Raw genomic sequence first — 55,542 nt, forward strand, 5'->3', positions numbered from 1 at the left:
GAGCGGCCGGGGCAGGGGCCGGAACCGTCGGGCGCGTGGCGCCATTCGCAGAGCCGTTCATGGGGCGGCGCGACGGGACCGAGATATTGACGCGCTCGGCGGAGACGCCCGCCCGGCGCAATTCGCTCAGGATCGGTTCCGCGAAGTTGCGCGAGACCCAGTCGCACATGAATTTCGTCGGTGCTTGGAACGAGGCGATGCCGTCCTCGAGGTCGATCAGCTCAAGCGGAGCGATCCAGGTCGTGTAGTTGTTTTGCCCAACAGCTTTTTGAAGCTCATTGCAGACCTGCCCCCAAGTGTCGTCCGTCATTTTTCCGCCCATCGCCAAACACAAATCAGGTGCGTCTTCGTCCCTTGGCTTTGCGGTGAGTCCGGCTGGCAGGCCAAACTCGAATACAAACAGACACGACCTACCTGCCGGGGCTAAAACCCGGTGTCAGGCAGAGTTGCCGAAAGTGAGGGGTTATACCCCCTCGAGAATCGGAATCGCATTTCGCTGGTCGCCGCCAGGCTTTTTCATTTGTCGTGGCAGACTTATTTGCCCTCGACGGCCAGATAAATGCGTCATGTCCCCCAAGGCGACGTGAATCGCAGGTAGAAGCTAGCAAGCTGGTGAGCCCGCAGGCAACCGACCTTTGCGCTTGACGTGAGATTCCCCGAAACGAATCTGAGGGGGCTGCGCAAAACTGCAACAGTTTTGTGTCAAGGCGTTGATTGTCCAAGAAAAAACGCGCCTGCCAGATAGGCAGACGCGTTTTTCTTAAAGAATCCAGCGTATTCCCGAGCCAGTTCGCTCCGGGACGCAGATTAGGCCTTGAGGGCCTTCACGCGCGAAGCGAGGCGCGAGACTTTGCGCGATGCGGTGTTCTTGTGCAGAACGCCTTTGGTGACGCCGCGAGCCAGTTCAGGCTGAGCCGCGCGCAGGGCGTTGGTTGCCGCTTCGTAGTCGCCCGAAGTGATGGCTTCTTCGACTTTGCGGATGAAGGTACGGATGCGCGAACGACGTGCTTTGTTGACGTCTTGGCGGCGCTCGTTCTGACGGGCGCGTTTCTTGGACTGGGGCGTGTTAGCCATGTGTATCTTCCCACTTTCCGGGTCTGTTCAAATCTTTCAATCGCACGACAGACCCCGGGCTCCAGCGAACCTAGATGATTCTAGCCTAAGCGGGCTCCACGCGCATGTGAGGCGGCCTCATAAGCCAAAATGCGTGAAAGGGAAAGGGAATAATGAAAAGCGGGGCCGAAGCCCCGCCATCTGCTCTCGCGTTGGTGGCCCGAAAGGGCTCACTTGTCGCGGAACTGAGGCTCGCGCTTTTCGAGGAAGGCGGCCATGCCCTCCTTCTGGTCGTCGGTCGCAAACAGCCCGTGGAACAGACGACGCTCGAACAGGATGCCCTCGTTCATCGTCGTCTCGTAGGAGCGGTTGACCGCTTCTTTCGCCGCTCGGGTCGCGAGCATCGACTTCTCGGCGATCTTCTGCGCCGCGGCCATCGTCTCCGGGATCAGCTTGGCGTTCGGCACGACCCGGCTGACAAGCCCCGACCGTTCAGCCTCGCCCGCATCCATGAAGCGGCCCGTGAGGTGCATGTCCATCGCTTTGGACTTGCCCACGAAGCGCGTCAGGCGCTGGGTGCCGCCGATCCCGGCGATCACGCCGAGATTGATCTCGGGCTGGCCGAACTTGGCGTTCTCCGCACAGATGATGAAATCGCACATCATCGCCAGTTCACAGCCGCCGCCGAGCGCGTAGCCCGCCACTGCAGCGATGATCGGTTTGCGGATGCGATTGATGGCATCCGCTTCTTTGCCGAAGAAGTCGCTCGTGAACATGTCCACGAAGCTCTTTTCCGACATTTCCTTGATGTCTGCGCCAGCCGCGAAGGCCTTTTCCGAACCGGTGATGACGATGCAACGCACCTTGTCATTCTCTTCCGCCGATTTCAGCGCCTCGGCCAGTTCTCCCAGCAATTGGGAGTTCAGGGCGTTCAGTGCGTCGGGGCGGTTGAGCCGGATCAGGGCAACGTAATCCTCGATCTCGACGATCAGGGTCTGGTAGGCCATTCGGTCTTGCCTTTCCTTGTCTCTGAACGGGACTCCTAGCAGAGCATCAAATCAGATCAAGCGTCTTATGACGCGAGGGCGCTGCGTCATTTCTGGCAGGACGGGCAGAAAAAGGTCGAGCGTCCCGACTGAACGATGCGCCGGATTGGGGTGCCGCAGGTGGTGCAGGGCGTGTCCTCGCGGTCGTAGACATGGAAGCTGTGCTGGAAATACCCCAGCTCCCCATCCGCCTGACGATGGTCGCGCAGGGACGAGCCGCCGGCCGAGATCGCCTCGGTCAGCACTTCGCGGATGATCGGCACGAGCGAGGCGAGCCGCAGGTTCGAAATCCGCTTCGCCTGACGGCGCGGATCGATACCTGCCCGATGCAGCACTTCGCAGACATAGATGTTGCCCAGCCCCGCCACGACATGCTGATCGAGCAGCGCCAATTTGATCGGGGTCGCGCGCCGTTTGAGCGCCTCGACCAGATAGTCTTCGTGGAAATCGTTGCCGAAAGGCTCGGGGCCCAGCCCCGCCAGTAGCCAATGGGCCTGCTCGCGTTCGGTCAGCACCAGATCCATCGCCCCGAAACGGCGCGCGTCGTTGAAGGTCACGCGCCCGCCGCCGGACATGTGCAAAACAACGTGATCGTGCTTGGCGGGCGCCGGATGATCGAGGTGAAATTCGCCGAGCGTCACGCCCGACACCAGCATCCGCCCGGACATCCCCAGATGGATCAGCAGGCTCTCCCCGCTGTCGAGATCGGCGAGGATGTATTTCGACCGTCGCCGCAGACGGTCGATGCGGGCACCTTGCAGCCGCTCCGCCATCCGCTCGGGCAGGGGCCAGCGCAGGTCGGGCCGATTGACTTCGGCGCGCTCGATCCGATGGCCTTCCATGGCCGGGACCAACCCGCGACGAACCGTCTCGACCTCGGGCAATTCGGGCATTGTTCCTCCTCATCGCATTGTCTTGGGGAAAAGGGCCCCTATAAGAAGGGGGTGAAATGAGGAACGGCAAGGGCCCATGAGCGCAGAGCAATCAAAGACCACGCATTTCGGTTTTCAGACCGTGGACGAAGATGCCAAGGCAGGCATGGTTCACGGCGTGTTTTCGCGAGTGGCATCGAAATACGACATCATGAACGACCTGATGAGCATGGGCATCCACCGCGTCTGGAAAGATGCGATGATGGATTGGCTCGCGCCGCGACCGGGTCAGAAGCTGCTCGACGTGGCGGGCGGCACGGGCGACGTGTCCTTCCGTTTCCTCAAGCGCGCAGGCTCGGGCCACGCGACGGTCTGCGACATGACCGAATCGATGCTGGTCGAAGGCCGCAAGCGCGCCGAGGCCGAAAGCATGGCCGACAGTCTCGACTGGGTGGTGGGTGATGCGATGGCGCTGCCCTTCGCGGATAACTCCTTCGACGTCTACACGATCTCTTTCGGAATCCGGAACGTGACGCGCATTCCTGATGCGCTCAAGGAAGCCTACCGGGTGCTCAAGCCCGGCGGGCGGATCATGGTGCTCGAATTCAGCCAGATCCCGAACGAGATGATGCAGAAGGCCTATGATCTCTATTCCTTCAACGTGATTCCGAAGATGGGCGAGATCGTCGCGAATGACCGCGACAGCTATCAGTATCTGGTGGAATCGATCCGCAAATTCCCGACGCAGGAGACATTCGCGCAGATGATCCGCGAGGCCGGGTTCGAGAATGTCTCCTATCGGAACCTCTCGATGGGGATCGCGGCGCTGCATTCGGGCTGGAAACTTTAACCGATGCGCGGACCCCATAATATCTGGCGCCTGATCCGGACGGGCGCGACCTTCATCCGCACGGGTGCGATGCATCAGGCGCTCGAAGCGATGGACGCGCCGCCGCGGCTGCGCGCCGTGGCCTATGCGATCAGCGCGCCGTTTGCGTGGCTCGGCTACAAGGGCGATCCGGAACTGCCGCCGGTAACGCGCGCGATCACCGCGCTGGGCCCGGCCTATATCAAGTTCGGTCAGGTCCTCTCGACACGGCCCGATGTGGTCGGCTCGGAGCTGGCCGATCAGCTGCGTGTGCTGCAGGACAAACTGCCACCCTTTGAGACTTCCGTGGCCAAACGCATGGTCGAGGAAGAACTGGGCGCGCCTGCCGATCAGCTTTTCATGGAGTTTTCCGAGCCCGTCGCCGCCGCCTCGATCGCGCAGGTCCATTCCGCGCGCCGCGCCGATACGGGCGAGCGCGTCGCGGTGAAGGTGCTGCGTCCGGGGATCGAGCGCGCTTTCCGCCGGGACCTCGACGCCTTCCATTTCGCCGCCGCGATGATCGAACGGATTTCGCCCGCCTCGCGCCGCTTGCGCCCGAGCGAGGTGATCAAGCATTTCGAATCCGTCGTGATGGGCGAGCTGGACTTGCGTCTGGAAGCGGCCTCGGCCTCGCAATTCGGCGCGAATACCGAAGGCGATGCTGGCTTCCTCGTGCCGCAGCCGGTCTGGAACCTTTCGGCCAAGCGGGTGATGGTGCTCGACTGGGCCGAGGGTCTGCCGATGGGCGACCCTGACGGGCTGCGCGCGGCGGGCCATGACCTCAAGGCCACCGGCGAGCGCGTCTTGCAGCTGTTCCTCAGCCATGCGCTGCGCGACGGTTTTTTCCATGCCGACATGCATCACGGCAATCTCAAAGTGGCCGCGAACGGCGATATTCTCGCCTATGATTTCGGGATCATGGGGCAGATCGACGAATATACCCGCCGGGTCTATGCCGAGATTCTCATGGGCTTCATCCAGCGCGACTATAAGCGCGTGGCGGAGGTGCATTTCGAGGCCGGTTACGTCCCCGCCGATCGCGATGTCGACGAGTTCGCTCTGGCGCTGCGCGCTGTCGGCGAGCCGATCTTCGGGATGGATGCGGCGCATATCTCGATGGCGCGGCTTCTGGCCTATCTCTTCGAGGTGACCGAGCGGTTCGGGATGCAGACCCAGACGCAGCTGATTCTGCTGCAGCGCACGATGGTGGTCGTCGAGGGCGTCGCGCGCTCTCTGCATCCGTCTCTGAACATGTGGGAAGTCGCGAAGCCGGTCGTGGAGAAATATATCCGCGAAAGCCTCGGTCCGCGCGCCATTGCGAATGACCTGCGCAAGACCGTGCAGGTGCTGGGCCGCTTCGGGCCGGAACTCCCCGATCTGGTGAAGGCGGCGATCCGCAAACAGACCGAACCGACGCCGCCCCCCGTGACGGTAACCCGCTGGCGCTACGCGGCGCTGATCTCTGCGGGGACGGCCCTGCTTTTGCTCGGCGTCGTGCTGGGTGAGTTGCTTTAACCCTCTCGCAACGCACTGACCGTCTCCGCGGCGATCGTGGCGCCGCCTTCAAGCGTCAGCAGCGCGCCGTCCGCGCCTGATTGCACCTCGGTCACGCGTGTGTAGGCCGCGACCGGGTCGGTGCCGATCAAGCTTCCTGAGGCGTAGCTTTGCAGTGCGAAACTGTATTGCCCTGCGCCCAGTAGCTGACCTGCGTCGTTTGTGCCGTCCCAGGCATAGCTGTCGAGTGCGGGCGAGATCGGTTTCTGCGCGACCTGACGCCCGGTGGAATCCGTGACCACGAGAGCCGCGGCATCGGCACCCGATCGCGCGGCTGGCGCGAGATCCACGGGCGTCGCGCCGTCGAAGTAGCTCGGCGCCTCGGCACGCGCCTGCATCCCGACCCAACCCGCCAGTTCGCTCAACCCTCCGAGCCCGATCTGACCAGACAGAGCCGTCAAAAGGTCATTGGTCTTCACCTGCTGCTCGACGCCCGAAAAAGTCGCGAGCTGAACTGCGAAGTCGGCGCTTTCGATCGGGTTGAGCGGATCCTGGTTCTTCATTTGAACGGTCAGCATCGTCAGAAAAGTCTCGAAATCCGAACTCAGCGCCGAGGGGGCTTTGGTGCCGGTGCCATTCTCCGCGGCGGTAACGGCCGACGTGGCGGTGGCAGGCGAGGTGATGGGGGAAGTGGTGGTCATGGTCGTCTCCTACATCCGCAGATCGAGCCCGCTTTGCGAGGGGGCGAGGCGCGCGGTCGCGCGTGGGGCCGGGGCAATCGGCGTCTCAATTGGGGCTAGGACCGGGCCAGCGCCCAAGCCGTCGAGCATGTCGGGCCGTTGCTGCGGGCGTTCGTCGCGCTGGCTGAACTGAAAATCGAGCGCGCCATAGCCCATGTCGTGCATCTCGCGCGCGAGTGTGTCGATATGGCGGCGCATGAGGTCGAGCGTCTCGGCACGGTCAGCCTGTATCGCCACCGTCATGCCATGCTGGCTCGCATGGAGGGTCATGCGCACATGGCCCAGTTCCTCCGGTGAAAGCGCAATCTCCACCGGTCGATCGGGCATCCGTGGCAGTGAGATCCCGATCTGATGGGCAATCGACTGCGCGATAGAAGCGGGTGCGGGGGGCACCGCCGCGCTTGTCTGCCCGGACCCACCCGACGTGGTGATCAGAGGGGCGGAGCTCGCGGCCCATGTCTCTGCTGTCTCACCGACATGGGCCCGCGTGGCGGTCAGCTCGGGGGCGTCCATATTGCTCGTGGTCGCGCCCAACTCTGCCGTCGTGAGATAGGTTGCCCGTGCGTGATCCATGCGTTTGAGGGCGGGCGCGGGTGAGGCATAGGGTATGGCACCCGAAGGGAGGGGTGCGGCCTCCAGCCGGGTCGACCTCTCGGGCGCCCCGGCCTTTTCATGCTGCGGCGCATCGCTTTGCGCGACGCTCAGTATCGGTGACATGTTCTGCTGAGGCTGAGGGCGCGCAACCGCTCCAGAGGCGCCGACATTTGACGGGGGGGCGGAGGCCTCGGTCGCAAACTCGTGCTGTGGGGCATTTGGGTTCGCGACCTGCTGTAGTCTCGAAGAGACAACGCTTGCCTCGACGGGCTGCGGTGCTTCCTTAGCGCTCAATTTGACGTCTGAAGCCCTTGATCCTCGCGTTTTCGCACCGGGCGGCTCGGCGAGCGTGGAAGGCAGTGGAGAGAAGGCCGGCGCTGCCTGGTGTCCTGCGCGTCTCTTCACCCCGGTCAGCGTCGGATCAGTTTCTGGAGCATCAGTGCGCGCAGCCCCAGTTGACGCTTCTGTCGGTTGGGTTTGGGCACTATTTTGCCCCGAGACGAGCGCAGTTTCAGGTTGTTTGGCTGCCAGAGGGTTATGTGTTGCAGCAGGTGAATGGAAAGAAGGCGCGGCATTCGGGCCCCGTATAAGCGCCATTTCTGAACGATCGTCGGGACGAAGAGGGCCCGAGCTAGTTGGGTTCTTCTGCGGTGTGCTTTTGGTTTCAACGTTCCCTGCCTTTGTCCCCTCTGCATCGGATGCTGTGAGCGTCGGAACTTTCGATGCGGGCTCGGCACTTTGAGCACCATCAACCCCGGGGACAAACATCTCGGGTTTTGACGACACAACTATCGCCGAATTTCCGCCAGTTTCAGCAGGCCTTTGCACCCGACCGCTCGCGTCGTGAGGCGCAACGGTCGCCGCAACATTTCTAACGAGTATTGAGAGCGTTCCATCGTTCACGAAGCCAGCGTTTTGTGCGCTGATCTGCGGCTGGACGGTCATCACGTTCGAGAGTTGCACAGAACGCATTGAGCTTTCCGAAGCCGTGTCAGGGATATTCGCTTCGATTTTGTCCGTCTCCGTGTGAGCACGCGAATCCCTCTCCCCATATCCTTTTCCGTTCAATCGAGACGTCGCGCCGACTACATGCGAGACGACGCTCTCCTCGGGCTTCTTTGAACCATTGAACTTTGTGGGATGGTCCGGGTCGACTGTGAGCGCCGACCGCGTCGGGCCGAACGGGCCCTGCGGACCGGGCAGCGCAATCCCAGAATCGCTGCCAGCCAATTCTCGAGCGCCGGATCCGCTCGTCGGCGCTACTTGAGCATCTTCAGCCTCACACTGCGGGTCCTTGTCGGCGCCTCCCTCCGGCTCCTCAACCAAGTTAACGCCAAGAGGGATTGCGACGGTTTTTGGTGCGGCCTCTTCTTCAAGCGTGAAGGTTCCGCCCGGCGACTCCGCCGTATCGGTAGGTCTCGCTGCTGCCTTGAGATGGCCGCTCGGGCCTTTCGGCGTTTCTGGAATCGGAAAGGGAATCATGGTCCTCACGACTTCTGTCTGTGTCGAGGCCACTATCGCCGCAGGAACTTACCGATTCTTTACGCCCGACTGGCAGAGTGCAGAAAATTATCTGCAACTGGAGAGTTCGATGCACAGTCCGACCGTATCACCGCTGCCGCACGCGGCTGGTCTCTCTTCGCATGATGCCAAGCTGCTTGCGCAAGCGAAGGCGCTAGAGGCCGGGTTCCTTTCGGAAATGCTCAAAGAGGTGGGCATGACAGCCGCAAGCGGCGCTTTCAGCGGCGGAATTGGCGAAGAGCAATTCGCGTCCTTCCTGAGAGCCGAGCAGTCCAAGGCCATGGTTGAGGCCGGGGGAATTGGCCTCGCGGAAACCATTTTCGAATCGCTCAAGAACGGAGGACAGGATGCCTGATACGAATACTGCGGAAGAGCTGGTCTCTTTGCTACGGCTCGAACGGGAAGCGATCCGTTCGGCGGATTTTTCGGATCTTGTTGGGCTTAGGGAGCGAAAGGAGCGCGCGATGGCCGCGCTAACGAAACTTGATCGCGACACGGTCGAAAAAATCCGTGCGCTTGCGCGCGAAAATCAGACGCTATTGGCCTCAGCGCTTGCCGGGGTTCGTGCGGCGCAGGCTCGTTTGAAAACGATCGTGACGGCGGCGAAAGGCTTCGAATCTTATGACGAGCAAGGGCGAGCGCAGCCCATCCGTCGCGGCAGCGGAGATTTCGAGCGTCGTGCATAAGCTGTTAATCATGAAAGGAATTTGTGGAGAGATCGGGGGAGGGACTTAGCAGATTGTTAGCCTTTGGAGGGCCATGGTGGCGACGCATCCAAGCGATGGCGCGCTTCACAGCTCAGGAGGCGCATTGGTCAGAAAGCCTTGAGTGCCGCGCCGAACACGCGGCTTTTCAATCGAGTGACGCAAAGCGTCGACACTAAAGGGATAAATCATGTCCAGCATTCTGACGAATACCGGCGCGATGGTCGCGCTGCAGACCCTCAAAGGGATCAATTCCGGCCTCGCCACCACTCAATCCGAAATCTCGACCGGCAAATCCGTCGGCTCAGCGAAAGACAACGCGGCTGTCTGGGCGATTTCGAAGGTCATGGAATCCGACGTTAAGAGCTTCTCTGGCATTTCGGACAGCCTCGCACTGGGCGAATCGACCGTTGCCGTCGCTCGTAAGGCGGCCGAAACCGTCACCGACCTGCTGACGGATATGAAAACCAAAATCGTCGCCGCGCAGGAATCGAACGTAGATCGCGACAAGATCCAGACCGATATCGACGCCTTGCAGGAACAATTGACCTCGGTGGTTGGGGCGGCGCAGTTTAACGGGCTGAACTTGGTCGATGGCTCTTCGGCCGCGACGGTCAAGGTTCTGTCTTCGCTCGATCGCGCGTCGGACGGCACCGTCTCTGCAAGTCATATCGACGTCGCCGCGCAGAACCTGTCGGTCGGTGGGTATTCCGCCAAAGCTGCCTTCACAGCGTCCGACGGGGTGTCCACCGACAAGGACGTTGCCGCAACGACCCTCGCCAAAGCGGATGGAACCGGTAAAGATCTCCTACTTGATGATACGGTGAGCTGGGCTGCGGGTGATAGCGTCAGGGTTACCCTGGGTGACCAAACCGTCAGCTACACGCTCTCGGCGGCAGACGCGGCGCAGACTGGAACTGCGCGCACCGACCTGATCGCAGCAGGCCTCAAATCGGCAATCGACGCGCTGGGTATCGCCAACCTTCAAGTCGACTTCACGGCCGGTGTCAGCACCACCAGCGATTCGACTCTCACCTTCAAAAATGACGGTATCGCCGATCTGGCGGGAGACCTTACGATCGTGTCTCAATTCGTCAATGCGGGGGCAGGCGGCCTCGGCGCGGTCGCATCGATCGACGTGACCAGTGATGCGGGGGCGACCGCGGCGCTCTCCAATATCGAAACGCTGATCCAGACCGCAACCGACGCGGCATCGTCCTTCGGTTCCGTGGAGGGACGGATCGGCACGCAAGCCGATTTCATCTCCAGCCTCAGCGACTCGCTCAAAGCGGGTATCGGTTCGATGATTGACGCTGACATGGAAGAGGCTTCGGCCCGTCTTCAGGCGCTGCAGACGCAGCAGCAGCTGGGCATTCAGGCGCTCTCGATCGCCAACCAGCAGCCGCAGAACATCCTCTCGCTGTTCCGCTAAGGCTCGGGTAGGGGCGCCTGACTTGGCGCCCCCGCTTCCCTCATGTGCCGCGCGCATGATCAGTTTCAGTCACCGGAAGGATTTCCCGTGTACGCGACGACTTTGGCCAAAACGGCCTATTCCAATCCCAGCCAGCCGATGCGCACGCCGCGAGGGCTCGAATTCGAACTCTTCGCCCGCATCACGCGCCGCCTCAAACAGGTCTCTTCGCAAGATGCCTCTTTTGCCGCGCTGGCAGAAGCGATCTTCGAAAACCGCCGCCTCTGGACCGCGCTTGCGGCGGATGTTGCCGATCCAGAGAATGGCTTGCCGCAAGATCTTCGCGCCCGCATCTTTTTCCTGCACGAGTTCACGCAGGCGCATAGCCGCCTCGTGCTTTCGCAAGACCGGTCGGTCGATGCGCTGATCGACGTGAACACCGCCATCATGCGCGGGTTGCGCCAAGACGGGGCAAAGCAATGAGCGGTCTCGTTCTGAAACTCGCCCCGAAAGAGAGAGTGCTGATCAACGGTGCCGTCATCGAAAATGGGGATCGCCGATCGCGACTCGCGATCATGACGCCGAACGCAAACATTCTTCGGCTGCGCGACGCGATCCATCCCGGAGAGGTCAACACCCCGGTCCGTCGGGTTTGCTATATCGCGCAGCTCGTGCTCTCCGGTGACACCGATCCGCAAGAGGCGAAGATGCAGCTGCTTCGGGGGATCGAACAGCTCAGTCAAGTTCTCAAGGATCAAGATAGCCGTGCGCAGCTCAATGCAGCCACGCTCGCCGTGATCGAGAACCAGCATTACCAAGCACTGAAAGCGCTGCGGACGCTGCTTCCACGGGAGGAACGTCTCCTCGCCGCAGGCGCGTCATGACGTATCAGCCGGTCGTGCCTTTTTCCGGGTTCGCGGGGTGGCGATTTCTCTCGCGCACGATGGAGACGCAGCAGGCCGCTTTTGCGGCGTCGACGAAAAACCAACGCCTCGATAGCTATTTCCGGGAGACGATCGGACAGATCGATACGGCGAAGGCTTTGGTAGATGATCGGCGTCTGCTCGGTGTGGCGCTCGGCGCATTCGGTCTCGATGCGGATATCGACAATAAATACTTCATCCGAAAAGTGCTCGAAGAAGGCTCTTTGGACAGAACGGCGCTGGCCAACAAGCTTTCGGACAAAAGCTATCTCGCGCTGACCACGGCCTTCGGCTTCGGGGATTACTCCGTTCCACGAACGAAGCTTTCGACTTTCGCGGATGAGATTTTGACGAAATTTCAAACCCGAGATTTTGAGGTCGCGGTTGGCGAAGTCGATAATGACCTGCGCATGGCTATGTCGTTGCAACGCGATCTACCTGAGCTCGCGGCGAAGGATATGTCCGAGGCTGCGAAGTGGTACACGATTATCGGATCGCCATCCCTGAGCCGGGTGTTCCAGACTGCGCTCAACCTGCCACCCAGCGTCGGCGCGCTTGATGTCGATCAGCAACGCGAAATCTATATGTCGAAGGCGCAACGCGTCTATGGCACCTCCGACCCCGCGGAGCTTTCCAGACCCGACAAGCTGGAGGTCCTGACGCGGGATTATTTGCTTCGTACGCAGCTCTCGAGCATGACCAGCGTCTCGTCGCAGAATGTCGCGCTCAGCCTGTTGCGGAACGTGGGGGCGCAGGGCCTGTCCCTTCGACTCTAGGCTTTAGGGAAACTGCACAGCACGGCGCAGCTCGCCCGTTTTCAGACCGCGCCAATTGGTGATCGGGCCGGTCAATCTGCGGTGCACCACGGGCGCGTTGGCATCCAGCGCACCGAGGCGGATCAGCAGCGCGATCATCGCCGCTTCCGAGGCCCGGGTCGCGCCATCAGTGATCTTCAGGGCGACGCCGCGTTTCTGATCCGGAAGCATGGCGACATAGACGCCTTCCGCACCGGTTTTGACGGCGACGCGCCCGTTCGCCTCTCGCATGATCTCGGTGCAGGCGCGGCCTTCGCCTGCGACGAGCTCTGGATGCTCCATCATCGCATCGACCAGACGGGTCGCAGCGCGCGCCCGCAGATCGCCGTCCGAGGTCGCCGCCGCGAAAAATTGCATGGCGCGGCCGAGACCGGCGAGGCTCGTCGCGAAATTCGGGGCCGAGCATCCGTCGATCCCGTAGCGCGGCGAGGTCTCTTCGGTCACCTCTTCGAAGGCGGTTTTCACGGCCCGCTGCACGGGGTGATCGATCTCCACATAGTCAGGACCGCCGCCCAGATGCCGGTTCAGCGTCAGGAACCCGGCATGTTTGCCCGAGCAATTGTTATGCGCTTGGCAAGGCGCTTGATCCGAGCAGATCAGCTGCTTCTTCTCGGCCTTGTCGCGCGGCAGATGCGCCCCACAGCGCAGGTCGTCATCGTCCAGCCCAAGTGTCGCGAGCCAGTCTTCGACCGCCGCGCGGTGCATCTGCGCGCCCGAATGGCTCGCGCAGGAAAGGGCGAGCTGGCGCGTCGTCAGCCCGGCGGCCTCCGCCGCGCCGCTTTCCAGCAGCGGCAAGGCCTGGATCATCTTCACGGAGGAGCGCGGAAAAATAACGGCTTCGGGATCGCCCCACGAGGCTTCGATCCCCTCCGGGCCGAAGATCACCGCATGGCCATGATGGACGGATTCACACATCCCCCCGCGCCATAGCTCGATCATTGCCTCCGGTGCCGTCATCGCCTGTCTCCTATGCGCGAAATCTCGCCATCGCGGGGTTTTACCCCTAGGCTTTTTTAGGTTAAATGAGTGTTATCGAGAGGAAAACGCATTCGCCACCGAAAACAGGGTGACCGGCCCGGGCGATGCAGAGGCAACGTGACAGCTGGAGGCTGTAAGCATGATGATGAAGGGTCTGCGGATCGCGGCGGTTGCCGCGCTCATGATCGGGGCGGGGCATGGCGCAATGGCGCAGGAAAGCACCAACCGCGTCGCGGCGAATACCGATTGGAGCGTCTTTGTAGATAACGACCCGAAAGAGTGCTGGGGCGTGTCGAAACCGAAGAAGACGGTCAACACCAAAGACGGCAAGGTCGTGCAGGTGAGCCGCGGAGATATCCTGCTGTTCGTGACCTACCGTCCGGGCAAGAAGCCCGAGATTTCGTTCATGGGCGGCTATCCTTTCGCGGATGGCTCGACGGTCGATCTCGAAGTCGGCGGTCAGAAATACACGCTCTTCACCGATGGCGGCGGCGCTTGGGCCGGATCGCCGGAAGAGGACGCGAAGATCATCGGCGCGCTCAAGGCCGGGTCCGACGTGAAACTGACCGGTCGTTCGAGCCGTGGTACCCAGACCGAGGACACGTTCTCGCTGATGGGCTTCACCGCCGCGACCACCGAAGCCGAGCAGCGCTGCCAGTAAGCCGCCCTCGCGCCTGACATTGGAGCCCCGGCTATGCGCCGGGGTTTTCGCGTTCGAGCCAAAAGCGCGACGCCCCCTGTTAATGCAGGGGCGAATCCCCTATATGAGGCGCCTCATTTCAAGGAAACATGCGATGACCCAGTCTCAGGCTCCGATCACGCAAGACGTGCACACGATCCCGCGCAAGCTGCCCGAAGGCGGCAAGGTGAACCTCATCGGCCTCACCCGTGACCAGCTGCGCGCGGCGCTGATCGAGGCGGGCACGCCCGAGAAGCAGGCGAAGATGCGCGTCGGCCAGATCTGGCAGTGGCTCTATTACTGGGGCGTGCGCGATTTCGCGGCGATGACCAACCTCGCCAAGGATTACCGGGCGATGCTGGACGAGAAATTTGAGATTTCCCTGCCCGAGATCGTGTCGAAGCAGGTCTCCGAGGACGGCACGCGGAAATACCTCCTGAAGATCGCGGGCGGGCACGAGGTCGAGGCGGTCTATATCCCTGAGGAAAGCCGCGGCACGCTGTGCATCTCGAGCCAGGTGGGCTGCACGCTGACCTGTTCGTTCTGCCACACCGGCACGCAGAAACTCGTGCGCAACCTGACGCCCGGCGAGATCGTCGGGCAGGTGATGCTCGCACGCGACGATCTTGGCGAATGGCCCGAGAAGAACAGCCCGAAGAACGAGACCCGTCTGGTGTCGAACGTCGTTCTGATGGGCATGGGTGAGCCGCTTTATAACTTCGAGAACGTGCGCGACGCGATGCAGGTCGTGATGGATGGTGAAGGCATCAGCCTCAGCCGCCGCCGGATTACGCTGTCGACCTCGGGCGTCGTGCCGGAGATCGCGAAGACCGCCGAAGAGATCGGCTGTCTGCTGGCGGTGTCCTTCCACGCCACGACCGACGAGGTGCGCGACAAGCTGGTGCCGATCAACAAGCGCTGGAATATCGAGGCGCTGCTGAACGCGCTGCGGGAATATCCGCGCCTGTCGAACTCCGAGCGGATCACGTTCGAATACGTCATGCTCAAGGGTGTGAACGACAGCGACGAGGACGCGCGCCGTCTGGTGAAGCTGATCCGTGGCATTCCCGCGAAGATCAACCTGATCCCGTTCAACGAATGGCCGGGCGCGCCCTATGAGCGCAGCGATTGGGAGCGGATCGAGAGCTTCGCCGACATCATCTACAAGGCGGGCTATGCCTCGCCGATCCGCACGCCGCGCGGCGAGGACATCATGGCCGCCTGCGGTCAGCTGAAATCGGCGACCGAGCGGGCGCGCAAATCGCGGGCGCAGATTCAGGCTGAGGCAGGGCTTTAAGGGAACCCGCTTCGCCGCTTCTGCATTGACGCTGCGTGTGGGAAGTAACCGGAGACGTCATGACGCGAGAGGCCATCGCCCCGCTGCCAAAGCCCTGTAATGCCGAGGGAAAGCCGCGCCGCACTGGCGTGGAGATCGAGTTTGCCGGGCTGACCGAGGCGCGCATCGCGCAAATCGCCGCGCAGGCTCTGGGGGGCGAGGCGCGGCGTAGCGACGGTCAGGACTGGGAGGTCACCGGTACGAAGCTCGGCGATTTGCAGGTTTATCTCGACATCTCGGTGCGCAAGCAAGCCGACGGTGCGCTCAAGGAGCTTGGTCTGCGCATCGGCCGCGAGGTCATTCCGGTCGAGATCGTGACCGAGCCGCTGGACCGCGAAGGCCTTCTGCAACTCTCAGATTTCATTGAATTGCTGCGCAGCGAAGGCGCGCAAGGCACGGGGCGATCTCTGCTCTATGGGTTCGGCCTTCATCTCAACCCCGAGATTGCGTCGCGCAAGGCCGAGGATATCGTTCGTCCGCTTCTGGCCTTCGCGCTGATCGAGGAGTGGATGCGCGAGACATGGCCGATCGAGAGAACGCGCGAAGTGCTGCCTTTCACTGCGCCTTATCCGAAGAAGCTGATCGAGGATCTGGCGCGGCTTGGCCCCGATGCCGCGCTCGACGAGGTGATCGTCACCTATCGCAGGCACACGCTGTCGCGGAACCACGGGCTCGATATGCTGCCGATCTTCTGCGAGCTACGGCCCGATCTGATTGCACCGGAGGAAGGGAAGGGGGGCACCGTTTCACCGCGTCCCGCCTTCCATTTCCGTCTGCCCGATTGCCGCATCGACGATGAGACCTGGTCGCTCGACAGCGAGTGGCGGCGCTGGTGGTTCGTGGAGACGCTCGCGGCGGAGCCCGAGCTGTTGGGCCTGATGTGCCGCGAATGGTTGACGGCGAAGACCGAATTCCATCTGCTGGGTGGGAAATGGGTCGAGACCTGCGAGAAAATTCTGAGGCTTGCCGGGCATAGATGAAGCCCCTGATCGGCATATCGACATCGCGTCGCACCGGGTGGCGGGTCTACCCGTTCATCGCCTTCGGCGTCTGGCTGGCGGGCGGGCGCTCGGTCCGCTGGGTCGCGGGCAAACGCGCCGAGGTGCAGCATGTCGACGGTGTGATCGTGGGCGGCGGCGATGACATTTCACCCGAACTCTATGGTGGCGATCTTATCGCGAGCGCGGTGCTCGACCCGGCGCGGGACGAGCTGGAGAAATGCCTCGTCGAGGAAGCGATGGCGCAGGGCAAGCCGGTGCTGGGGATTTGCCGCGGCGCGCAGATGATCAATGTCGCGCTGGGCGGCGATCTGCATCAGGACGCTTACGATCATTACAACGCGCATAAACATACGACGCTTCTGCCGAAGAAGGATGTGCGCGTCGAACCCGGCTCGCGGCTCGGTGCGCTGGCGGGGCTCGCGCCGATGCGGGTCAACGCGCTGCACAGTCAGGCCGTGGATCGCTTGGGCGACGGGCTACGGGTCGCGGCGCGCGATGGGTCGGGAATGGTACAGGCAGTCGAGCGCGTCGAGGAGCCTTTTGCGCTGGGCGTTCAGTGGCACCCGGAATACCTCACCTATGCCCACCGGCAGCGCGCGCTATTCCGGGCGCTGGTGGCGGCAGCGCGCGCAAGCCATGAGCACCGCGCGCAGCTGCCCGAGGTCAGCGCCGAGGCGAAGGCCTGAGCGCCGCGCCTCAGCAGTTCTCGTATTTCCAATTGTCGATGATCGCGACCGCATCCTTGGCGCTCTCGACGAAGCTGACCAGATCGAGATCCTCGGGCGAGATCGTCCCGGCCTCGGCCAGCCGATCCCAGTTGATGATCTCTTCCCAGAACTGCCGCCCGAACAGGATGAAGGGAATTCTCGACATCCGGCCCGTCTGGATCAGGGTCAGCGCCTCGAACATCTCGTCGAGCGTGCCGAAGCCGCCGGGGAAGACGCACACGGCACGGGCGCGCATCAGGAAATGCATCTTCCGGATCGCGAAATAGTGGAAGTTGAAGGTCAGATCGGGCGTGACGTATTCGTTCGGCGCCTGCTCATGCGGCAGCACGATATTGAGGCCGATCGACTGCCCGCCCGCCTCATGCGCGCCGCGATTGCCTGCCTCCATCACGCCGGGGCCGCCGCCGGTGCAGATCACGTTCTCCCGGCCGTATTCCTGCATCGAGCGTTCGGTCATTTCGCGCGCGAAGATGCGGGCCTCTTCGTAGTAACCCGACAGTTCCGCGAGGTATTCGGTCTTCGCGTTGGCCTTGTTCTCGGGCGCGGGGATGCGCGCGCCGCCGAACATGACGATGGTCGACTCGATGCCGCGCTCGTCCATGATCAGCTGCGGCTTGAGCAATTCGAGCTGCAGCCGTACCGGGCGCAGCTCGTCGCGCAGCATGAAATCCACATCCGTATAGGCCAGCCGATAGGCGGGCGCGCGGGTCTGTGGCGTGTCGGGAATGTTCTTTGCGGTCTGCGCGTCGTCCCGCGAGTGGCGGAACGAATGCGTCGTGTCGTCCTTCATGGGGCACCTGCTCATTGCGCGTTTCGCTTTGACCAACTATAGCGTGAACGCTGTAAAGGCCACCTGAAAGAGGATTTGCCCATGTCGAACGCCGCGCTCGAAACTGCAATCGAAGCCGCTTGGGAAGCCCGCGACACCATCACGCCCTCGACCGGCGGTGAGACCCGCGAGGCCATCGAAGATACGCTCAACGCGCTGGATCGCGGCGAACTGCGTGTTGCGGAGAAACGCGAGAACGGCGACTGGCATGTGAACCAATGGGCCAAGAAAGCGGTTCTGCTCGGCTTCCGCCTCAAGGACATGGAGCAGCAGGATGGCGGCCCGCAGGGCGGCCACTGGTGGGACAAGGTCGACAGCAAGTTCAAAGGCTGGGGCGACAAAGAGTGGAAAGCCGGTGGCTTCCGCGCCGTGCCGAACTGCATCGTGCGCAAATCGGCCTATATCGCGCCGGGCGTGGTGCTGATGCCCTCCTTCGTGAATCTCGGCGCCTATGTCGACGAGGGCACGATGGTCGACACTTGGGCCACCGTCGGCAGCTGCGCGCAGATCGGCAAGGGCGTGCACCTCTCGGGCGGCGTCGGCATCGGCGGCGTGCTGGAGCCGATGCAGGCCGGCCCGACCATCATCGAGGACAACTGCTTCATTGGCGCGCGCTCGGAAGTCGTCGAAGGCTGCATCGTCCGCGAAGGCTCGGTGCTGGGCATGGGCGTCTATATCGGCAAGTCGACCAAGATCGTCGATCGCGAGACCGGCGACGTGATGTATGGCGAAGTGCCGCCTTATTCGGTTGTCGTGTCGGGCTCGATGCCGTCCAAGAACGGCATCAACCTCTATTGCGCGGTGATCGTGAAGCGCGTCGATGCGCAAACCCGGTCGAAGACCGGCATCAACGAGCTGCTGCGTGACTGAGAAGCCGGAAAAGCCGAAGAAGAAACCCTCGCGCCAGCAGGTCTTTACCCTGCTGGTCGAGGTTGGTCGCTCGCCCAATGACGGTCTGCCGAAAGGCGCGTCTGGGGCGGGGCTGCTGTGCTACGCCTCGGGCGTGGACGAGGCCGAGGCCGTGCGCGAGACCGTGGCGATCCTCAAGCAGGCCGAGATGGCACCGCTTGACGTCACGGGTTACGGCACGCTCGCGGAACGCGAGAAACAGGGCCATGAGATCGACGATGCGGAACGTGAATTGATGCAACGCGCGCTCGACGAGAACTCCGTGATCATCGCTCAGATGGAGCCGTTTTTCGGCAACGACAAGAAGCCGCTCCAGTAAGCCTTAGAGTGTCATGTGACGCCCGTTGAAACCTCACGAACCGTTGATACACTGGTTCAAAGAGCAAAACAGCGAGCAGGCACCATGGCAATTCCCGGCAAGATCATCCCACTGACATTTATGGCATTTTCTGCGCTTTCGGCCTGTGCGGGGCCTCCCGAATCCTCGCCCCGGCCGCTGGCGCGGGGCAGCGCGCCGGTGGCGGACCCGATCCCGCCGACGGACGCCGCGACGGAAGCGCGTTTCGAGTCCTTCCTCGCGGGCTTCAAATCCCGTGCGCTGGCCAACGGCATCACCGAATACACCTGGAACCGCGCGATGGCCGATGTGCGCTACAATCCCAAGGTGATCGAGCGCGACCGCTACCAATCGGAGTTCACCAAGTCGATCTGGGATTACCTCGATAGCGCGGTTTCGGATGAGCGCGTCGCAACCGGCAAGCAGATGCTGCGGCAATACGACCGGCAGCTGAACGCGATCGAGCGCAAATACGGCGTCGACAAAGAGGTCGTCGTCGCGATTTGGGGTATGGAGAGCCGCTACGGCGCTTATCGTGGCAAGACGGCGATCATCCCCGCGCTTGCGACGCTTGCCTATGACGGGCGGCGCGGCGAGTTCTTCGCCAAGCAGCTGATCGCGGCGCTCAAGATCATTCAGTCGGGCGACGTGGACGAGCGGCACATGACCGGCTCTTGGGCCGGGGCGATGGGCCACACGCAGTTCATCCCGACCTCCTACCTGTCCTATGCTGTCGATTTCACCGGCGATGGTCGGCGTGATATCTGGTCGGAAGACCCGACTGATGCGCTGGCCTCGACGGCGGCCTATCTGGCGCGCTCGGGCTGGTCGAAGGGGCAGCCCTGGGGCGTCGAGGTCATTCTGCCCTCTGGCTTCAACTACGGCCTCACCGGCAAGGATACGAAGAAGAGCCCTGCCGACTGGGCGGCGCTTGGCGTGCGCTCGGCCACGGGCGGCACGGTGCCGAATTACGGCTCGGCGTCGATCCTCGTGCCCGCGGGCGCGAAAGGCCCGGCCTTCATGATCTTCGGCAACTTCCGCGCCATCTCGCGCTACAACTCCGCCGACAGCTATGTGATCGGCGTGGGGCACCTGTCGGATCGCCTGAAAGGGAAGGGGCCCTTCGTGCAGGATTGGCCCCGCACGGGCAAGCCGCTCAGTTCCAAGCAGAAGGTCGAGTTGCAGGAGCGGCTGACCGCGGCCGGCTTCGATACGGACGGCACGGACGGCAAGATCGGCGCGAATACGTCGAAGGCGATCGTGGCGTTCCAGAAGTCGCGCGGTCTGCCGCCCGATGGCTATGCCACGCTGGAGCTGCTGCAGGTGCTGCGCGGTTCGTGAATTGCTAGGCGTAAAGTTCAGGGGCGCGGGGGGTTACCTCCGCGCCTCTTGCTTTGAGATCTGCACCGCGAGAATGCCGCCTGCGATCACCAGAACGCCAAGCGCGTCGTGCCAGTCGACATGCTCGCCCAGCACCGCCCAGGCGATCGCGACGCCGAAGACGGGCGTCAGGAAGTGGAAGGTCGCCGCGCGCACCGCGCCGATGCGGCCCACCAACCGGAACCAGACCCAAGTCGCCATCAACCCCGGTACGATCACCGTGTAGGTGAAGGCGAATGCCAGTGTCGGCGTCACCTCGACAGAGAGATGCTCGGTGAAGGCGGAGACGACGGCGAGGCTCACCGCGCCCACCAGCATCTGCAGGCCGACGATCATCAGCACGCCGCCACCGCCGCCGCTCGCGCCGCGTACGGTGAGCGTCGCCACCGCCAGCGCCAGTGCGCCCGCGACGCAGAGGCCCAGGCCGAACGGGTCGATCCCGCCCTGCAGTCGCGCACCCATGATGATGCCGACGCCCGCGAAGCCTGCCACCAGCCCGGCGATGCCGAGAGGGGGAATCCGGTCGCGGAAGACGATCCAGCCGAGTGCGCCGACGATCAGCGGCATGGTCGAGGCGATGATCGCCGCGACCGAGGCTTCGACCGTGGTCATCGCGACCCAGTTAAACCCTAGGTAGAGCGCGTTTTGGCAAATTCCGAAGATGATCGTGGCGCGCCATTGCGCCCGGCTCAGCCGCCAGCTTTGGCCGAAGGCCAGCGCCAGCGCGATGCCTATCCCCCCGGACAGCGCGAAGCGCAGGGCAAGGGCTGCAAGGGGTGGAGCCTCTGCCACGATGATATGCGTGGATGTGAAAGCCGAAGACCACATCAGGGCAAAGGCGAGCCCCATTCCGATCGCGCGCAGATCCATCTTTCCTCCGGGCCTGAAAAAGGGCGCCCCGATTGCTCGCGAGCGCCCTAAAAAATTGGCTGTCCCTCGATTGAGAGAGTCCTGCGATCAGGAGTTCACGCTGTCCTTGAGCGCTTTCGCCACGGTCACTTTGACCTGCTTGTCAGCCGGCTTCTGCATCTGCTCGCCGGTGGCCGGGTTGCGGACCATGCGCTCGGGGCGCTCGCGGCAGTAGACTTTGCCAATGCCCGGCAGGGTAACGGCGCCGCCGTTCGACACTTCTTTGGTGACGACGTCGGTGATCGCGTCGAGTGCGGCCGAAGCCGTCTTCTTGTCGGCGTCCATCGCCTCGGCGAGGGCTGCCACCAGCTGGGTCTTGGTCATCGGTTTCGACATATTCGTTCCTCTCTCCGCCCCGGTAATCCAGGGTCAATTTCGTCCGCGTTGCACGGTTGGTGGGCCATGTTCCACACGTTTTTATTGAGCATGGCAAGCCCTTTTCCCAGAATGGGCGGGTTTTTCCCACGTCACAGAAAAGCTGTTTCCTCGAAGCTACGCAATTTCCTGCTGTGAATCCGATCCAGAGGCATCTCGCGAAGTTTCTCCATCGCGAGGATGCCGATCAGCAAATGGCTCGCCACCTGCGTGCGGTAGAATTCGGTCGCCATGCCCGGCAGCTTCAGCTCGCCATGCAGCGGTTTGTCGGACACGCATAGAAGCGTGCCGTAGGGCACCCGGAAGCGGAAGCCGTTCGCGGCGATCGTGGCGCTTTCCATATCGAGCGCAACCGCGCGCGACTGGCTCAGGCGGTGGACCGGGCCGGATTGATCTCTCAACTCCCAGTTGCGGTTGTCGATGGTGGCGACGGTGCCGGTCCGCATGATCCGCTTCAACTCGTAGCCTTCCAGTTTCGTCACTTCGGCCACCGCTTCCTGCAGCGCGATCTGGATCTCGGCCAGCGCCGGGATCGGTACCCAGACGGGCAGATCGTCGTCGAGCACATGGTCTTCGCGCAGATAGGCATGGGCGAGGACGAAGTCCCCAAGCTGTTGCGAATTGCGCAGACCCGCGCAGTGACCGACCATCAGCCAGGCATGCGGGCGCAGCACGGCGATGTGGTCCGTCGCGGTCTTCGCATTGGACGGGCCGACGCCGATATTGACTAGCGTGATCCCGCCGCCATCCGCACGCTTGAGGTGATAGGCGGGCATCTGCGGCAGCTTCGCGAGGCCCGGAATCTCATCCTGCGGGTCGGTGATCTCCTGATTGCCCGGCGCGACGAAGCTCGTATAGCCCGAGTTCTTGTCGCCCAGCAGGCGGCGCGCGACGGCCTCGAACTCATCCACGTAGAACTGGTAGTTCGTGAACAGCACGTGGTTCTGGAAATGCTCGGCCTTGGTCGCGGTGTAATGCGACAGGCGCGCCAGCGAGTAATCCACCCGCTGCGCGGTGAAGGGCGCGAGGTGGCCCGAGCCATCCGGGTTTGGCCCGGCCATGCCGTTGACGATATCGTCGTTCATCCCCGCAAGGTCAGGCACGTCGAACACGTCCCGCAGCGAGAAGTCGAGAACGCCTTCCTGCGGCACCGTCACTTCCGGATGCGCGGCCACGGCGAAATGCACCGGGATCGGGGTGTCGGAGGGGCCGATCGTGACCGGGATATTGTGGTTCTTGATCAGGAGGCCCAGCTGCTGCGTCAGGTAATTGCGGAACAGGTCGGGCCGCGTGATCGTCGCCGTGTAGGTGCCCGGCAGCGCCACATGGCCGAAGCTCAAGCGGCTATCAGCCTTGATATGCGAGGAAACGGAGATGCGCACCTCCGGGTAGAAGGCGCGAAAGCGGTTCCGCGCGGTCTTGCTCTCGAGCGTTTCGTTGAATTTCTCGAGCAGGAAGGCGGTCGCCTCGTCATAGAGCGCCTCGAGCCGGGCGACGGCCTCGGCGGCATCGGTGAAGCTCTCCGCAGGGGCTGCGTCGGGGGTGATGAGGTCTAGCGTTTCATTCATTCAAAAAGATCCGTCAGTTCAAAACGCGTCACGTCGACGAGGCCCAGATCCGAGATGCGGATCTCGGGAATGACGACGAGCGCGAGCAGCGAATGCTGCATGTAAGCGTTGTTCAAAGTGCAGCCGCAGGCGCCCATCGCCTCGACCATCTTGGCGGCGCGTGCGGCAACCGTTTGTGCCGGGTCGTCCGACATCAGCCCTGCGATCGGCAGCGGCACGGCGGCGATCTCTTCCCCGTCCTTCCAGACCGAGACCCCGCCGCCCATCTCGCCAAGCGCGTTGGCGCAGGCGGCCATCATCTCGCGATCGGTGCCGACCACGATCATGTGGTGGCTGTCATGGGCCACAGTCGAGCCCATCGCCATGCGCCCCTTGTAGCCGAAGCCCGAGACGAAGCCGTTGGTGACGCCGCCCGTGCCTTGGTGGCGCTCCACCAGCGCAATCTGCGCGATGTCCTTGGCGGTGTCGGGCTGGGCGAGCCCGTCGGTCACGTCCAGCTCTGCCGTCAGCGCCTTGGTCGGGGCCTGGTTCTCGACCACGCCGATCACGCGGGCGGTGACGGTGTTGGCCCCCTCAGGGGCCTCGATCTCGAAATCCGCAGCCGTCAGGGTCTTGCCCAGATGCACCGTGTTGCGGGCGCTGTCGGGCCAGTCGTAATGCGGGCAGTCCACCAGTAGCTCGCCATCCTTCGCGACCGTCTTGCCCCGCGCGATGACCTGCTCGACAGGCAGGGTCGCCAGATCCGAGCTCAGGATCACATCGGCCCGGCGGCCCGGCGTGATCGAGCCCAGCTCGCGCTCCAGCCCGAAATGCGTCGCGGTGTTGAGCGTGCACATCTGCAGCGCGACCAGAGGGTCGGCCCCGCACTCCACCGCATGGCGGAAGACGCGGTTCATATGCCCGTCATTCACCAGCGTGCCGGAATGGCAATCATCGGTGCAGAGGATGAAGTTGCGCGGGTCGAGGCCCTTCTCGGTGACGGCGGTGATCTGCGTCTCCACGTCATACCAAGCCGAGCCCAGCCGCATCATCGAGCGCATCCCGTTGCGCACCCGTGCGATCGCGTCAGCCTCGCAGGTGCCCTCGTGATCGTCGGCTGGCCCGCCCGCGACATAGGCGCGGAACGGCGCGCCCAGATCGGGGGAGGCGTAATGCCCGCCCACGGTCTTATGCGCGTTCTGCGTCGCGGCGATCTCGGCCAGCATCTTCGGGTCGGCATTGATCACGCCGGGGAAGTTCATCATCTCGCCCAGACCGATGATGCCGGGCCATGTCATCGCCTCGGCCACATCCTCGGGGGTGATCTCGAACCCGGTGGTCTCCAGCCCCGGCGCGGAGGGCGCGCAGGAGGGCATCTGGGTGAAGATGTTGACGGGCTGCATCAGCGCCTCGTCATGCATCATCCGCACTCCCTCGAGGCCCAGCACATTCGCGATCTCATGTGGATCGGTGAACATGCTCGTCGTGCCATGCGGGATCACGGCGGCGGCGAATTCGGCGGGCGTGAGCATGCCGCTCTCGATATGCATATGCGCGTCGCACAGGCCCGGCACCATGTAGCGGCCCTCGGCCTCGATCACTTCGGTGTCGGGTCCGATACTGTCCGACAGATCGGGGGCCACGGCGGCAAATCGCCCCTCGGCCACGGAAATATCGTAGCCCTCGAGAACCTCACGCGTGTGGACATTGACCCATTTGCCACCCCGGATCACGAGGTCGGCGGGTTCGCGCCCGGCAGCCACGGCAATCAATCGCGGTGCGGCTTCGGGCCAGGATTTAATCTTGTTCTTCTGTTCCATGTCCAAGCCTGTCATTGCGTGCGGGAAGGTTCAAGAGACGTTGTTATGCCTTCACGCAGCCTCTACCTATGACGGATGACAGAAACGCAAAGGGGGCCGCGATGCCGACGCTTCTTTCCATCGGACATGGCTATTCGGCCCGTGCGCTCGCACCGCTTCTTCTGGCGCGGGGTTGGCGCGTGATCGGCACCACGCGCAGCGCCGAGAAGGCCGAAATGCTGCGCAGCGAAGGGGTGGAGCCGCTGGTCTGGGAAGGCGGGCCTCTGCCGCTCGATCAGGCGACGCATTTGCTGAGTTCCGTGGCCCCGGGACCCGAGGGAGACCCGGTTCTCGCTGCGCAGCATTCCGAAATTGCTGCAGCGCAGCATCTGGAGTGGATCGGCTATCTTTCAACGGTCGGCGTCTATGGCGATCACGCGGGCGGCTGGGTCGATGAGGCGACGCCGCTGACCCCCTCGACCAAGCGCGGACAGGCGCGGGTGGAGGCCGAGGCGGCTTGGGGCGCGCTGGCCGCAGCCCATGACCTGCCGCTGCATATCTTCCGGCTCGCGGGGATCTATGGCCCCGGGCGCGGGCCCTTCGAGAAGGTGCGACAGGGCACAGCCCGGCGGATCGTCAAGGAGGGGCAGGTCTTCTCGCGCATCCATGTCGAGGATATCGCGCAGGTGCTGCTGGCCTCGATCGAGCATCCCGATCCGGGCGCGGTCTACAATGTCTGCGACGACGATCCCGCCCCGCCGCAGGACGTGATCGCTTATGCCGCTGAGCTGCTCGACCTGCCGCTACCGCCCGAGGTGCCGTTCGACGAGGCCGATCTGAGCCCGATGGCGCGCAGCTTCTATGCCGAGAGCAAGCGGGTGCGGAACGACAAGATCAAACGCGACCTTGGCGTCACGCTCCGCTACCCGGATTACCGCGAAGGGCTGCGCGCGCTCCTCGGTCAGGCGGGCTGAAGCTCCACCCGTTTTTCGCGCACCGGCAGGTGCACGATGGCCGAGAACGCGCCCACGCCGACGCCGACCCACCAGACCAGCGTGTAATCGCCGTAGATGTCGTAGAGCTTGCCGCCAAGCCAGACGCCGAGGAAGGCGCCCACCTGGTGCGAGAAGAAGACGATCCCGTAGAGCGTGCCCATGTAGCGCAGCCCGTAGATATGCGCGACCAGCCCCGAGGTCAGCGGCACGGTCGCCAGCCACAGCGCCCCCATCGCGAGCGAGAAGATCAGCACCGTCGCGGGCGTCATCGGCGTCAGGATGAAGGCGCCGGCCACGAAGGTGCGCAGCAGGTAAATCCCGGCCAGCAGGTATTTCTTCGACCAGCGTTTGCCCGCCCAGCCCGCGTAGATCGTGCCCACGATATTGGCCAGCCCGATTACCGAGATCGCCGCCGCGCCAAGCGCCGAGGTCGTCTCGATCCCGATCCCGGCGAGCAGCGATCCGGGCGGCACCGCGCCGCACATCTCGGTCACCATCGCGGGGAAATGCGCGGTTATGAAGCCCAGCTGATAGCCGCAGGAGAAGAAGCCGAGGAAGATCAGCGTGTAGGACGGATCGCGGAAGGCGCGCATCAGGACGCTGCCCATGCTCTCGGCCAGCTCTTCGCGGCTGGCGCGCTCGGGGGCGCGGATCAGCGGCAGGAAGGCCAGCGAGGCGAGGATCACGGCGGCGAAAATCACGAAGACCGTCTGCCACGGGAAATGGCCCAGCAGAAGCTCCGCCATCGGGGCGCCGAAGACCTGCCCGGCCGAGCCTGCCGCCGTCGCGATGCCAAGCGCGAGCGAGCGGTTCTCGTCTGAGGTCGCGCGGCCCACCACGGCAAGGATCACGCCGAAGCCTGTGCCCGCGATGCCGAAGCCCACGAGGATTTCCAGAAGCTGATGCTGCCCCGGCTCCACCGCGAAGGCCGAAAGCACGAGACCGAGCGCATAGACCAGCGCGCCGAGGATGATCGCCAGCCGGTCACCCCAGCGCTCGGCAATCGCGCCGAAGATCGGCTGCCCGATCCCCCAGGCGAGGTTCTGCACCGCGATGGCGAGCGAGAATTCGGCGCGTGGCCAGTTGAACTCGCTGGCGATCGGAATTTGGAAAACGCCGAAGCTCGCCCGGATGGCGAAGCTCAGCATCAGGATCACGGCACCGCCGATCAGAACCGGCGTGAACAGTTTGGCTTGCGTCATTTTACTTCTCCCGGCGGATCTCCCTTCCGCGCGGGCCGCATTTCGACATGTATGCTGCAGCGCGTCAATCGCGGGCTTGTCCGGGTCACAATCGCGCGGAGATGATGGCGCGCTGCCCTTGAACCTCCCCCGCAGCCGTGGCCCAATGTCGCGACTTTCGACGGGAGGCAGGATGTATACGGTTATCGGAACGGTCGGCTCGCGGACGCTGCGCGTGCTGTGGATGCTGGAAGAGCTGGGCGCGGAGTATCAGCATGTGCGGGCCGCGCCGCGCTCGGACGATGTCGTCGCTTTCAACCCGGCAGGCAAGGTCCCGGTGCTGGTCATCGACGGCACGCCGATCACCGATTCCACGGCGATTCTCACCTATCTCGCGGATGCTCATGGGAAATTCACGCATGAGGCGGGCACGCTGGAACGCGCGCGGCAGGACAGCCTGACGCAATTCCTGCTCGATGAATTCGACGCGAATCTCTGGACCGCGGCGCGGCACAGCTTCATCCTGCCCGAGGAATTGCGGCTGTCGGGCATCAAGAACTCGCTGCGCTGGGAGTTCGAGCGGTCGCAGCGCACGCTGATCCATCGGATGGGCGAGGGAGAGTTCGTGATGGGCGATGAAATGACCGTGCCCGATATCATCCTGGCGCATTGCCTCGACTGGGCGCTGATGGCGAAATTCCCGATCGTCGAGCATCGGCTGAGCGAATATCACGACCGGATGCGGGCGCGGCCCGCCTACAAACGCGCGGTGGCGATGCGCGACGGGTGAGGGGGCGGCCTGCGAGCCTCCACTCCGCACCGGCAATCAGCCTTGACCCAAGTCATTCATCTGAAGGCGAGTAGCCGTCGGTGAGGGTTTGCAGGAAGGCGATGATATCCGCCTGATCGGCCTCGGTAAGCGCGTCGTCGTCCCCGGGCGCCCGTCCGAACGGCGCATCGGTGCGGTCGATATTTCCCTGATAGCGGGCGGGCAGGTCGTCGAACCGCGCCACCTGACCGTCGTGCGTCGGATAGATCGCGCGCGGGTCGCTGTCGCGCTTGGCGTAGAAGCGCAGCACCTGTTTCAGGCTCGTATAGACGCCATTGTGAAAGAAGACGTGCCGGGTCGCGACGTTGCGCAGGCTCGGGGTCTTGAACATCCCGCAATTGCCGGGCTGCGTCGAAATCGCATCGTGGCGCAGCGGGCCGCACAGGCCGAGATCGACATAATACGGATCGGCATTGGCCGGGATCGCCGGGTTGCGCGGCACGCCGAGCGCCTCGTATTCGTAATCCGTGAATTGCGGCGGGCGACCGTCAGCGAACCGTGTGTCGAGATGACAGGCCGCGCAATTGCCTTTGTTCGGATCGTCGAAAAGCGCACGCCCGCGTGCCTCGGCGGGCGACAGCTGCGCCTCGCCTGCTAGCACGGCATCGTATTTGCTGGTATAGGGGTGAAACTCCACCGCCTCGGTCTGGTAGCGCGACAGAGCGAAGGCGGCTTCGTCGATCAGCATCTTGTCGTCGTCACGCACGGAAGCGCCGAAGAGCTGCGCGAAGCGGTCGCCGTAGCGCGCTCGCAGGGTCGCGGCGAGGGTTGCGCGGTCGGGCTCTGCCATCTCGAAATGGGTGAAGAGGACGGCCAGCGCCTGCTCTTGCAGCGTATCCGCGCGCCCATCCCAGAACAGACCGCCGCGCGGCACCGGGCTCGCGGCAGGGGGCGCACCGGCGGTTTTTCGCGGCGCGGGCTGCGTGGAGGCGCTCGGCCCTGCGGTCTCTTTCGCGCCCGCCCCTTGCTGTGCGACCGCCAGCGGCGCGGCCTCGCCCGCCTCCGAGGTCGGGTCGAGCACGCCGAAGGTGAAGGGCGGCGTCTGGCGCTTATAGGTGAGCGAGGGAACCGCGCGCAGCCCGGGCAGGTCGAGATGCGGCCCGCCAAGCTGCACCGCGCGGGCATTGGCGGGGGCGAAGTGATTGTTCGGGTCGTGGCAGCTCGCGCAGCTCATCTGGCCACTGGCTGACAGGTTCGGGTCGGAAAACAGCGCCTTGCCGATCGCGGCCACGGCGCTCAGATCGGCATCTCCGGGCGCGGTTGCATCCGGCGCGGGATCGGACGCCGCTCCGACGGAGGCGGCCGAAAGGAAAGCCGCGAGCGTGATGCTCGCGGCCCCCTCTGCCGAACGGATCGTCTTGGGAGTGATCAATCGTAGGTTCGGCAATCTCATCGCCTCAGCCCTTCGGGGTGCCGGTGGCCGGGTCGAGGATCAGCTTGCCATTGGCCGCTTTCGAGAAGTCGAACATGCCGTTCAGCTTGCCCGCCTGTGCGTCGAAGGAGCCTTGACCGATGCGCTGCCCGTTCAGCCAGTTATCCTCGATGAACTTGGTGACCGAGGATTGATCGACCAGCGTGTGATCCACCGCGTTCTTCTTCGCATAGGGCGAGATCACCAGCATCGGGATGCGGGTGCCGTAGCCGCAGCGGCCCTGCGCCGGCTTGCCGTCGAGACCGGGCAGCGTCTTGTCGCTGGCGCATTTGCCGCCATTGAGCACGTCATAGCCCGCGACCGGGATATTCGAGCCGTTCACCACCGCCATCGCGTGGTCATACCAGCCATCGGAGTCGTCATAGGTCACGACGATCGCGGTGTCCTTCCAGTCCTTCGACTTCTGCAGCGCATTGACCGCGTTGACGATGAATTCCTGCCCGTCGAGCGGGTCGGAATAGCCCGCATGACCGTCCTGATAGGCGGACGCCTTGAGGAACGTCACCGCCGGCAGGTTTCCGTTCTTCAGCGCTGCGTAGAAATCCTTGCTGTCATATTGGTGGTTCGCGCCGCCATCGTCCGAGGTGCCGATCGCATCGACCGAGGCGGGCCGGGTGTGATCGAGGTTCTGGGTCGATTTGTAATACTGGAAGGGCTCGTGGTGGGGGATGTAGTCCTTCGAGGTCTCGCCGGTCACCTGCGAGAGCGACGAGCGGTCGCAGCCGGTAGTGCCGTTGCCGTTCACCGCGGTCAGATCGAAGCCACCCTCGAACCAGCCCCAGGTGACGTTCTTCGCGTTCAGCAGATCGCCGATATTCTTGCCGCCCATCAGCGTCGTCGGGTATTTCGGGTTCGAGCAGACATCGCCGGTCGGGTCGAGATCCGAGATCATCGTCCAGCCGCCATTGCCGTCGGGCACCACGCGACCCTTGTCATAGGTGCCATCGGCCGCGAGCTTGTAGCCCTTGGGCAGCACCGCGCCATTGGTCTGGCCCGAGACGAGGTTGATCGCGCCCGGCGTCGAGGGGCCGAAGGTGCTCGAGAAGGCGTTGTCGTTCATCGCGTAGGCCTGCGCGTAGTTCCACAGCGCGGTGACGGTGTTGCCGTCATAATAGCCCATCACCTGCCCCTTGGTGCCGAAAGCGCCCGTGCCGCCCTTGGTGCCCTTGCCGGTATTGGCCGGGAAGGCATCCATCTTGCCGCCGTGGAACGCGGCCTGCTCGGCGGTGTAGCCGTGGTTCTGGTCCGCAGTTGCGGCCTGCGTCCGGTCGAGCCGGAACGGGGCGGCGGCATTCGCGCCATTCGCGGCATTGGTCTTGTTGGGGTTGTTCTTCAGCAGACCGGCGCTTGCGAGCGTATTGGCCTTGGGGGTGTCCTTCGCGGCGGTGAATTGCGGCTCGCCCTTGGGGTTCGCGGCGTTCGGATAGGTCGCGAAGTAGTGGTCGAAGGAGACGTTCTCCTGAAAGATCACCACGAGATGCTTGATCGGGGTGGCGGTCTGGGTGTCGGCGGCGGTGGTGGTGCCCGCTTGGGCGGTCGCGGCGGCGCAAGCCAGCGCGAGTGCGCTGACGGCGCCGGTGAGGCGGAGCGTGTCGGTCATCTAAAGTCCCTCATTCAAATGGCAGCTTCCCCGTGAGCTACGGGGCGCGTGGCATCTCGCTAGGAACGGCGTTTGGCAATTTGGTGACAGTCCCGCTCACGCACCATCACCACTGGGTGAGACCCCCGCGGATGCACGCGGATGGGATGCGGCGTGAGCGTTCGGTGATCGGCCTGGGCGGTGGCGATGCGCGACGGGTGAGGGGGGCGCTGCCCCCGGTCGCCGGAGGGCGACAAGCAATGCGGAAAGAGGGGGCTCTGCCCCCGGTCCTACGGACCTCCCCCGGGATATTTACATCAAGGGGAAGAGAGCCGTTGGGCCGCGGCGCGCCCGGCATGGCGGCCTGAAGTGAGGCAGGCGGTCAGCAGGTAGCCGCCCGTCGGGGCCTCCCAGTCGAGCATCTCGCCCGCAGCGAAGACGCCGGGCAGGGCGGTCAGTTCCAGATCGTCGGTGAGGCTGTCCCATGCGATGCCGCCTGCGCTGGAGATCGCCTCGGCGATCGGGCGCGGCGGGCCGAGCGGGATACGCAGGGATTTGAGCGTCGCTGCAAGCTGCGCCGGGTCCTTGGGCAGCGGGCGGCCCCATTCCAGCGCAAGCGCGAGTTTCACCGGGTCCAGCTTCGCGCCTTTGCGCAAGCGGTTCGTCAGGCTCTGTTTCGGCGGGATTTTCGAGAGCCGCGCGGCGAGGTCTTCGGCGCTTTGATCCGGGGCGAGATCGAGGCTCAGCGGCGCGCCCTCGCGCAACTCGGCGGAGAGTTCATAGATGCCGCCGCCCTCGAGCCCGCGCTGCGAGATCACGAATTCCCCGCGCGTGCGCCGCGTCGGCGTAATCAGCGCCGCACCTTTCACGGGCTGGCCCAGCTGGTTCGCCATATGCGCCGACCAGTCGATCTCGAAGCCCATATTGGCGGGGGTGAATGGGGTGATCTCCACGCCTTTCGCGCTCAGCCACGGCACCCAGGCCGCATCCGAGCCAAGCCGCGGCCAGCTTGCGCCGCCGAGCGCGAGGATCGTAGCGTCGGGCCTCAGGCTCTGACGGCCTTCGGGCGTGTCGAAGATCAGCGCTGCGCCGTCGAAGCCTTGCCAGCGCCAGCGCGTGCGGATCGTGACGCCGAGGCCTTCAAGTCGCGCGATCCACGCGCGCAGCATCGGCGAGGCTTTCATCACTGTCGGGAAGACCCGGCCGGTGGAGCCGGTGAACAGCTCGACCCCAAGATCGCGGGCGAAACTCTGCGTCACCTCGGGGCCGAATTCGCGGGTGATCGCGGCGATCTGCGGGTGGGAATAGTGGGACAGGAAGGCGTCGAGCGGCTCGTCCCTGGTCAGGTTCAGCCCGGATTTTCCCGCCATCAGGAATTTGCGCGCGAGCGTCGGTTTGGCCTCTGCCAGTGTGACGGAGACGCCGGCCCGCGCCAGTTCCTCGGCTGCCATCAGGCCCGCCGGGCCGCCACCGATGACGAGCGCGGATTTCGCCGCCGCGCTCACCGCCGGGCCAGCATCGCGAGCCGCATCAGCGCGCGCTCCATCACCGCCATTTGCGGCGCGCGGCTGGCGGAGCGTAGCGTCAGGTCGGTCTCGACCAGTTCCTTCAGCGCTGTCTCCAGCTTGTACATGCCCCAGCCTTGCGCCTGCCGCTGCATCCGGTCGCGGCGCGGGCCGAAGATCGGCGGGCGCATCCGGGCGATGCCAGCACCCGGGCCCTGCGGGTCGGAGGCCGCGGCATGCAGCGCGCGGAAATGGCGCATCGCGGCGATGGCGAGTTGCACGGGCTGCACCCCTTGGCTCTCCAGCCGCCGCATTACCGGGCCAAGCTCGGGCGCGCGGCCCTCGGCCACGATCGAGAGCACGTCATCGACGCCCGCCTCGACCGAAGAGGGCGCGCAGGCGGCCACATCGGCGGGGCCAAGTGGCGTGGTATCGCCGAATTTGTAGAGCGAGATCTTCTCCACCGTCTGGCGGAAATCGCCCGGATCGAGCGCGCGCGACAGCGCCACGAGGTCGGTCATCGCGTCGTTCGAGATATCGCGCAGACCGGCGCGGCGCAGGATGTCCTCGATCTCCTCGCGGCTCGGCGGGTCGTCGTAAATCCCTACGGAATAGGCGTTGTTGTGGCCCTCGAAGGCTTTGCGCAGCTTCGATTTCGCGGCGAGCGAGCCTGCGGTGACCACGATCTGCGCATCGCCTTCGCGCCATTCGTCGAGCGCGGTCTTCACCGCGTCCGAGACCGCATCGGTCGCGTCTTCCACAAAGGCCACGCGTGGGCCGGGGAAGAAACCGACCTCCTTGATCGCATCGAGCAGCAGCGAGGGTTGCTTGCGCAGATCGCCGCCCGCGATCCGGCTCAGGCGCATCTCTTCTTCGCCCTTGGGGCCGATCAGCGCGGCGATGACTTCCTGACGGCGCAGGGCTACACGCATCGCATCGCCCCCGAAGATCAGGAGGCCGGTGCGCTCAGGCTCGGGTTTGGCGAAATAGCGGGTCGCTGCTACGCCGGTCAGCTTCATTCCGGCAGACCCGGCGCTTGGGACAGAAGTCGCGTCACGATCTGATCGGCGAGGATCACCATCAGGCGGCGATGCGCGTCTTCCTGCGCGGCCTGCGAGGCGACAACGGTGCCGGTCGCGGACCACGAGGTAAAGGAGGTGACGCGCCCGGTCAGCAGCACGGCATTATCCGCCGCATCGCGCAGCGTGTAATCCACGGTGCCGTTGAGCTGGTAGCGCGTCGTCGCATTGTCGGGCGAGATGCCCTGACCGAGCGACTCGGTGTCGATCTTGTAGTCGAGCCGGTAGCGGGTGACCTGCGAGGCTCCCAACCGGGCGTTCAACTGCTGGACGAGGGCGAAGGCGTCGCGCGTCGTGGGCGCAGCCGGTTCGACCCCTTCGAGCAGTTTCGCAGCCCCACCCTGAGGCCCGTAGGCCGGGGTGAAGCCGCAGCCCGCGAGCAGGCTAGCTGCCCCCGCGAGCCCCAGAAATCCGCGTCTGTCAGATGACCACATTGACGATCCGCCCCGGCACAACGATCAGCTTCTTGGGCTGGCCACCGGCCAGCGCCTTCACGACAGCTTCGTCGGCCAGAACCAGCTTTTCAACCTCTTCCTTCGGCATGTCCTTGGGCACCGAGATCTCGGCGCGGCGCTTACCGTTGATCTGGATCGGCAGCGTCACCGAATCCTCGACCAGCAGCGCCGGGTCCGCCTCGGGCCAGCGGGCTGCGATCACGAAGCCCTCGCCGCCCAGCATCGACCAGACCTCTTCGGCGAGGTGCGGGACCATCGGTGCCAGCAGTTGCGCCATAAGCTTCATCGCGTCGCGCTTGGTGTCCGCCCCGGCCTTCGACTTCGACATCGTGTTGGTCAGGCCGTAAAGCGTGGCGACCGCCTTGTTGAAGGTGAAGCCCTCGATCGACTTGGTGACTTCGTCGATGGCCTTATGGGTGGCCTTCAGGAGCGCCGTATCCTCGGCCTCGTTCGCGGGTGCATCCGAATTGGCGATATCGTCGGCAATGCGGTGCACGCGGGCGAGGAATTTCGACGTGGCTTCGGCGCCAGCGGCGGTCCATTCCACGTCGCGCTCGGGCGGGCTGTCGGACATCACGAAGAAGCGGGCAGTATCGGCCCCGAACTCGGCGATGATGTTCATCGGATCGACGACGTTCTTCTTCGATTTCGACATCTTGGCCGAGGGGATGGTCTCGACCGCTTCGCCGGTGGCCTTCAGCTTGCCGTCCTCGACCTCTTCGGGGAGGTGGTAGACGGGGCGGTTCTTCGCGTCACGCGTGAGGTAGATCTCATGCGTCACCATGCCTTGGGTAAACAGCGCGTCGAAAGGTTCAATCGCTTTCGCGGGCAGGTGGCCGGTCTTGTGCATCGCGCGGGCATAGAAGCGCGAATAGAGCAGGTGCAGAATCGCGTGCTCGATACCGCCGATATATTGATCGACATTCATCCAGTACTCGGCCTCGGCCGGATCGGTCGGCGTGGCGGCACCGGGCGAGGTGAAGCGCGCGTAATACCAGCTCGAATCGACGAAAGTATCCATCGTGTCGGTCTCGCGCTGACCCGGCCCGCCGCAGTTCGGGCAGGTGCAGTCGCGCCAGCTCGGGTGACGATCCAGCGGGTTGCCGGGGATCGAGAAGTCGATCTTCTGGCCGTCCTCGTCGTAAGGCAGCTCGACGGGGAGGTTTTCCTTCTTCTCCGGCACCACGCCGCAGGTCTCGCAATGGACGACCGGGATGGGGCAGCCCCAGTAGCGCTGCCGGCTCAGGCCCCAGTCGCGCAGGCGGAACTTGGTCACGCCCTGACCGATGCCGTTCTCTTCGCAGAAGGCGATCGCACTCGCGACGCCCTCTTCGCCGGTCTGCGCCTCGTCGCCCGCGAAGCCACGGATGTAGCGGACTTTTTCGGACTTCAGAGGAACGTATTCGGCCTCGGGATAGTCACCCTCGACCGGCTCGAAGACGGGCGTGATCGGCAGCTCGTATTTCGTCGCGAATTCGAAGTCGCGTGCATCATGCGCCGGGCAGCCGAAGATCGCGCCCGTGCCGTAATCCATCAAGATGAAGTTCGCGATATAGACCGGCAGCTCCCAGCTCGTGTCGAGCGGGTGGCGGACCTTGATGCCGGTATCCATCCCCAGCTTCTCGGCGGTTTCGATGGCTTCCTCGGTCGTGCCGCCCGCGCGGCATTTCGCGACGAATTCCGCGACCTTGGGATCGTGCCGCTCCAGATGCTTGGCGAGCGGATGATCGGGCGAGATCGCCGCGAAGCTCGCGCCGCGCAGCGTGTCGGGGCGGGTGGTGTAGACTTCGAGCCGGTCGAAGCCTTCCGGCGCATCGACGGTCGAGAAGGCGAATTGCAGACCGCGCGACTTGCCGATCCAGTTGGCCTGCATCAGGCGCACCTTCTCGGGCCAGTCCTTGAGGTTGTCGAGCGCGTCGAGCAATTCCTCGGCATAGTCGGAGATCTTGAAGAACCACTGCGTCAGCTCGCGGCGTTCGACTTCCGCGCCCGAGCGCCAGCCCTTGCCGTCGATCACCTGCTCGTTGGCGAGCACGGTCATGTCGACCGGGTCCCAGTTCACCACCGCGTTCTTGCGATAGACGAGACCGGCCTCGAGCATGTCGATGAACATCGCCTGCTGCTGGCCGTAATAGTCCGGGTCGCAGGTCGCGAATTCGCGCGACCAGTCGATCGAGAGGCCCAGCGGCTTCATCTGGTCTTTCATCACGGCGATATTGCCGTAGGTCCAGTCCTTCGGGTGGCCGTTATTGTCCATCGCGGCGTTCTCGGCGGGCATCCCGAAGGCGTCCCAGCCCATCGGATGCAGCACGGAAAAGCCCTTGGCCATCTTATAGCGCGCGACGACATCACCCATCGTGTAGTTGCGCACATGGCCCATATGGATGCGGCCCGACGGGTAGGGGAACATCTCGAGGACGTAATATTTCGGTTTGGCCGGGTCACGGCGCGCGGCGAAGAGATCCGCCTTGTTCCAAGCCTCTTGCCATTTCGTCTCGCTCTGGCTCGGTTCGTAGCGTGCCATGTCGGGCCCCTCATCACGTCGAATTCTGCGCGAGCTTGCTACACTGGCCTTGGGGGCGAGGTCCAGCCGCCGCGCTCATTTGGACAGAAATATCCCCGCCGGAGGCTGGCTCGGGCGGGGATCTGAATGCGTCTTGCGGTCGCCTTGCGGGAATCAGAGTTGCGAGTCGCGGACCCGCAGCTGGCGTGCGCGGGTGAGAATCGCGTTCTCCACGGCGCGCTGCGTATCTGCCGAGACCGCGCCACCCTGTGTGCGGATCGACACTTTGAGCGAACGCGCATCGAGCGCCGGGTCGGTAACGTAAACCGTGGCCTTATAGGCGCGACCGCCGCCCGGCGGGGTGCCATAGCCGGTCACGATGACGCCGGAGAAGGGGTCAACCTCTTGAATCGGCAGGAAGTCGAGCACTTCGAGCGAAGCCTGCCAGAGATACTTGTTCACTTCGACGGTGATGTTCGGATCGCCATTGCCGCCGAAAATGTCCCAAACGGTCGATTTCTTCTGAACGCGGCGCGACGGCCCGTCGATCACGGCTTCGTTCGAGCCGGACAGGTGGTCGAGCTGGTTGGCATCGCGCTGTGCCGAGGTGCCAGCGGCGTTGCCGCTACCCGAGAAGATGTTGCCGCTCGAGATACCCTTGCCGCAGCCTGCGAGCACGAGGCACAGGCCCAGAATTGCCGTGCGTTTCAAAAGGGTTCTGGAAGTCATGCGAAGCTGTCCCCGTCGGCCTGCGTCATTGGTTGCCTTTTCTCTAGCTCATGGCCCCCAGCCCGACAAGGTTTTTCCCCTTTGCACCCGGATTTCGACCGACCGGTGCCTCGGGGGAATGCAGCCCGATGCCGCTATGCGCGCGTGTAAAGGCTGTTGAAAGGCGCCGTCAGAGGAGTGCCGCAATGGCAGGCTGACGTTACTGTGACATGTCTGCACCATCAAACACCCTATTCGACCCGGGCGGGCGCTTTGAGTTGCAATGAAAGGGGTGGGGAGAGAAAACACCGTCATACCCAACTTCGGATTCCCCAGGTTGGGGGTTACCTGTAAGACAATGAGGGAAAACGATGAAAAAGGTTCTCTTCGCGACGACCGCGCTCGTGTTCTCGGCTGGCATCGCTGCCGCTGAGGTCTCGGTTGGCGGCGACGGCCGTATGGGTGTCGTGTATAACGGCTCCGACTGGAACTTCTCGAGCCGTATCCGCGTCTCGTTCACCGCTTCGGGCACCACCGACGGTGGTCTGGAATTCGGCGGCTCCGTCCGCGCTGACCAAGCTACCGCTGCCACCAACGGCACCGCTGCTTCGGTCTACATCTCCGGCGCATTCGGCAAGCTCTCGATGGGCGACGTTGTCGGCGCTTCGGAAGCTCTGTTCGGCGACTTCTACGAAGTTGGCTACACCGACCTGTCCTCGATGGGCGGCTACTCGAACGACATCCTGTACCTGACCGGCGACAACGGCGGTAACGTGGGTGCGAACGTCGCTCCGAGCGCCGTCACCACCACCGGCACCGGCACCACCGCCGTCACTACCGCTGTTTCCGGGCTCAACACCGGCCCGAACCTGCTGTACACCGGCACCTTCGGTGCGTTCTCGGTCGCAGCGTCGATGTCGGACGGCAAAGCTGGTTCGGTTGACGGCAGCCAAGAGTACGCGCTCGCGGGTGCTTACACCTTCGGCAACTACACCGTCGGTCTGGGTTACGAATACCTTGACCTGAAAGTGTATGATGCAGGTGGCAACGCTTACACCGCTAAAGCTGACATGATCACCCTCGCCGGTGTCGCTCAGTTCGGCAACACCTCGGTCAAAGCTGGCATCGCTCACCGCGGTAAAGACGTCGACCAAGACTGGTACGGCATCGGTGCTTCGTCGGTCTTCGGCGCGACCACCGTTGGTGGCTACGTTCAGTACCTCGACGACAAGGACAACAACACCGACGTGACCTGGTATGGCCTCGGTGCTGAGTACGACCTCGGCGGCGGCGCTTCGATCAAGGGTGGCGTTGCTGACAACGACATCTCGGGTTCGGACATGGTTGCTGACCTCGGCGTGAAGTTCTCGTTCTAATCCTTCGGGACAGAACGATGGGAAGAGCGGGCCTTGCGCCCGCTCTTTTCTTTTTGGGACCGGCGGTGTTTCTTGGGCGCGCTGACGAGGGAGGGCCAGATGGGACTGAGCGAGATTCAGGCGCGGATCGCGAAAGCGGAATCAGAGGCAGGGCGCGAGACGGGTTCGGTGAAGCTGATCGCCGTGTCGAAGGTTCAGCCCGCCGAGCGAGTCGAGGCGGTTCTGCGCGAAGGCCATCGGCTGTTCGGCGAAAACTACGTGCAGGAAGCGCAGGGCAAATGGCCCGCCTGGCGCGAGGAATTTCCCGGCTGTGAAGTCCACATGATCGGACCGCTGCAATCCAACAAGGCGAAGCTTGCCGTGGAGCTGTTCGAGGCGATTCACACGCTCGACCGGCCCTCGCTGGGCAAGAAGCTGGCCAATCTGGCACAGGCGCGCGGCGCCTCGCCCGATCTCTTCATTCAGGTCAATACCGGGTGCGAGCCGCAAAAGGCGGGCGTGCTGCCCGATGATCTCGACGCTTTCGTCGCGGATATGCGCGGGAAGGACCTGCCGGTCGTCGGTCTGATGTGTATTCCTCCCGAATCCGAGGACCCCGCACCGCATTTTGCGATGCTGGCCGAGATGGCCGGGCGCAACGGGCTCGACGGTCTGTCGATGGGGATGAGTTCCGATTTCGAGAAAGCGATCGCGGCCGGCGCGACCCATGTGCGCGTGGGCTCGGCGATCTTCGGCGCGCGCGACTATTCCTAAGCTTTGTCGCGGGCGTTGAGCGCCGGGGGCTGTCCGCCCCCGGACCCCCGGAGGATATTTCCGCCAAGCCGAAGGGCAATCTCCAGCGGCTCACCCGGTGCGATGCGCTGCGCGATCCAGACCAGGTGATCGCGGCGAAACGCGAGGCAGCCCGCAGTCGGGTAGCCCGCCCGGCGGCGCTGATGCAGGAAGATGGCCGAGCCTTTGCCAGCCTCTGCCGTCGGGTAGTTCCAGTCGGTCACCAGCACGATGTCGTAAAGCGGATCGGCGCGCCGCATCGCCTCATGCGAGGCGGGGTAGGGGGCGCGGACCAAGTGGTTATAGGCCGAATCTCCGGACGCGTCGCACCACAGATCGCGCGGGCCGATCGGTTCGGCCCAGTCCTGAGGCGCGACGATCCGATCCGCGCGGTAGAACATGCGCAGGATATGCAGCCGCCCCGAAGGAGTCGCGCCGTCGCCCTCCTGCTTGCTGTCGCTGACGCCGCCGCGGCCGATCTCGACCGGGAAACGGCGGCCGCGGAACAGGAGGCCCGTGGGCGTGAGGCGCATCACAGGATATGCCCCGATTTCGCGGCTTTGGTGGCGAGGTAGTTCTCGTTATGGCGGCTCATGCCGACCTTCAGCGGCACGCGCTCGGTCACGTCGATGCCATTGGCTTCCAGCATCGCCACCTTGGCGGGGTTGTTGGTCAGCAGCCGCACCTGCGAAAACCCGAGCTTGCGCAGTAGCGCCGCGCCGATGCGGAAATCGCGCTCGTCATCCTCGAAACCGAGGCGGTGGTTCGCCTCCACCGTGTCGAATCCCTGATCTTGCAGCGAATAGGCGCGCATCTTGTTGGCGAGCCCGATCCCGCGCCCTTCCTGATTGAGATAGAGCAGGATGCCCGCGCCCTCATGGCCCATCAGCGTCAGCGCCGCGTCCAGCTGCGGGCCGCAATCGCATTTCAGCGAGCCCAGCACGTCGCCGGTGAAGCAGGCCGAATGCAGCCGCGCGAGAACGGGTTTGGAGCGATCCGGGCGACCGATCTCGATCGCGTAATGCTCCTCCGCGCCATTGTCGGGGCGGAAGATATGCAGCCGACCGGCTTCGGCGGCGCGCATCGGCACGCGCGCGGCGGAGACCGGGGCGAACGCCTGCGGGATGTCGGCGGCGGCAAGCGCCTCTTCGGCGGTGATGCAGGTCAGATCCGTCGGCGCAGGGTCGGGCGCTGCGACCATCAGCGCTGCGGGCAGAAGCTGCGCCGATTTCGCCAGCCGGATCGCGGCGCGGGCGAGGTCCGCATCGCCGCCGCGAAGCGCCTTGAGCGGTCCTTTCATCGGCACGCGCAGATCGTCTGCCGGATCGGCGAGCGCGCGCAGCCAGAGAAGATCGGCGTCCGTGGGCACCTCGATCCGGGCGATATCGGCGTCGTAGACGCGCGCTTTGAGCGTCTCGGCCCGGCGCGCGGTCAGGACCAGCGTCAGCGGCCCCAGCGCCCGCAACGCCGCCAGCCGCTCGGGCGAGAGCGTCTCGACCGCCACGGTGAGGTGATCGGACAGCAAAACGGGCAGCCCCATGCGCAGATCGGCGCGGGCGCGATTCAGTCGTTCAGCCGGGCTCGGCCCGAGGGAAAAATTGCCGGTCATGCGCTCTGAGATAGCCTCGACTGTAACAAATTGAAATATCTCCCGGTGATTCGACACGTCAGCGTGAGATAGGTTTCACCACCCTTGCCATCTCTGTGAAAGGGCAACAGCTATTCGTCGAACACATATGGAGGCTCAGGACATGGCATCATTGAAGAAGGTCCTTTTGGTTGACGATGACAACGATCTGCGCGAGGCGCTCGCCGAGCAGCTCGTCGCGACCGACGATTTCGAGGTCTTCGAGGCCAGCAATGGTCACGAAGCGGTAGATAAGGCGAAATCGACGCTTTACGACCTCGTCGTGCTGGATGTGGGCCTTCCCGATACCGATGGCCGCGAGCTGTGCAAGAAGCTGCGCAAGAGCGGCGTGAAATGCCCGGTCGTGATGCTGACCGGCCATGACACCGATGCCGACACGATCCTCGGCCTCGATTCCGGCGCCAACGACTACGTTACCAAGCCCTTCAAGTTCCCGGTGCTTCTGGCCCGTCTGCGCGCCCAGCTGCGCACCCATGAACAGTCCGAAGACGCCGTCTTCCAGCTCGGCCCGTATACGTTCAAGCCCGCGATGAAGATGCTGGTGGACGACAAGGACCGCAAGGTGCGCCTGACGGAGAAGGAAACCAACATCCTCAAGTTCCTTTACCGTGCGACCGACGGCGTGGTGCCGCGCGATGTGCTGCTGCACGAGGTCTGGGGTTACAATGCGGGCGTCACCACCCACACGCTCGAGACGCATATCTATCGCCTGCGTCAGAAGATCGAGCCCGATCCCTCGAATGCGCGCCTCCTGGTGACGGAATCGGGCGGCTATCGTCTGGTAGCCTGATCCGAGGCGTTTCGTGCGCCAAGGTTGGAAATGAAGAAGGCGGCTCCTGCGGGGGCCGCCTTTGTCGTCTCCGGTGTGCGCCGCGCGGCTCAGACCGTGGGGTAGATGTCTTCCTCGGCCTCTTCGAGCGAGATGCCGAGCGCATTCAGCCCGTCTTCGAGATGATCGGCCAGCATCGGATTGCCCAGCAGGTAATCCTCGGTCGGCGCGGTCGCCTCGGCTTTGGCGGTGGCGATCGCCTCGTCGAGTTCCGACGCGTCATAGGTGTCGCGCCCGATCCACATCACCGCGGTCAGCGATGCCTTTTCATCCTCGTTCAGCGCGGCGATGAAGGCGCGCAGCTCGCGGGCTTGACCGGAGCCGGGCACGTCCGCGTCGAATTTGCGCGCGCGGATGATGACATGGGCGATTTTCGCCGGGCTGATCGTGAGCATGGCTGCCTCCGTTCTTGGGTTCATCATCTCGCCATTGCACGGCCTGCGCAAGCGTTTGCGTGTCGCATCATAACTGCGCGGGGATCAGGCCGCGCAGGGAGTTGCCCATGAAGACCTCGCCTTGCGCCAGATCTTCGGGCCGCAGGACGGCTTCGCGGGCGGCCCCTGTCTCCAGCATCTCCTCGCGCAGGATGCCCGGCAGTAGTCCGCAGGCGCAGGGCGGGGTCAGGTAGGTCCCGTCGCGTTTCAGGAAGAGATTGGTGATCGTGCCTTCGCAGAGTTCGCCGCGCTCGTTGAGCAGGATCGCCTCGTCCACGCCCTCGGGCAGGGCCGCGCGGGCGGCATCGTAGGGCGCGCGCGCCGTGGTCTTGAGGCGCAGCATCGGGTCCTGGCTATCGAGGATGACCCCCGAGATATGGAGGCGCCACGCGGTTGTCGGGGTCAGCGGCGCGGAGGTGATCTCGATTGCGCCCTTGGCGTCGAGGGTCAGGCGCACCCGCAGCGGGCTCTCGCCGAAAATCGCTTCGAGGGCTACCGTCAGTTCCTCTCCGTCGAGCGGATAGCCAAGCTGCTCGGCGCTGCGCGTCAGCCGGGCGATATGGCGGGCGCGGCGGCTGATACCTTCGCCGGGATGCCAGCCGAAGGTCTCGATCAGCTTCAGATCTTCAGGAACCGGGTTTTCCAAAGCGCTTCCTCATATTCGCCATGGGCGGTGGAATCATAGACCAGCCCGCCGCCGACATTCACCCGCCATTGGCCGGGGCCGGTCTGCATCAGCGTGCGGATCGCGACGTTGAACTCCATCCGGCCGTCCGGGGCCGTCCAGCCGATCGCGCCGCAATAGATGCCGCGTGGGTCGGGTTCCAGCTCATGGATGATCTCCATCGCGCGGATCTTCGGCGCGCCGGTGACCGAACCGCAGGGAAACATCGCGCGCAAAATCTCGGGCAGGCCGGCGCCGGGGACCAGCTCGCCCTCGATCTCCGAGATCATCTGGTGAACCGAGTGATAGGTCTCGACCTCGAACAGGCGCGGCACCTTGACCGAGCCCGGCGCGCAAATCCGCGAGATGTCGTTGCGCAGAAGATCGACGATCATCAGGTTCTCGGCGCGGTCTTTCTCGGCCCCCATCAGATCGGATTTCAGCGCGGCGTCCTCTTCGGGCGTCGCCCCGCGCGGGCGGGTGCCCTTCATCGGGCGCGTAACGATCTTGCCGCCCTCGACGCGGAAGAACAGTTCGGGCGAACGTGACAGCAAGCGCACCCCGGCCAGCGCGACATCGGCCCCATGCGGGACTTGGCCCGCGCTGGACAGGGCCGCGTATAGCGCATCGGGCGCGGCATCGCTTGTCACGGGGATCGGGAAAGTCAGGTTCACCTGATAGCAATCACCCGCGCCGATATAGTCGTGGACCGCCCGAAAGGCTTCGGCATAGCGCGCCTCGGGCCAGAGCGGTTCGCCCAGCTCGATCTGCGGCGCGTTCTCCGAGATCGGCGGCGGGACATCCTCGGGCGCGTCGTAAACCCCGAAGGCCAGCAGCGGCAGGTCGCGGTTCTCGGGCAGGAGCGGTGCTAGGCGTTCGCTCAGACAATAGCCCAGCTCGTAGGACGCGAACCCCGCCAGCCATCGCCCCTCGGCCTGCGCGCGCGTGATCGCCGCGCAAGCTGCGGGCAGATCCTCCGGCGCATCGGCGCGGATGACCTCATGGGGGTCGCGGAAGCGGCAGGGCCGACCGTCCGGCCCCCTGTCGAAACGGACCTCGTCACTCATGGGCGCACTCTATGCCAATCTCCGAAGGGGCGCGCAGCCGAAAAGCGACGCTTGGCGCCGCTTAGGCCTTCTTTTCGGCGGTCGAGACAAGCAGCGGCTGTGCGGCCGTATCGGGGGCCAGTTCCTCGAAATCGAAATTGTCGAGGCGCCGCGCGCGTTTCCCGGCCTTCTCGGCAGAGATCTTGATCTCGGAGATGTCTTTCGCAGCTTGCCCGAAATGCCGGTCGAGGTTTTCGACACGGGTGCCGAGCCGGTCGACATCGGAATAAAGCGCGGCCAGTTCCTTGCGGATCGCGCCCGCCTGTTCGCGCATCCGTGCATCTTTCAACACGGCGCGCATCGTGTTCAGCGTCGCCATGCAGGTCGTGGGTGAGACGATCCAGACCTTCGCGGCAAAGCCTTCGCGCACCAGTTCCGGGAAATTCGCGTGCAGCTCGGCATAGACCGCCTCGGAGGGCAGGAACATCAGCGCGCCGTCGGCGGTCTCACCTTCGAGGATGTATTTCTCCGAGATCGCCTTGATATGGGCGCGCACCGCCGTTTTCATCGCGCGGGTGGCCTCCTGGCGCTCCCATTGCGTGTCGGCGCGGCGCAGCGCCTCATAGGCTTCCAGCGGGAATTTGCTGTCGATCACGATGGGGCCGGGCGGGTTCGGCAGGTGGATCAGGCAATCCGCGCGTTTCCCGTTCGAAAGCGTCGCCTGCATCGTGAAACTGTCCGAGGGCAGCGCCTTGCCGACGATGTCGTGCAGCTGAATCTCCCCGAAAGCGCCACGGGTCTGCTTGTTCGACAGGATGTCCTGCAGGCCCAGCACATTGCCGGAAAGCTTCTCGATATTGGCCTGCGCCTTGTCGATCGCCTCCAGTCGCTGATGCAGATCTCCCAGCGAGCGCGCCGTGCGGGTCGCGGTGCCATGCAGGCTTTCCGACATGCCGCGCGAAACCTCGGCCAGGCGCTGCTCCATCAGAGCAAGCACCTTGGTCTGGCTCGCGGCCTGCGCCTCGGAAACGTGATGCAGCCCGCCGGACAGTTGTTGCTGCCCGTCCGAGAGGTTTTGCACCCGCTGAGCGAGAAGGTTCATCTGGCCGACCATCGGGTCCATCGCACGGGTCTGACGGCCCGCAGCGCGCAGCATGGCGACCATCAGGATCAGCAGGATAACAAGTGCCGCGCTGCCGAGCAGAAGGCCGAGCGTCAGCGGGTCGTTCAGGGTCAGGGTCATATCGCCAAGCTGGATCATGTGCGGCCAAACAGTCTTTCAATATCGCTGAGCTTCAATTCGACATAAGTCGGACGCCCATGGTTGCACTGGCCGGAATGGGGCGTGGCCTCCATCTGGCGCAGCAGCGCGTTCATCTCGTCGGCGCGCATCTGGCGGCCGGAGCGGATCGAGCCGTGACAGGCCATGCGGCTGAGTACCGCTTCGATCTTGGCCTGCACCAACTGGCTGTCGCCCAGATCGGAGAGCTCGTCGAGCACGTCGCGCAGCAGGCCTTCGGCATTGATCTCGCCCAGAACGGCGGGGGTCTCGCGCACCGCGATCGCGCTGCCGCCGAAGGGTTCGATGGTCAGGCCAAGGCGGGCGAGCGCGTCGGCATGTTCCAAAAGCAGCGCGGCGTCGCCTTGGCTGAGTTCGACGATCTCGGGGATCAGCAGCGCCTGCGCGGGCACGCCGTTCTCGGCCATCTGGCCCTTCAGCTTCTCATAGACGAGGCGCTCATGCGCCGCGTGCTGATCGACAATGACGATGCCGCGCTCGGTCTGGGCGATGATGTAATTCTCATGCACCTGCGCGCGCGCCGCGCCCAAGGGCTTCTCGGTCAGCGCAGGTTCGGCCGGGGCAGGGGCCTCGGCGCGGGCCGAGGGCGCATAGTCGAAGCTGGGCGCGGGGGACTCCTGGAAGGAGGGCTGCTGGTAGGAGGGGGGCTGGTAGGCCGGATCGGGCAGCGGCGCCTGCGCGGAGTAGGACGAGCGCATCGCGCCAAGGCTCGGGCGATCCATCTGGTAAATGCGCGGCGGCTGATCGGCGGCCGGTTCGGGGCGCATCGCGCCAAGCGTCGCATCCGAGACGGTCGAGGACGCCCGATGCCCGGCCTGCGCCAGCGCATGGCGCAGCCCCGTCACGATCAGCCCGCGCACGGTCGCGGCCTCGCGGAAGCGGACCTCGGCCTTGGCGGGGTGGACGTTGACGTCGACGCGCTCGGGCTCGCAGGTCAGAAAGAGGCAGGCGGCGGGGTGACGCTCGCGGCTGAGGAAATCCATGTAAGCCGCGCGTAGCGCCCCGGTCAGCTGCTTGTCGCGCACCGGACGGCCATTGACGAAGAGGAACTGCTCCACCGCCGCGCCACGCGAATAGGTGGGCAGCGCCGCGTAGCCGGTCAGGCGGATATCTTCGCGCTCGGCATCGATCCGAACCGCGTTGTCGGAAAAGGCGCGCCCGATCACCCGGGCGAGACGTTCCGAGAGCGCGTCGAACAGCTCGCCCTGCTCGCCATCGGCGCGGAAGATTTCGCGCGATTTGCCGTTCGAGACATCGGTGAGGGTAAAGCTGACATAGGGCTCTGCCATCGCAAGCCGCTTCATCACATCGGCGATCGCCTGCGCCTCGGCCCGGTCGGTGCGCATGAATTTCAGCCGTGCAGGCGTGGCGAAGAACAGGTCGCGCAGCTCGACCACGGTGCCCCGGTTCAGCGCCGCCGGTTTCACCGGTCCGATCTGGCCGCCCGCCACGCTGATCTGGCAAGCGTCGAGACCGTCGACGCGCGAGGTGATCGTCAGACGTCCGACCGCGCCGAGCGAGGGCAGCGCCTCGCCGCGAAAGCCGAACGTGTGGATGTTCAGAAGGTCCGAGCCGTCGATCTTCGAGGTGGCATGGCGCGAGAGCGCCAGCGGCAAATCCTCGGCGGTCATCCCGCAGCCGTCATCGGTCACGCGGATCAGCGTCTTGCCGCCATCGCAATATTCCACCGCGACCCGCGCGGCGCCCGCATCCAGCGCGTTCTCCACCAGTTCCTTCACGGCAGAGGCCGGGCGCTCAACCACTTCGCCTGCCGCGATGCGGTTTGCCGCAGCGTCATCGAGCTGCCGGATCACGGGACGCTCAGTCGCGCCGATATTGCGGTTGTGCTGGTTCATTCCACTAGGGATAGCATGGCGCGGCGCTCATCTAAAGAGATTCGCGCCAGCTATCCCCAGTCAAATCAGTTCAGGCCCTGCGGGCGTCCGACGACCACGAAGGTCAGGTTGTCGGGGTTCAGGATCCGCTTGGCGACGCGCTGGACATCTTCTTTCGTGACCGCGTTCACCTTGTCGTTGCGGGTGTCGATATAGCTCGGCGCCATGTCGTTGAGCTGCATCCCCGTCAGGATGCCCGCGATCGTGCCATTGCCGTCGAAGCGCAGCGGATAGGCGCCGGTGAGGTAGGTCTTGGCGTCCTCCAGTTCCTTGTCGGTGACCTGGCCGGTCGCCGCTTTCTTCCACTGTTCTTTGACGACCGAGATCGCCTCGGCGACCTTCTCATTGGCGGAGGCGAAGCTGCCCTGCCACGTCTTCGCCAGATCCTTGTCGACGATATAGGAGGCGATTCCATAGGTCAGGCCGCGCTTCTCGCGCACCTCGTCCATCAGCCGCGACGAGAACCCGCCCGCGCCGACGATCTGGTTGAGCACATAGGCCGCGAAGAAATCCGGGTCTTTCAGCCCGATCCCTTTCTGGCCGAACATCACCACCGATTGCGGGCTGTCGAAATCGACCGTGGTCACGCCGCCCTTGAAGGTCGGGTCGGCGGGGGGCGGCATGTCGGCGCCCTTGGCGGGCAGATCGCCCAGCAGCTTGTCGAGCATCGGCCCGAGCTCTTCCGGGGTGATGTCGCCCACGGCGGAGACCACCATATGATCGCGGCTCATCACGCGGTCCTTGGCCTCGAACAGGTCCTCGCGCGTCAGGCCCTTCACGCTCTCGACGGTGCCGTTGAGCGAGCTGCCATAGGGGTGATCGCCATAGGTGATCTCGCGGAATTTCTCGCCCGCGATGTCGTTCGGATCCTGCTTGCTCGATGCGATCACGGCCAGCACCTGCTGGCGGACGCGTTCGATCGCGCTTTGATCAAAGCGCGGATTGACCAGCGCCTCGCGCAGAAGATCGATAGATTTGTCGCGGTTCTCGGTCAGCATCCGGGCCGAGATATCGAGCGAGTCATCGCCCACGTCGAAGCCGAATTGCGCGGCCAGCGCTTCCTCGGCCTCGGCGAATTGCTGCGAGTTCTTCTCGCCCGCGCCCTCCTCGAGCGTGGCGGTCATCAGATTGATCGCGCCGCGCTTGCCTTCGGCATCGAGGCTCGCCCCGCCGCGGAAGGCGATATCGAGCGCGGTGAAGGGGATGTCGTGATTCTCCACCAGCCACGCCTTGATGCCGCCGGGCGACGTGACCTGCTGAATGTCGATCGCACGAGCGGGCAGCGCCAGGATGCATGCAAAGAGCGACGCCATCACGAGGCGCGTGGTGATCGGGAAACGGGTGTGGATCATTGCGTGATCTCCTGCGCAGGCGCGGGCGGTGCGGCGGGGGCCGCGGTCTCGGCGGGGGCGTCATCGGGACGCTTGGCATAGCCTGTCACCGAGGACTTGTTCTGGAACAGGTCGCGGGCGGCCGCCATCACGTCCTCTTCCGTCACCGAGGTCAGCACGTCCGGCCAATCCTCCACATCCTTTACCGAGAAGCCTGAGGCCAGCGCCTCGCCATAGCGCCGCGCAAGCCCTTGCGTGTTGTCGCGCGAATAGATTTCGGCGGCTTTCACCTGCGTCTTGATGCGGGCGAATTGCTCGGAATCGATGCCCTCCTTCAGGAATTGCTTCAGCGCCGTATCGAGCGCCTTTTCGGCCTCGGGGAGGCTCACATCCTTGGCGGGCATCACCGAGAGGTTGAAGGTCGTCGCATCGATCGACATGCCGTCATAATAGCTCGACGCATAGATGGCGGTGCCATCGCCATAGATCAGCTTGCGGCCCAGCACCGAGGTCGCCTGATTGCCGCCGAGAATCTCGGACAGCACGGTCAGAGCGGCGGCGCGTTTCTGGTCGCCGGGGTTGCGTTCGGGTGCGAGGTAGGTGCGCACCAGATAGGGCTGGGCGATCTGCGGATCCTCGAAGGTCAGGTGCCGCGAGGCGCGTTGCGGCGGCTCCTGCGGGCGGGCGCGGGGGCTGAGGTCTTCGGTCGGTTTCAGCTTGCCGTAATATTTCTCGGCGAGCGCCTTTACCTCGTCGGGCTTCACATCGCCCGCGACAACGAGGACCGCGTTATTGGGTGCATAATATTCGTGATACCAGTTGAGCGCGTCCTGCCGCGTCAGCCCTTCCATCTCCTTGCGCCAGCCGATGACCGGCGTGCCGTAGGGCGAATTGAGGAACTGGGCGGCGCGCTCCTGTTCGTTGAACAGCGCCCGCGGGTTGGAATCGGTGCGTTGCGCGCGTTCTTCGAGGATCACCTGCAGCTCGGTCTTCGCGTCATCGGGCGAAATCCGCAGATTGCGCATCCGGTCCGCTTCCATCTTCATCACCAGCGGCAGCCGGTCGGCCGCGATGCGCTGGAAATAGGCGGTGTAGTCGTAGCTGGTGAAGGCGTTGTCCGAGCCGCCATTGGCCGCGACCGTCTTCGACAGCTCACCGGGCGCCATCGTGTCGGTGCCCTTGAACATCAGGTGTTCGAGATAATGGGCAATGCCGGATTTGCCGCGCTTCTCGTCGGCCGATCCGGCTTTGTACCAGACCATATGAACCACGACCGGAGCGCGGTGATCCTCGATCACGACGCCTTTCAGGCCATTTTCCAACTCGAAGGTAGAGACGTCACCGGCCACCGCCGGGCTCAGACCTGCCAATGTTAGCAGGGCGAACAGAAATGCACGCAATGCCCAACTCCTCACAAGACACAGTTTGGGCGAAGATAAGCACTCTCGCCCGACGTGCAAACGCCGGTGACGTTCTCGTGATGATTTTTCGGATTACTTGACCGCGCGCTGCGCTTCGCCCGAGGGCGGTGCGCCGGGCGTGACGACGCCGAGACGACGCCAACGCTCAAGCTCTGCCGACTGGTCGAGCTCCATCGGCTTGTAGGCTTTGTAATAGACCGAGACCTGGAACAGACGCTCGAGCAGGCGACCGTCGTGATCCTTGCGCCACTGGTAATCCTCGGCGGCGAGGGTCTGGCGGATGCCCGACTGGCTGCCGTAGCGCGATGCGGCGGAGACCAGCGCACGATCCGAGGTCGGGACCTGACCGGTCTCGTCGAGGCGGCGCGGATTGCCACCAAGGGCTGCAACGGCATCGGCTTCGGGCGTGGGATCGGTGATGTTCTTGCCGCCCGGCGTGGGCGGCGGCAGCGCATCGAGGTTCTCCGGCATCTCCAACGGTTTCGTCGGAATCACGCCGAATTCGTCCGGGCCTTGGTGCGAAGAGCGCAGATTCATAAGGCTGGGGTCGCGGGAATTGCCGCAGGCAGCCAGCGTCAGTACCGCTGTAAACGCGAGTCCGAGCGTGCCGATCTTCGCCTGCATGAACCACTCCCTTGCCAGTTCCGCCCCCGTCTTAACGCAACATTGGAGCGTCGTCACCTGCGAAAAACAGGCTAGCCGTCGTTGGCGCGATGGTCCTTGCCGGTGAACAGCACCAGACCGACCGCGCCGAGGAAAATCGCCACATCGGCGACGTTGAAAGAATAGGGGTTCTGCCAGCCCGGTAGCGACATGTTCAGAAAGTCCGCCACCGCGCCATAGACGAGCCTGTCGACCACGTTGCCAAGCGCACCGCCGACCAGCAGCCCGGCCGAGATATTCACCCGGCGCGAATGCGGCTCACGCGCGATCCAGACCCAGACCCAGAGCGAAATCACAAGCGCCACGATAATCAGTACCCAGCGCATCCAGTCGGTTTCGCCGGAGAAAAGGCCGAAATTGACGCCGCGATTCCACGCCATGCGAAAGTTGAGGTAGGGCGGCACCACGTCGATCGCGCCGCGCTGATCGAGATGCATCCCCTGCACGACGATATATTTCGACACCTGGTCGAGGAGCAGGACGCCCGCTGTCACTTTCGCTGCTAGCCGCATCTGGCCCTCGTTTGTTTCTCGTCACGTCTTCATGCCAGAAGGCGCAGCCCGGTATCTACCGGGCTACGCAAAGATACCGGCAGATCAGTGGCGGAAATGGCGCATTCCGGTGAAGACCATCGCGAGCCCGCGCTCGTTCGCCGCGTCGATCACTTCCTGATCGCGCATCGAGCCGCCGGGCTGGATGATCGCGGTGGCGCCGGCCTCAGCCGCGGTGATCAGACCGTCTGCGAAGGGGAAGAAGGCGTCGGACGCCACGACCGATCCCTTGGTGGGCGTCTCGGTCAGGCCGGCGGCTTCCATCATGTCTTCGGCCTTGCGCGCCGCGATCCGGGTCGAGTCGACACGGCTCATCTGGCCCGCGCCCACGCCGACGGTCGCGCCGTCCTTGACGTAGATGATCGCGTTCGACTTGACGTGTTTCGCGACTTTCCACGCAAACAGCAGGTCTTTGAGTTCCTGCTCGGAGGGCTGGCGCTCGGTCACGACTTTCAGGTCGTCCAGCGTGATCACGCCATTGTCCTTGTCCTGCACGAGGAAGCCGCCCGCGACCTGACGATAGGTCGTGATCGGTGCGGTGATGTCGGGCAGGCCGCCGGTTTCCAGCAGGCGCACGTTCTTCTTCTTCGCGATGACCTCTTTCGCGGCCTCGTCGACCGAGGGCGCGATGATGACTTCAGAGAAGATCTTGGTGATCTCTTCGGCGGTCGCCGCATCCAGCGTCTGGTTGAGCGCGATGATGCCGCCGAAGGCCGAGGTGCGGTCGCAGTCGAAGGCGCGCTTATAGGCCTCGATCACGGTCTCGCCGGTCGCAACGCCGCAGGGGTTGGCGTGCTTGATGATCGCGACGGCGGGTTTCTCGGTGCCGAATTCCGAGACCAGCTCATAGGCGGCATCGGTGTCGTTGATGTTATTGTAGCTCAGTTCCTTGCCCTGAAGCTGCTTGGCGGTCGCGACGCCCGGACGGTTCGTGCCGTCGAGGTAGAAGGCCGCCTGCTGATGCGGGTTCTCGCCGTAGCGCAGGGTCTGCGCGAGCGTGCCTGCGAAGGCACGGCGGCGCGGGGTCTCTTCGCCGATCGCGCCTGCCATCCAGGTCGAGACGGCGGCGTCATAGGCAGCGGTGCGCGCATAGGCGATCTGGGCGAGGCGCTGGCGGAACGGGTAGGAGGTCGCGCCGTCATTCGCGTCGAGCTCTTCCAGAACGGCGGCATAATCCTCGACATCCACGACGGTCGAGACGAAGGCGTGGTTCTTCGCCGCAGCCCGGATCATCGCCGGGCCACCGATATCGATATTCTCGATGCAGGTGTCGTAATCGGCGCCCTTCGCGACCGTTTCCTCGAACGGGTAGAGGTTCACCACCAGCAGGTCGATCGCCTCGATCTGATGCGCTTCCATCGCGGCGAGGTGTTCTTCGTTGTCGCGCAGCGCCAGCAGGCCGCCATGCACTTTCGGATGCAGCGTCTTGACGCGGCCGTCCATCATCTCCGGGAAGCCCGTCAGATCGGCGACGTCGCGCACGCTGAGACCGGCTTCGCGCAGGGTCTTGGCGGTGCCGCCGGTCGAGAGAAGTTCGACGCCGCGCGCGGCAAGCGCCTGGGCGAAGTCGACCAGTCCGGTCTTGTCGGAAACGGAAATCAGCGCACGGGTCAGGGGGATCGGGCGGGTCACGGGCAGCTCCTCGCAAGGCTCAGGTCAGGGGCGCCCAGGGCCATCCTCGGGATCTGCCCCAAGGTCAGGACGCGTCGATGGCCGTGGAGTTATCGCGTGCTTGCGAAAAGGTCCAGCCAATCTGGCAAGCCCGGTCCAGAACCTTGCTGGAAAGCACGATCTGTTGCGCAGGACGCGGGCGAATGCGCCCTTTTTCGAGGTAAACGGAGGGTTCCAGCGCCAGATCGGCGACCCCGTCATGGCGGAAAATCCAGATTTCCCCGGTGCGCAGCGCAACCGAGACGGCGGTGCCGCCCAGATCGAGCGCCGCGTCGCAATCGGGATGCAGGTGGAAGCGGATGTCGAAGGGAATGCCGCGCAGGCCTTCACGCTCGAAGATCTGGTCGAACCGGTCGATATCGTCGGGGGTCATCGCGCCGAGCGTGTCGCGTCCGCGCAATTCGCGCCCGTCGACGGACAGGTCCAGCTCGCGGATATGCGACATGCCATGGGTCTCGGCATAGCCGTCATGGCCGAAGATCATCCCGGTCTCGGACAGATCGTCGGGCTTGAACCAGACGTTTTTCGGCGTCTTGTCGAGATAGGCGCGCGGGGCCCGCCCGAACAGACGCTCGGGGCCGAGGCGGGACGAGGAATAGCCGTAGATCGAGAGGGTCGAATGGCTGGCGGTGGCGCGGCCTGCGCGGTGCCAGTCCGAGCCGAATTGCGCACCGGAGCCGCAATTGACGATCAGCGGGCGACGTCCCGAGGTCAGCTCGAAGGCCAAAGTCGAGGCATGGGCATTGGCCGAGGCCTCGCCCTGCGGCGGTCGTGCCGCGTCGATGATCAGCGAACCGCGCCCGCCCTGCATCCGCACGAAACCCATCGCGATCGGCTCGCGCCGGACGCTGCGGATACCGGTCGCCGAAAGCGCCGTGTCGAGCCGCCCTTCGGGGCCGCGCCCGCCACCGTGAAACCGCGCGAGCGCCCCATCGGAATGGCGCAGCGCGCGCAGGGTGGGGGCGATCCGCGCGATCGCATCGAGGATCGGACCGGGCGGCGTGCGTCCTGCCGTCTGCAACGCCTCCGCTGCCCAGTTCAACAGCGTCAGAATCTCCAGCAATTCCTCGGGGTTTCGGGTCGCGATCCCGCCCTCGGCGTCGATCTCCACCGCGCAATCGCGCGACAGGGCCTCCAGCGCGGGGTCGGCGTGGCGCTCCATCCCGGTCAGCGCGAGCCCCGCATAGACAAGCCCGGTTAGCGCCTCAAACCGCGGAAGCCCGCAGGCCGCGCCCGCCCAGCGTTTCGACAGGAAGATCGTCTGTTGCCCCAGCGCGCGGAAGAAACGGTCGGCATCCTCGCGCTCGCGTCCGTTCAGCAGCAGGATCGCATGGTTGATCCAGCGGATCAGGCGGCGGCCTGTCAGGTCCGGCGTCCAGCCCGGCCCGCTGCCGTCGCCGAAGCGGTCGATCCAGCCGAAGACCCAGTCCTGTGCGCGCAGACGCGCCTCGCGGGTGCCCAGCGCCGCAAGGTCGTCGAGCCAGCCGCAGCCCTGCAGCGCATCCTCGAAAGCCGGGCCGGGGATCGGCAGGTCCCAGATATTGACCCCGGGGCCTTCGATCAGAGAGCCGGCAAACAGGAAGTTGCCCTGCACGAGTTGCCGCCCCTTGGCGTAAGAGCCGATCGTGCGCGGCTCGGGTTGGCTGACGAATCCGGTCGCCGTCTGCGCACGGCCTGCGCGCGCAGCAGCAAGGCGGTTCAGCGCCGTGCCGAGTTTTGCCGATGATCGGGGTCTGTCCTTACCCATTCCGTTGCCGCTTGCATGCCCTTCTGTCGGGGAATGCGGTCACGTTACTGGGAGGCAGGCGTGCTGTCACCGCCTCGGCGGTCAGTTCACGCAGAGCGTTGCAGTCGCGCCATGTAGAACCCGTCCATCCCCCCGAGATCAGGCCAGAAATCGGGCCGCAGTCGCAGCCCGCCCTCCTCGGTGATCCAGTCTGGCTCTATGCCGGGCAGGTCGGGACGGATCACGGTGAGGTCCGGATACCGGGCAAGCGCCGCCTTGATCTGCGTCTCGCCCTCTTCGGGCAGAAGCGAGCAGGTCGCATAGACCAGCGTGCCGCCGGGTTTCAGCCATTGCAACGCGCGGTCGAGGAGTTGTTCCTGCAGCGCAAAGAGCGGCTTGATCGAGGCGCCGTTCTTGATGAAGGGCAGGTCGGGATGGCGGCGGATCGTGCCGGTGGCGGAACAGGGCGCATCGAGCAGGATTGCATCGAAGGGCGCGTCAGGCTCCCATTCGAGCGCATCGGCGGCGACGATCTCGGCCTCCATCTGCGTCCGGTCGAGGTTTTCCGCGAGCCGCTCAAGCCGCGCCTCGGAGATATCGAGGGCGGTCACATCGGCACCCATCGCGGCGAGTTGCAGCGTCTTGCCGCCGGGGGCCGCACAAAGGTCGAGCACGCGTGCGCCGGCCTCAGGGGCCAGCAGCTTCGCGGGCAGCGCGGCGGCGGCATCCTGAACCCACCACGCGCCGTCTTCGAAACCGGCCAGTTCGGACACTTTGCCCGGATCGGTCAGCCGCAGCGATCCCGTCGGCAGAAGCGTCGCCCCCAGCGTCTCGGCCCAACCGGCGGCATCGTCCTTCACGCTCAGATCGAGCGGTGCGCCCGCCAAATGGGCGAGTTCCATAGCCTGCGCGGCCTTCTTGCCGAAAGACGACATCACACGCCCGCGCAGCCAGCCCGGCATTTCCGGCGCAGGCGTCGCGGCCCATTTCTTGCCTTCCTCGGAGACCTTGCGCAGCACGGCATTCACCAGCCCCGAGAAGCTTTGCAGCTTCGGCCCGGCCGATTTCACCAGCGTCACGGCAGCATCGACCACGCCATGCG

At 64.4% G+C, this 55,542-nt stretch carries 54 protein-coding genes (2 of these 54 only partly in view); 20 read left to right on the plus strand and 34 right to left on the minus strand.

The features are described 5' to 3' along the window. The 4 genes from dnaA to mutM all read right to left on the minus strand — a co-directional run. Nucleotides 1-310, minus strand: partial view of a chromosomal replication initiator protein DnaA gene (gene dnaA / locus BMI89_RS12215; RefSeq protein WP_078571315.1) — the 5' end (the start) only. Its footprint begins 1,082 nt before the window's first position; 310 of the gene's 1,392 nt are visible here — the first part of the coding sequence; the start codon lies at nucleotides 308-310; its stop codon lies off the left edge, out of view. A 497-nt stretch (nucleotides 311-807) separates the two neighbouring features. Further along, on the minus strand, nucleotides 808-1,074 hold the full coding sequence (gene rpsT, locus BMI89_RS12220) for a 30S ribosomal protein S20 (RefSeq protein WP_078521610.1): 267 nt from the start codon (nucleotides 1,072-1,074) through the stop codon (nucleotides 808-810). A 209-nt stretch (nucleotides 1,075-1,283) separates the two neighbouring features. Beyond that, on the minus strand, nucleotides 1,284-2,060 hold the full coding sequence (locus tag BMI89_RS12225) for an enoyl-CoA hydratase (RefSeq protein ID WP_075776776.1): 777 nt from the start codon (nucleotides 2,058-2,060) through the stop codon (nucleotides 1,284-1,286). Between the two features lie 86 nt (nucleotides 2,061-2,146). Beyond that, entirely contained in the window at nucleotides 2,147-2,992 is an 846-nt protein-coding gene (mutM, locus tag BMI89_RS12230; RefSeq protein WP_078571137.1) for a bifunctional DNA-formamidopyrimidine glycosylase/DNA-(apurinic or apyrimidinic site) lyase, read from the minus strand. Nucleotides 2,993-3,068: 76 nt separating this feature from the next. Between mutM and ubiE the strand changes: the two genes are divergently transcribed. Next, the gene (gene ubiE, locus BMI89_RS12235) at nucleotides 3,069-3,821 is read left to right on the plus strand and encodes a bifunctional demethylmenaquinone methyltransferase/2-methoxy-6-polyprenyl-1,4-benzoquinol methylase UbiE (RefSeq protein ID WP_078571138.1); all 753 of its coding nucleotides are present in this window, start codon (nucleotides 3,069-3,071) and stop codon (nucleotides 3,819-3,821) included. Nucleotides 3,822-3,824: 3 nt separating this feature from the next. Next, nucleotides 3,825-5,354 (plus strand): 2-polyprenylphenol 6-hydroxylase, encoded by a 1,530-nt coding sequence (ubiB, locus tag BMI89_RS12240; RefSeq protein ID WP_078549552.1) that lies wholly within the window; start codon nucleotides 3,825-3,827, stop codon nucleotides 5,352-5,354. Here ubiB and BMI89_RS12245 read toward each other — a convergent pair. Then, complete coding sequence (locus BMI89_RS12245; protein ID WP_078571139.1) at nucleotides 5,351-6,034, minus strand: flagellar hook capping FlgD N-terminal domain-containing protein; 684 nt, start codon at nucleotides 6,032-6,034, stop codon at nucleotides 5,351-5,353. The two genes, ubiB and BMI89_RS12245, sit on opposite strands and share 4 nt — an antisense overlap. Before the next feature lie 9 nt (nucleotides 6,035-6,043). Further along, the gene (locus BMI89_RS20865) at nucleotides 6,044-6,790 is read right to left on the minus strand and encodes a flagellar hook-length control protein FliK (protein ID WP_168176806.1); all 747 of its coding nucleotides are present in this window, start codon (nucleotides 6,788-6,790) and stop codon (nucleotides 6,044-6,046) included. 1,468 nt (nucleotides 6,791-8,258) lie between these two features. Between BMI89_RS20865 and BMI89_RS12255 the strand changes: the two genes are divergently transcribed. The 6 genes from BMI89_RS12255 (at nucleotide 8,259) to BMI89_RS12280 (ending at nucleotide 12,002) form a co-directional block, all read left to right on the plus strand. After that, complete coding sequence (locus BMI89_RS12255) at nucleotides 8,259-8,543, plus strand: rod-binding protein (RefSeq protein ID WP_078571317.1); 285 nt, start codon at nucleotides 8,259-8,261, stop codon at nucleotides 8,541-8,543. After that, a complete protein-coding gene (gene flgN / locus BMI89_RS12260; protein ID WP_143593905.1) occupies nucleotides 8,536-8,874 on the plus strand; it encodes a flagellar export chaperone FlgN in 339 nt (112 codons plus the stop codon). The genes BMI89_RS12255 and flgN overlap by 8 nt, the downstream gene beginning before the upstream one ends. A gap of 208 nt (nucleotides 8,875-9,082) precedes the next feature. Next, nucleotides 9,083-10,324 carry a flagellin gene (locus BMI89_RS12265; RefSeq protein ID WP_078571142.1) on the plus strand — a complete coding sequence of 414 codons (1,242 nt, stop codon included), beginning with the start codon at nucleotides 9,083-9,085 and terminating at the stop codon, nucleotides 10,322-10,324. An 87-nt stretch (nucleotides 10,325-10,411) separates the two neighbouring features. Next, complete coding sequence (gene flaF / locus BMI89_RS12270) at nucleotides 10,412-10,786, plus strand: flagellar biosynthesis regulator FlaF (RefSeq protein WP_078571143.1); 375 nt, start codon at nucleotides 10,412-10,414, stop codon at nucleotides 10,784-10,786. Beyond that, on the plus strand, nucleotides 10,783-11,187 hold the full coding sequence (gene flbT / locus BMI89_RS12275; RefSeq protein WP_078571144.1) for a flagellar biosynthesis repressor FlbT: 405 nt from the start codon (nucleotides 10,783-10,785) through the stop codon (nucleotides 11,185-11,187). The genes flaF and flbT overlap by 4 nt, the downstream gene beginning before the upstream one ends. Next, on the plus strand, nucleotides 11,184-12,002 hold the full coding sequence (locus tag BMI89_RS12280) for a DUF1217 domain-containing protein (RefSeq protein ID WP_078571145.1): 819 nt from the start codon (nucleotides 11,184-11,186) through the stop codon (nucleotides 12,000-12,002). Before flbT ends, BMI89_RS12280 begins: the two co-directional genes overlap by 4 nt. A 3-nt stretch (nucleotides 12,003-12,005) precedes the next feature. On the opposite strand, the gene BMI89_RS12285 is transcribed toward BMI89_RS12280, so the two are convergent. After that, entirely contained in the window at nucleotides 12,006-12,998 is a 993-nt protein-coding gene (locus BMI89_RS12285) for an asparaginase (RefSeq protein WP_078571146.1), read from the minus strand. A 166-nt stretch (nucleotides 12,999-13,164) separates the two neighbouring features. On the opposite strand from BMI89_RS12285, the gene BMI89_RS12290 reads away from it, so the two are divergent. The 4 genes from BMI89_RS12290 (at nucleotide 13,165) to BMI89_RS12305 (ending at nucleotide 16,721) form a co-directional block, all read left to right on the plus strand. Further along, complete coding sequence (locus BMI89_RS12290; protein WP_078571318.1) at nucleotides 13,165-13,680, plus strand: invasion associated locus B family protein; 516 nt, start codon at nucleotides 13,165-13,167, stop codon at nucleotides 13,678-13,680. A gap of 133 nt (nucleotides 13,681-13,813) precedes the next feature. Continuing rightward, the gene (gene rlmN, locus BMI89_RS12295) at nucleotides 13,814-14,995 is read left to right on the plus strand and encodes a 23S rRNA (adenine(2503)-C(2))-methyltransferase RlmN (protein ID WP_078571147.1); all 1,182 of its coding nucleotides are present in this window, start codon (nucleotides 13,814-13,816) and stop codon (nucleotides 14,993-14,995) included. 59 nt (nucleotides 14,996-15,054) lie between these two features. Beyond that, on the plus strand, nucleotides 15,055-16,014 hold the full coding sequence (locus tag BMI89_RS12300; protein ID WP_078571148.1) for an amidoligase family protein: 960 nt from the start codon (nucleotides 15,055-15,057) through the stop codon (nucleotides 16,012-16,014). Next, a complete protein-coding gene (locus BMI89_RS12305; RefSeq protein ID WP_078521588.1) occupies nucleotides 16,011-16,721 on the plus strand; it encodes a gamma-glutamyl-gamma-aminobutyrate hydrolase family protein in 711 nt (236 codons plus the stop codon). The genes BMI89_RS12300 and BMI89_RS12305 overlap by 4 nt, the downstream gene beginning before the upstream one ends. Nucleotides 16,722-16,731: 10 nt before the next feature. Here the strand turns inward: BMI89_RS12305 and BMI89_RS12310 are convergent, their stop codons facing one another. Next, nucleotides 16,732-17,553 carry an LOG family protein gene (locus BMI89_RS12310; protein WP_078571149.1) on the minus strand — a complete coding sequence of 274 codons (822 nt, stop codon included), beginning with the start codon at nucleotides 17,551-17,553 and terminating at the stop codon, nucleotides 16,732-16,734. A gap of 81 nt (nucleotides 17,554-17,634) precedes the next feature. Here BMI89_RS12310 and dapD point away from each other — a divergent pair, with 81 nt between their 5' ends. The 3 genes from dapD (at nucleotide 17,635) to BMI89_RS12325 (ending at nucleotide 20,179) form a co-directional block, all read left to right on the plus strand. Continuing rightward, nucleotides 17,635-18,462 (plus strand): 2,3,4,5-tetrahydropyridine-2,6-dicarboxylate N-succinyltransferase, encoded by an 828-nt coding sequence (gene dapD, locus BMI89_RS12315; protein WP_078521584.1) that lies wholly within the window; start codon nucleotides 17,635-17,637, stop codon nucleotides 18,460-18,462. Next, nucleotides 18,455-18,820, plus strand: coding sequence for a hypothetical protein (locus tag BMI89_RS12320; protein ID WP_078521582.1), 366 nt, complete (start codon nucleotides 18,455-18,457; stop codon nucleotides 18,818-18,820). The genes dapD and BMI89_RS12320 overlap by 8 nt, the downstream gene beginning before the upstream one ends. Before the next feature lie 198 nt (nucleotides 18,821-19,018). Then, nucleotides 19,019-20,179, plus strand: a complete 1,161-nt coding sequence (locus BMI89_RS12325; protein WP_246832026.1) for a lytic murein transglycosylase — start codon at nucleotides 19,019-19,021, stop codon at nucleotides 20,177-20,179. A 33-nt stretch (nucleotides 20,180-20,212) separates the two neighbouring features. On the opposite strand, the gene BMI89_RS12330 is transcribed toward BMI89_RS12325, so the two are convergent. From BMI89_RS12330 to ade, 4 genes are all read right to left on the minus strand, one after another. Continuing rightward, the gene (locus tag BMI89_RS12330; RefSeq protein ID WP_078542491.1) at nucleotides 20,213-21,088 is read right to left on the minus strand and encodes a DMT family transporter; all 876 of its coding nucleotides are present in this window, start codon (nucleotides 21,086-21,088) and stop codon (nucleotides 20,213-20,215) included. An 87-nt stretch (nucleotides 21,089-21,175) separates the two neighbouring features. Next, nucleotides 21,176-21,463: an HU family DNA-binding protein gene (locus tag BMI89_RS12335; protein WP_075776797.1), complete on the minus strand. Its 288-nt coding sequence runs from the start codon at nucleotides 21,461-21,463 to the stop codon at nucleotides 21,176-21,178. 131 nt (nucleotides 21,464-21,594) lie between these two features. Next, a complete protein-coding gene (locus tag BMI89_RS12340; RefSeq protein ID WP_078571151.1) occupies nucleotides 21,595-23,070 on the minus strand; it encodes an AMP nucleosidase in 1,476 nt (491 codons plus the stop codon). Beyond that, nucleotides 23,067-24,869, minus strand: coding sequence for an adenine deaminase (ade, locus tag BMI89_RS12345; RefSeq protein ID WP_078571152.1), 1,803 nt, complete (start codon nucleotides 24,867-24,869; stop codon nucleotides 23,067-23,069). The genes BMI89_RS12340 and ade overlap by 4 nt, the downstream gene beginning before the upstream one ends. A 101-nt stretch (nucleotides 24,870-24,970) precedes the next feature. On the opposite strand from ade, the gene BMI89_RS12350 reads away from it, so the two are divergent. Next, complete coding sequence (locus tag BMI89_RS12350; protein ID WP_078571319.1) at nucleotides 24,971-25,822, plus strand: SDR family oxidoreductase; 852 nt, start codon at nucleotides 24,971-24,973, stop codon at nucleotides 25,820-25,822. Here the strand turns inward: BMI89_RS12350 and BMI89_RS12355 are convergent. Further along, a complete protein-coding gene (locus tag BMI89_RS12355; protein WP_078571153.1) occupies nucleotides 25,810-27,045 on the minus strand; it encodes an MFS transporter in 1,236 nt (411 codons plus the stop codon). The two genes, BMI89_RS12350 and BMI89_RS12355, sit on opposite strands and share 13 nt — an antisense overlap. 172 nt (nucleotides 27,046-27,217) lie before the next feature. Here BMI89_RS12355 and BMI89_RS12360 point away from each other — a divergent pair, with 172 nt between their 5' ends. Continuing rightward, nucleotides 27,218-27,814 (plus strand): glutathione S-transferase family protein, encoded by a 597-nt coding sequence (locus BMI89_RS12360; RefSeq protein WP_078571154.1) that lies wholly within the window; start codon nucleotides 27,218-27,220, stop codon nucleotides 27,812-27,814. A 52-nt stretch (nucleotides 27,815-27,866) separates the two neighbouring features. Here BMI89_RS12360 and BMI89_RS12365 read toward each other — a convergent pair whose 3' ends face one another. From BMI89_RS12365 to BMI89_RS12395, 7 genes are all read right to left on the minus strand, one after another. Next, entirely contained in the window at nucleotides 27,867-29,225 is a 1,359-nt protein-coding gene (locus BMI89_RS12365) for a cytochrome c peroxidase (protein ID WP_210402157.1), read from the minus strand. Nucleotides 29,226-29,250: 25 nt separating this feature from the next. Further along, a complete protein-coding gene (locus BMI89_RS12370; protein ID WP_078571156.1) occupies nucleotides 29,251-30,885 on the minus strand; it encodes an alkaline phosphatase family protein in 1,635 nt (544 codons plus the stop codon). Between the two features lie 296 nt (nucleotides 30,886-31,181). Further along, entirely contained in the window at nucleotides 31,182-32,369 is a 1,188-nt protein-coding gene (locus tag BMI89_RS12375) for a TIGR03862 family flavoprotein (protein WP_168176807.1), read from the minus strand. Next, nucleotides 32,366-33,388 (minus strand): DNA polymerase III subunit delta, encoded by a 1,023-nt coding sequence (gene holA, locus BMI89_RS12380; RefSeq protein WP_078571157.1) that lies wholly within the window; start codon nucleotides 33,386-33,388, stop codon nucleotides 32,366-32,368. The genes BMI89_RS12375 and holA overlap by 4 nt, the downstream gene beginning before the upstream one ends. After that, nucleotides 33,385-33,882, minus strand: a complete 498-nt coding sequence (lptE, locus tag BMI89_RS12385; protein WP_078571158.1) for an LPS assembly lipoprotein LptE — start codon at nucleotides 33,880-33,882, stop codon at nucleotides 33,385-33,387. Before lptE ends, holA begins: the two co-directional genes overlap by 4 nt. Next, the gene (gene leuS, locus BMI89_RS12390) at nucleotides 33,869-36,427 is read right to left on the minus strand and encodes a leucine--tRNA ligase (RefSeq protein WP_078571159.1); all 2,559 of its coding nucleotides are present in this window, start codon (nucleotides 36,425-36,427) and stop codon (nucleotides 33,869-33,871) included. The genes lptE and leuS overlap by 14 nt, the downstream gene beginning before the upstream one ends. Nucleotides 36,428-36,580: 153 nt before the next feature. Then, nucleotides 36,581-37,135 (minus strand): DUF3576 domain-containing protein, encoded by a 555-nt coding sequence (locus BMI89_RS12395; RefSeq protein WP_078571160.1) that lies wholly within the window; start codon nucleotides 37,133-37,135, stop codon nucleotides 36,581-36,583. Nucleotides 37,136-37,485: 350 nt separating this feature from the next. Here BMI89_RS12395 and BMI89_RS12400 point away from each other — a divergent pair, with 350 nt between their 5' ends. Together BMI89_RS12400 and BMI89_RS12405 are read left to right on the plus strand one after the other, a co-directional pair. Continuing rightward, nucleotides 37,486-38,490 (plus strand): porin, encoded by a 1,005-nt coding sequence (locus BMI89_RS12400; protein ID WP_078571161.1) that lies wholly within the window; start codon nucleotides 37,486-37,488, stop codon nucleotides 38,488-38,490. 99 nt (nucleotides 38,491-38,589) lie between these two features. After that, a complete protein-coding gene (locus BMI89_RS12405) occupies nucleotides 38,590-39,243 on the plus strand; it encodes a YggS family pyridoxal phosphate-dependent enzyme (RefSeq protein WP_078571162.1) in 654 nt (217 codons plus the stop codon). Here the strand turns inward: BMI89_RS12405 and BMI89_RS12410 are convergent. Further along, nucleotides 39,240-39,794, minus strand: coding sequence for a L,D-transpeptidase family protein (locus tag BMI89_RS12410; RefSeq protein ID WP_078571163.1), 555 nt, complete (start codon nucleotides 39,792-39,794; stop codon nucleotides 39,240-39,242). The genes BMI89_RS12405 and BMI89_RS12410 overlap by 4 nt on opposite strands. Then, nucleotides 39,794-40,870, minus strand: a complete 1,077-nt coding sequence (ribA, locus tag BMI89_RS12415; RefSeq protein WP_078571164.1) for a GTP cyclohydrolase II — start codon at nucleotides 40,868-40,870, stop codon at nucleotides 39,794-39,796. Before ribA ends, BMI89_RS12410 begins: the two co-directional genes overlap by 1 nt. Before the next feature lie 142 nt (nucleotides 40,871-41,012). Between ribA and BMI89_RS12420 the strand changes: the two genes are divergently transcribed. Next, nucleotides 41,013-41,699 carry a response regulator transcription factor gene (locus BMI89_RS12420; RefSeq protein WP_078521549.1) on the plus strand — a complete coding sequence of 229 codons (687 nt, stop codon included), beginning with the start codon at nucleotides 41,013-41,015 and terminating at the stop codon, nucleotides 41,697-41,699. An 89-nt stretch (nucleotides 41,700-41,788) separates the two neighbouring features. On the opposite strand, the gene BMI89_RS12425 is transcribed toward BMI89_RS12420, so the two are convergent. The 12 genes from BMI89_RS12425 to BMI89_RS12480 all read right to left on the minus strand — a co-directional run. After that, a complete protein-coding gene (locus BMI89_RS12425) occupies nucleotides 41,789-42,133 on the minus strand; it encodes a DUF3775 domain-containing protein (protein ID WP_078549499.1) in 345 nt (114 codons plus the stop codon). A gap of 67 nt (nucleotides 42,134-42,200) precedes the next feature. Then, nucleotides 42,201-42,818, minus strand: coding sequence for an aminotransferase class IV family protein (locus BMI89_RS12430; protein WP_078571165.1), 618 nt, complete (start codon nucleotides 42,816-42,818; stop codon nucleotides 42,201-42,203). After that, on the minus strand, nucleotides 42,791-43,903 hold the full coding sequence (locus BMI89_RS12435; RefSeq protein ID WP_078571166.1) for an aminodeoxychorismate synthase component I: 1,113 nt from the start codon (nucleotides 43,901-43,903) through the stop codon (nucleotides 42,791-42,793). Before BMI89_RS12435 ends, BMI89_RS12430 begins: the two co-directional genes overlap by 28 nt. Before the next feature lie 61 nt (nucleotides 43,904-43,964). Further along, a complete protein-coding gene (gene rmuC / locus BMI89_RS12440) occupies nucleotides 43,965-45,143 on the minus strand; it encodes a DNA recombination protein RmuC (protein WP_078571167.1) in 1,179 nt (392 codons plus the stop codon). Beyond that, on the minus strand, nucleotides 45,140-47,038 hold the full coding sequence (mutL, locus tag BMI89_RS12445; RefSeq protein WP_078571168.1) for a DNA mismatch repair endonuclease MutL: 1,899 nt from the start codon (nucleotides 47,036-47,038) through the stop codon (nucleotides 45,140-45,142). The genes rmuC and mutL overlap by 4 nt, the downstream gene beginning before the upstream one ends. A 65-nt stretch (nucleotides 47,039-47,103) precedes the next feature. Next, a complete protein-coding gene (locus BMI89_RS12450) occupies nucleotides 47,104-48,429 on the minus strand; it encodes a pitrilysin family protein (RefSeq protein WP_078571169.1) in 1,326 nt (441 codons plus the stop codon). After that, a complete protein-coding gene (locus tag BMI89_RS12455; RefSeq protein WP_078571170.1) occupies nucleotides 48,426-49,808 on the minus strand; it encodes a pitrilysin family protein in 1,383 nt (460 codons plus the stop codon). The genes BMI89_RS12450 and BMI89_RS12455 overlap by 4 nt, the downstream gene beginning before the upstream one ends. 93 nt (nucleotides 49,809-49,901) lie before the next feature. Then, entirely contained in the window at nucleotides 49,902-50,453 is a 552-nt protein-coding gene (locus BMI89_RS12460; protein WP_078542514.1) for a DUF3035 domain-containing protein, read from the minus strand. Nucleotides 50,454-50,524: 71 nt separating this feature from the next. Then, nucleotides 50,525-51,004: a signal peptidase II gene (gene lspA / locus BMI89_RS12465; protein ID WP_078571171.1), complete on the minus strand. Its 480-nt coding sequence runs from the start codon at nucleotides 51,002-51,004 to the stop codon at nucleotides 50,525-50,527. A gap of 84 nt (nucleotides 51,005-51,088) precedes the next feature. Continuing rightward, nucleotides 51,089-52,675, minus strand: coding sequence for a bifunctional phosphoribosylaminoimidazolecarboxamide formyltransferase/IMP cyclohydrolase (purH, locus tag BMI89_RS12470; protein ID WP_078571172.1), 1,587 nt, complete (start codon nucleotides 52,673-52,675; stop codon nucleotides 51,089-51,091). 64 nt (nucleotides 52,676-52,739) lie between these two features. Next, nucleotides 52,740-54,461 (minus strand): heparinase II/III family protein, encoded by a 1,722-nt coding sequence (locus tag BMI89_RS12475; RefSeq protein WP_078571173.1) that lies wholly within the window; start codon nucleotides 54,459-54,461, stop codon nucleotides 52,740-52,742. Nucleotides 54,462-54,547: 86 nt separating this feature from the next. Continuing rightward, nucleotides 54,548-55,542, minus strand: the 3' portion of a protein-coding gene (locus BMI89_RS12480; RefSeq protein WP_078571174.1) for a transcription antitermination factor NusB. It continues 277 nt past the right edge of the window; the window shows 995 of its 1,272 coding nt (coding positions 278-1,272); the start codon falls outside the window, past its right edge; it ends in the stop codon at nucleotides 54,548-54,550.

The organism is Thioclava sp. F36-7, assembly GCF_002020075.1.
Taxonomy (GTDB): Bacteria; Pseudomonadota; Alphaproteobacteria; order Rhodobacterales; family Rhodobacteraceae; genus Thioclava; species Thioclava sediminum.

Excerpts from the sequence above, each read along its gene's own strand:
- BMI89_RS12370 (WP_078571156.1), bottom strand. The coding sequence starts at position 30,885 with ATGACCGACACGCTCCGCCTCACCGGCGCCGTCAGCGCACTCGCGCTG.
- rmuC (WP_078571167.1), bottom strand. The coding sequence starts at position 45,143 with ATGATCCAGCTTGGCGATATGACCCTGACCCTGAACGACCCGCTGACG.
- holA (WP_078571157.1), bottom strand. The coding sequence starts at position 33,388 with ATGAAGCTGACCGGCGTAGCAGCGACCCGCTATTTCGCCAAACCCGAG.
- BMI89_RS12475 (WP_078571173.1), bottom strand. The coding sequence starts at position 54,461 with ATGGGTAAGGACAGACCCCGATCATCGGCAAAACTCGGCACGGCGCTG.
- ribA (WP_078571164.1), bottom strand. The coding sequence starts at position 40,870 with ATGACCGGCAATTTTTCCCTCGGGCCGAGCCCGGCTGAACGACTGAAT.
- BMI89_RS12285 (WP_078571146.1), bottom strand. The coding sequence starts at position 12,998 with ATGACGGCACCGGAGGCAATGATCGAGCTATGGCGCGGGGGGATGTGT.
- BMI89_RS12290 (WP_078571318.1), top strand. The coding sequence starts at position 13,165 with ATGAAGGGTCTGCGGATCGCGGCGGTTGCCGCGCTCATGATCGGGGCG.
- flgN (WP_143593905.1), top strand. The coding sequence starts at position 8,536 with ATGCCTGATACGAATACTGCGGAAGAGCTGGTCTCTTTGCTACGGCTC.
- mutM (WP_078571137.1), bottom strand. The coding sequence starts at position 2,992 with ATGCCCGAATTGCCCGAGGTCGAGACGGTTCGTCGCGGGTTGGTCCCG.
- flbT (WP_078571144.1), top strand. The coding sequence starts at position 10,783 with ATGAGCGGTCTCGTTCTGAAACTCGCCCCGAAAGAGAGAGTGCTGATC.
- BMI89_RS12350 (WP_078571319.1), top strand. The coding sequence starts at position 24,971 with ATGCCGACGCTTCTTTCCATCGGACATGGCTATTCGGCCCGTGCGCTC.
- BMI89_RS12225 (WP_075776776.1), bottom strand. The coding sequence starts at position 2,060 with ATGGCCTACCAGACCCTGATCGTCGAGATCGAGGATTACGTTGCCCTG.
- ubiB (WP_078549552.1), top strand. The coding sequence starts at position 3,825 with ATGCGCGGACCCCATAATATCTGGCGCCTGATCCGGACGGGCGCGACC.
- BMI89_RS12245 (WP_078571139.1), bottom strand. The coding sequence starts at position 6,034 with ATGACCACCACTTCCCCCATCACCTCGCCTGCCACCGCCACGTCGGCC.
- lptE (WP_078571158.1), bottom strand. The coding sequence starts at position 33,882 with ATGTGGTCATCTGACAGACGCGGATTTCTGGGGCTCGCGGGGGCAGCT.
- BMI89_RS12420 (WP_078521549.1), top strand. The coding sequence starts at position 41,013 with ATGGCATCATTGAAGAAGGTCCTTTTGGTTGACGATGACAACGATCTG.
- BMI89_RS12355 (WP_078571153.1), bottom strand. The coding sequence starts at position 27,045 with ATGACGCAAGCCAAACTGTTCACGCCGGTTCTGATCGGCGGTGCCGTG.
- BMI89_RS12335 (WP_075776797.1), bottom strand. The coding sequence starts at position 21,463 with ATGTCGAAACCGATGACCAAGACCCAGCTGGTGGCAGCCCTCGCCGAG.
- BMI89_RS12330 (WP_078542491.1), bottom strand. The coding sequence starts at position 21,088 with ATGGATCTGCGCGCGATCGGAATGGGGCTCGCCTTTGCCCTGATGTGG.
- BMI89_RS12460 (WP_078542514.1), bottom strand. The coding sequence starts at position 50,453 with ATGCAGGCGAAGATCGGCACGCTCGGACTCGCGTTTACAGCGGTACTG.
- BMI89_RS12435 (WP_078571166.1), bottom strand. The coding sequence starts at position 43,903 with ATGAGTGACGAGGTCCGTTTCGACAGGGGGCCGGACGGTCGGCCCTGC.
- BMI89_RS12280 (WP_078571145.1), top strand. The coding sequence starts at position 11,184 with ATGACGTATCAGCCGGTCGTGCCTTTTTCCGGGTTCGCGGGGTGGCGA.
- BMI89_RS12395 (WP_078571160.1), bottom strand. The coding sequence starts at position 37,135 with ATGACTTCCAGAACCCTTTTGAAACGCACGGCAATTCTGGGCCTGTGC.
- BMI89_RS12360 (WP_078571154.1), top strand. The coding sequence starts at position 27,218 with ATGTATACGGTTATCGGAACGGTCGGCTCGCGGACGCTGCGCGTGCTG.
- ubiE (WP_078571138.1), top strand. The coding sequence starts at position 3,069 with ATGAGCGCAGAGCAATCAAAGACCACGCATTTCGGTTTTCAGACCGTG.
- BMI89_RS12300 (WP_078571148.1), top strand. The coding sequence starts at position 15,055 with ATGACGCGAGAGGCCATCGCCCCGCTGCCAAAGCCCTGTAATGCCGAG.
- BMI89_RS12400 (WP_078571161.1), top strand. The coding sequence starts at position 37,486 with ATGAAAAAGGTTCTCTTCGCGACGACCGCGCTCGTGTTCTCGGCTGGC.
- BMI89_RS12340 (WP_078571151.1), bottom strand. The coding sequence starts at position 23,070 with ATGAATGAAACGCTAGACCTCATCACCCCCGACGCAGCCCCTGCGGAG.
- dapD (WP_078521584.1), top strand. The coding sequence starts at position 17,635 with ATGTCGAACGCCGCGCTCGAAACTGCAATCGAAGCCGCTTGGGAAGCC.
- BMI89_RS20865 (WP_168176806.1), bottom strand. The coding sequence starts at position 6,790 with ATGTCACCGATACTGAGCGTCGCGCAAAGCGATGCGCCGCAGCATGAA.
- BMI89_RS12425 (WP_078549499.1), bottom strand. The coding sequence starts at position 42,133 with ATGCTCACGATCAGCCCGGCGAAAATCGCCCATGTCATCATCCGCGCG.
- lspA (WP_078571171.1), bottom strand. The coding sequence starts at position 51,004 with ATGCGGCTAGCAGCGAAAGTGACAGCGGGCGTCCTGCTCCTCGACCAG.
- BMI89_RS12450 (WP_078571169.1), bottom strand. The coding sequence starts at position 48,429 with ATGATCCACACCCGTTTCCCGATCACCACGCGCCTCGTGATGGCGTCG.
- BMI89_RS12410 (WP_078571163.1), bottom strand. The coding sequence starts at position 39,794 with ATGCGCCTCACGCCCACGGGCCTCCTGTTCCGCGGCCGCCGTTTCCCG.
- mutL (WP_078571168.1), bottom strand. The coding sequence starts at position 47,038 with ATGAACCAGCACAACCGCAATATCGGCGCGACTGAGCGTCCCGTGATC.
- leuS (WP_078571159.1), bottom strand. The coding sequence starts at position 36,427 with ATGGCACGCTACGAACCGAGCCAGAGCGAGACGAAATGGCAAGAGGCT.
- BMI89_RS12405 (WP_078571162.1), top strand. The coding sequence starts at position 38,590 with ATGGGACTGAGCGAGATTCAGGCGCGGATCGCGAAAGCGGAATCAGAG.
- BMI89_RS12305 (WP_078521588.1), top strand. The coding sequence starts at position 16,011 with ATGAAGCCCCTGATCGGCATATCGACATCGCGTCGCACCGGGTGGCGG.
- rpsT (WP_078521610.1), bottom strand. The coding sequence starts at position 1,074 with ATGGCTAACACGCCCCAGTCCAAGAAACGCGCCCGTCAGAACGAGCGC.
- BMI89_RS12265 (WP_078571142.1), top strand. The coding sequence starts at position 9,083 with ATGTCCAGCATTCTGACGAATACCGGCGCGATGGTCGCGCTGCAGACC.
- rlmN (WP_078571147.1), top strand. The coding sequence starts at position 13,814 with ATGACCCAGTCTCAGGCTCCGATCACGCAAGACGTGCACACGATCCCG.
- ade (WP_078571152.1), bottom strand. The coding sequence starts at position 24,869 with ATGGAACAGAAGAACAAGATTAAATCCTGGCCCGAAGCCGCACCGCGA.
- BMI89_RS12310 (WP_078571149.1), bottom strand. The coding sequence starts at position 17,553 with ATGAAGGACGACACGACGCATTCGTTCCGCCACTCGCGGGACGACGCG.
- BMI89_RS12255 (WP_078571317.1), top strand. The coding sequence starts at position 8,259 with ATGCACAGTCCGACCGTATCACCGCTGCCGCACGCGGCTGGTCTCTCT.